The sequence below is a fragment of the Photobacterium sp. GB-1 genome, assembly GCF_003026165.1.
Lineage (GTDB): Bacteria > Pseudomonadota > Gammaproteobacteria > Enterobacterales > Vibrionaceae > Photobacterium.
The window spans coordinates 115343-173013 of record NZ_PYOB01000001.1 but is presented as its reverse complement, the minus strand read 5'-3'; the positions used below and the strand labels follow the sequence as shown (position 1 = coordinate 173013).

General features: G+C 39.6%; 49 protein-coding genes (1 of these 49 cut by a window edge). 25 read left to right on the top strand and 24 right to left on the bottom strand.

Annotated features, from left to right (window positions below):
- Window positions 1-209 precede the first annotated feature (209 nt).
- From gyrA to C9J45_RS00730, 3 genes are all read left to right on the top strand, one after another.
- Window positions 210-2876 carry a DNA topoisomerase (ATP-hydrolyzing) subunit A gene (gene gyrA, locus C9J45_RS00740; protein WP_107205693.1) on the top strand — a complete coding sequence of 889 codons (2667 nt, stop codon included), beginning with the start codon at window positions 210-212 and terminating at the stop codon, window positions 2874-2876.
- 434 nt (window positions 2877-3310) lie between these two features.
- Window positions 3311-4393 (top strand): 3-phosphoserine/phosphohydroxythreonine transaminase, encoded by a 1083-nt coding sequence (gene serC, locus C9J45_RS00735; protein ID WP_107287025.1) that lies wholly within the window; start codon window positions 3311-3313, stop codon window positions 4391-4393.
- Between the two features lie 193 nt (window positions 4394-4586).
- A complete protein-coding gene (locus C9J45_RS00730; RefSeq protein ID WP_107259490.1) occupies window positions 4587-6602 on the top strand; it encodes an EAL domain-containing protein in 2016 nt (671 codons plus the stop codon).
- Between the two features lie 31 nt (window positions 6603-6633).
- On the opposite strand, the gene C9J45_RS00725 is transcribed toward C9J45_RS00730, so the two are convergent.
- The 3 genes from C9J45_RS00725 to C9J45_RS00715 are packed head-to-tail and all read right to left on the bottom strand — an operon-like array spanning window position 6634 to window position 9059.
- Window positions 6634-7158: a lipocalin family protein gene (locus C9J45_RS00725; protein ID WP_107287023.1), complete on the bottom strand. Its 525-nt coding sequence runs from the start codon at window positions 7156-7158 to the stop codon at window positions 6634-6636.
- Window positions 7159-7168: 10 nt separating this feature from the next.
- Window positions 7169-8419 (bottom strand): HAMP domain-containing sensor histidine kinase, encoded by a 1251-nt coding sequence (locus C9J45_RS00720; RefSeq protein ID WP_107205696.1) that lies wholly within the window; start codon window positions 8417-8419, stop codon window positions 7169-7171.
- Complete coding sequence (locus C9J45_RS00715; RefSeq protein ID WP_005370856.1) at window positions 8388-9059, bottom strand: response regulator transcription factor; 672 nt, start codon at window positions 9057-9059, stop codon at window positions 8388-8390. Before C9J45_RS00715 ends, C9J45_RS00720 begins: the two co-directional genes overlap by 32 nt.
- Before the next feature lie 91 nt (window positions 9060-9150).
- On the opposite strand from C9J45_RS00715, the gene C9J45_RS00710 reads away from it, so the two are divergent.
- Window positions 9151-10287 (top strand): DUF5666 domain-containing protein, encoded by a 1137-nt coding sequence (locus tag C9J45_RS00710; protein WP_107292028.1) that lies wholly within the window; start codon window positions 9151-9153, stop codon window positions 10285-10287.
- A 43-nt stretch (window positions 10288-10330) separates the two neighbouring features.
- On the opposite strand, the gene C9J45_RS00705 is transcribed toward C9J45_RS00710, so the two are convergent.
- Window positions 10331-10756: an NUDIX hydrolase gene (locus C9J45_RS00705; protein ID WP_107292027.1), complete on the bottom strand. Its 426-nt coding sequence runs from the start codon at window positions 10754-10756 to the stop codon at window positions 10331-10333.
- A gap of 162 nt (window positions 10757-10918) precedes the next feature.
- On the opposite strand from C9J45_RS00705, the gene aroA reads away from it, so the two are divergent.
- The 7 genes from aroA (at window position 10919) to pyrF (ending at window position 17711) form a co-directional block, all read left to right on the top strand.
- Window positions 10919-12199, top strand: coding sequence for a 3-phosphoshikimate 1-carboxyvinyltransferase (gene aroA, locus C9J45_RS00700; RefSeq protein WP_107205927.1), 1281 nt, complete (start codon window positions 10919-10921; stop codon window positions 12197-12199).
- Window positions 12200-12415: 216 nt separating this feature from the next.
- Window positions 12416-13093, top strand: a complete 678-nt coding sequence (gene cmk, locus C9J45_RS00695; protein WP_107205700.1) for a (d)CMP kinase — start codon at window positions 12416-12418, stop codon at window positions 13091-13093.
- A 123-nt stretch (window positions 13094-13216) separates the two neighbouring features.
- Entirely contained in the window at window positions 13217-14887 is a 1671-nt protein-coding gene (rpsA, locus tag C9J45_RS00690) for a 30S ribosomal protein S1 (RefSeq protein WP_005370867.1), read from the top strand.
- A gap of 79 nt (window positions 14888-14966) precedes the next feature.
- On the top strand, window positions 14967-15257 hold the full coding sequence (ihfB, locus tag C9J45_RS00685) for an integration host factor subunit beta (RefSeq protein ID WP_008986714.1): 291 nt from the start codon (window positions 14967-14969) through the stop codon (window positions 15255-15257).
- A gap of 129 nt (window positions 15258-15386) precedes the next feature.
- Entirely contained in the window at window positions 15387-15671 is a 285-nt protein-coding gene (locus tag C9J45_RS00680; protein ID WP_005366997.1) for a LapA family protein, read from the top strand.
- Window positions 15672-15677: 6 nt separating this feature from the next.
- Window positions 15678-16847 carry a lipopolysaccharide assembly protein LapB gene (lapB, locus tag C9J45_RS00675; protein ID WP_107205701.1) on the top strand — a complete coding sequence of 390 codons (1170 nt, stop codon included), beginning with the start codon at window positions 15678-15680 and terminating at the stop codon, window positions 16845-16847.
- Between the two features lie 153 nt (window positions 16848-17000).
- The gene (gene pyrF / locus C9J45_RS00670; RefSeq protein ID WP_107292026.1) at window positions 17001-17711 is read left to right on the top strand and encodes an orotidine-5'-phosphate decarboxylase; all 711 of its coding nucleotides are present in this window, start codon (window positions 17001-17003) and stop codon (window positions 17709-17711) included.
- A 62-nt stretch (window positions 17712-17773) separates the two neighbouring features.
- On the opposite strand, the gene C9J45_RS00665 is transcribed toward pyrF, so the two are convergent.
- From C9J45_RS00665 to pspF, 6 genes are all read right to left on the bottom strand, one after another.
- Entirely contained in the window at window positions 17774-18598 is an 825-nt protein-coding gene (locus C9J45_RS00665) for an ATP-binding cassette domain-containing protein (protein WP_107205703.1), read from the bottom strand.
- Window positions 18595-19596: an oligopeptide/dipeptide ABC transporter ATP-binding protein gene (locus C9J45_RS00660; protein WP_107205704.1), complete on the bottom strand. Its 1002-nt coding sequence runs from the start codon at window positions 19594-19596 to the stop codon at window positions 18595-18597. Before C9J45_RS00660 ends, C9J45_RS00665 begins: the two co-directional genes overlap by 4 nt.
- Before the next feature lies 1 nt (window position 19597).
- Window positions 19598-20485 carry a putrescine export ABC transporter permease SapC gene (gene sapC / locus C9J45_RS00655; RefSeq protein ID WP_107205705.1) on the bottom strand — a complete coding sequence of 296 codons (888 nt, stop codon included), beginning with the start codon at window positions 20483-20485 and terminating at the stop codon, window positions 19598-19600.
- Window positions 20472-21434 (bottom strand): ABC transporter permease subunit, encoded by a 963-nt coding sequence (locus tag C9J45_RS00650; RefSeq protein WP_107205706.1) that lies wholly within the window; start codon window positions 21432-21434, stop codon window positions 20472-20474. The genes sapC and C9J45_RS00650 overlap by 14 nt, the downstream gene beginning before the upstream one ends.
- Window positions 21435-21437: 3 nt before the next feature.
- Entirely contained in the window at window positions 21438-23057 is a 1620-nt protein-coding gene (sapA, locus tag C9J45_RS00645; RefSeq protein ID WP_107205707.1) for an ABC transporter substrate-binding protein SapA, read from the bottom strand.
- Window positions 23058-23194: 137 nt separating this feature from the next.
- Window positions 23195-24220: a phage shock protein operon transcriptional activator gene (gene pspF / locus C9J45_RS00640; RefSeq protein WP_107245471.1), complete on the bottom strand. Its 1026-nt coding sequence runs from the start codon at window positions 24218-24220 to the stop codon at window positions 23195-23197.
- 209 nt (window positions 24221-24429) lie between these two features.
- On the opposite strand from pspF, the gene pspA reads away from it, so the two are divergent.
- The 5 genes from pspA (at window position 24430) to C9J45_RS00615 (ending at window position 28342) form a co-directional block, all read left to right on the top strand.
- Entirely contained in the window at window positions 24430-25095 is a 666-nt protein-coding gene (pspA, locus tag C9J45_RS00635) for a phage shock protein PspA (protein ID WP_107205709.1), read from the top strand.
- A 56-nt stretch (window positions 25096-25151) separates the two neighbouring features.
- On the top strand, window positions 25152-25379 hold the full coding sequence (gene pspB / locus C9J45_RS00630; protein ID WP_006646015.1) for an envelope stress response membrane protein PspB: 228 nt from the start codon (window positions 25152-25154) through the stop codon (window positions 25377-25379).
- The gene (gene pspC / locus C9J45_RS00625) at window positions 25379-25765 is read left to right on the top strand and encodes an envelope stress response membrane protein PspC (protein ID WP_005367018.1); all 387 of its coding nucleotides are present in this window, start codon (window positions 25379-25381) and stop codon (window positions 25763-25765) included. The genes pspB and pspC overlap by 1 nt, the downstream gene beginning before the upstream one ends.
- 157 nt (window positions 25766-25922) lie before the next feature.
- Window positions 25923-27320 carry a YcjX family protein gene (locus C9J45_RS00620; protein WP_107290419.1) on the top strand — a complete coding sequence of 466 codons (1398 nt, stop codon included), beginning with the start codon at window positions 25923-25925 and terminating at the stop codon, window positions 27318-27320.
- Complete coding sequence (locus C9J45_RS00615) at window positions 27317-28342, top strand: YcjF family protein (protein WP_107292025.1); 1026 nt, start codon at window positions 27317-27319, stop codon at window positions 28340-28342. The genes C9J45_RS00620 and C9J45_RS00615 overlap by 4 nt, the downstream gene beginning before the upstream one ends.
- A gap of 80 nt (window positions 28343-28422) precedes the next feature.
- On the opposite strand, the gene C9J45_RS00610 is transcribed toward C9J45_RS00615, so the two are convergent.
- Entirely contained in the window at window positions 28423-28929 is a 507-nt protein-coding gene (locus C9J45_RS00610) for a hypothetical protein (RefSeq protein ID WP_107205712.1), read from the bottom strand.
- 189 nt (window positions 28930-29118) lie between these two features.
- On the opposite strand from C9J45_RS00610, the gene C9J45_RS00605 reads away from it, so the two are divergent.
- The 3 genes from C9J45_RS00605 (at window position 29119) to tyrR (ending at window position 33471) form a co-directional block, all read left to right on the top strand.
- Window positions 29119-30480 carry a DUF1800 family protein gene (locus tag C9J45_RS00605; protein ID WP_107292024.1) on the top strand — a complete coding sequence of 454 codons (1362 nt, stop codon included), beginning with the start codon at window positions 29119-29121 and terminating at the stop codon, window positions 30478-30480.
- A gap of 10 nt (window positions 30481-30490) precedes the next feature.
- Complete coding sequence (locus C9J45_RS00600) at window positions 30491-31642, top strand: DUF1501 domain-containing protein (RefSeq protein ID WP_107292023.1); 1152 nt, start codon at window positions 30491-30493, stop codon at window positions 31640-31642.
- Between the two features lie 290 nt (window positions 31643-31932).
- Entirely contained in the window at window positions 31933-33471 is a 1539-nt protein-coding gene (gene tyrR, locus C9J45_RS00595) for a transcriptional regulator TyrR (protein ID WP_107292022.1), read from the top strand.
- Window positions 33472-33550: 79 nt separating this feature from the next.
- Here the strand turns inward: tyrR and C9J45_RS00590 are convergent, their stop codons facing one another.
- Window positions 33551-34132 carry a methylated-DNA--[protein]-cysteine S-methyltransferase gene (locus C9J45_RS00590; RefSeq protein WP_181316921.1) on the bottom strand — a complete coding sequence of 194 codons (582 nt, stop codon included), beginning with the start codon at window positions 34130-34132 and terminating at the stop codon, window positions 33551-33553.
- A gap of 75 nt (window positions 34133-34207) precedes the next feature.
- Here C9J45_RS00590 and rimJ point away from each other — a divergent pair, with 75 nt between their 5' ends.
- Window positions 34208-34804, top strand: coding sequence for a ribosomal protein S5-alanine N-acetyltransferase (gene rimJ / locus C9J45_RS00585; protein ID WP_107205716.1), 597 nt, complete (start codon window positions 34208-34210; stop codon window positions 34802-34804).
- A gap of 66 nt (window positions 34805-34870) precedes the next feature.
- Here rimJ and pyk read toward each other — a convergent pair whose 3' ends face one another.
- Complete coding sequence (pyk, locus tag C9J45_RS00580) at window positions 34871-36316, bottom strand: pyruvate kinase (RefSeq protein ID WP_107205717.1); 1446 nt, start codon at window positions 36314-36316, stop codon at window positions 34871-34873.
- 238 nt (window positions 36317-36554) lie between these two features.
- On the bottom strand, window positions 36555-37412 hold the full coding sequence (locus tag C9J45_RS00575; protein WP_005367039.1) for a MurR/RpiR family transcriptional regulator: 858 nt from the start codon (window positions 37410-37412) through the stop codon (window positions 36555-36557).
- A 371-nt stretch (window positions 37413-37783) separates the two neighbouring features.
- Here C9J45_RS00575 and C9J45_RS00570 point away from each other — a divergent pair, with 371 nt between their 5' ends.
- The gene (locus tag C9J45_RS00570) at window positions 37784-38602 is read left to right on the top strand and encodes a sugar nucleotide-binding protein (protein WP_107205718.1); all 819 of its coding nucleotides are present in this window, start codon (window positions 37784-37786) and stop codon (window positions 38600-38602) included.
- 730 nt (window positions 38603-39332) lie between these two features.
- Here the strand turns inward: C9J45_RS00570 and C9J45_RS00565 are convergent.
- Window positions 39333-40586: an OFA family MFS transporter gene (locus tag C9J45_RS00565; protein ID WP_107292021.1), complete on the bottom strand. Its 1254-nt coding sequence runs from the start codon at window positions 40584-40586 to the stop codon at window positions 39333-39335.
- Window positions 40587-41431: 845 nt separating this feature from the next.
- Between C9J45_RS00565 and C9J45_RS00560 the strand changes: the two genes are divergently transcribed.
- The 3 genes from C9J45_RS00560 to fabV all read left to right on the top strand — a co-directional run bounded on the left by C9J45_RS00560 (window position 41432) and on the right by fabV (window position 45824).
- The gene (locus C9J45_RS00560) at window positions 41432-42091 is read left to right on the top strand and encodes a TetR/AcrR family transcriptional regulator (RefSeq protein ID WP_107205928.1); all 660 of its coding nucleotides are present in this window, start codon (window positions 41432-41434) and stop codon (window positions 42089-42091) included.
- A 66-nt stretch (window positions 42092-42157) separates the two neighbouring features.
- Window positions 42158-44434, top strand: coding sequence for an acyl-CoA dehydrogenase (locus C9J45_RS00555; RefSeq protein WP_107245458.1), 2277 nt, complete (start codon window positions 42158-42160; stop codon window positions 44432-44434).
- Window positions 44435-44621: 187 nt separating this feature from the next.
- Window positions 44622-45824 carry an enoyl-ACP reductase FabV gene (gene fabV, locus C9J45_RS00550; protein ID WP_107205721.1) on the top strand — a complete coding sequence of 401 codons (1203 nt, stop codon included), beginning with the start codon at window positions 44622-44624 and terminating at the stop codon, window positions 45822-45824.
- Window positions 45825-46170: 346 nt separating this feature from the next.
- On the opposite strand, the gene C9J45_RS00545 is transcribed toward fabV, so the two are convergent.
- The 5 genes from C9J45_RS00545 to C9J45_RS00525 form a co-directional block, all read right to left on the bottom strand.
- Entirely contained in the window at window positions 46171-47520 is a 1350-nt protein-coding gene (locus tag C9J45_RS00545) for an ATP-binding protein (protein WP_107205722.1), read from the bottom strand.
- Window positions 47517-48191 carry a response regulator gene (locus C9J45_RS00540; protein ID WP_005367047.1) on the bottom strand — a complete coding sequence of 225 codons (675 nt, stop codon included), beginning with the start codon at window positions 48189-48191 and terminating at the stop codon, window positions 47517-47519. Before C9J45_RS00540 ends, C9J45_RS00545 begins: the two co-directional genes overlap by 4 nt.
- A 289-nt stretch (window positions 48192-48480) precedes the next feature.
- The gene (locus C9J45_RS00535; protein WP_045083035.1) at window positions 48481-50163 is read right to left on the bottom strand and encodes an aspartate:alanine antiporter; all 1683 of its coding nucleotides are present in this window, start codon (window positions 50161-50163) and stop codon (window positions 48481-48483) included.
- A gap of 265 nt (window positions 50164-50428) precedes the next feature.
- On the bottom strand, window positions 50429-50692 hold the full coding sequence (locus tag C9J45_RS00530) for a GrxA family glutaredoxin (protein WP_008986743.1): 264 nt from the start codon (window positions 50690-50692) through the stop codon (window positions 50429-50431).
- Window positions 50693-50868: 176 nt separating this feature from the next.
- Entirely contained in the window at window positions 50869-51822 is a 954-nt protein-coding gene (locus tag C9J45_RS00525; protein ID WP_107292020.1) for a porin, read from the bottom strand.
- Between the two features lie 718 nt (window positions 51823-52540).
- Here C9J45_RS00525 and C9J45_RS00520 point away from each other — a divergent pair.
- Window positions 52541-53131 carry a GPR1/FUN34/YaaH family transporter gene (locus C9J45_RS00520; protein WP_107205724.1) on the top strand — a complete coding sequence of 197 codons (591 nt, stop codon included), beginning with the start codon at window positions 52541-52543 and terminating at the stop codon, window positions 53129-53131.
- A gap of 101 nt (window positions 53132-53232) precedes the next feature.
- Here C9J45_RS00520 and C9J45_RS00515 read toward each other — a convergent pair whose 3' ends face one another.
- The 4 genes from C9J45_RS00515 to C9J45_RS00500 form a co-directional block, all read right to left on the bottom strand.
- Entirely contained in the window at window positions 53233-54114 is an 882-nt protein-coding gene (locus C9J45_RS00515) for an AraC family transcriptional regulator (RefSeq protein ID WP_107205725.1), read from the bottom strand.
- A 358-nt stretch (window positions 54115-54472) separates the two neighbouring features.
- Window positions 54473-55834 carry an L-serine ammonia-lyase gene (locus tag C9J45_RS00510; protein ID WP_107205726.1) on the bottom strand — a complete coding sequence of 454 codons (1362 nt, stop codon included), beginning with the start codon at window positions 55832-55834 and terminating at the stop codon, window positions 54473-54475.
- Between the two features lie 237 nt (window positions 55835-56071).
- Entirely contained in the window at window positions 56072-57325 is a 1254-nt protein-coding gene (locus tag C9J45_RS00505; protein WP_107205727.1) for an amino acid permease, read from the bottom strand.
- A 187-nt stretch (window positions 57326-57512) separates the two neighbouring features.
- Window positions 57513-57671 carry the end of a CoA pyrophosphatase gene (locus C9J45_RS00500; protein ID WP_107205728.1) on the bottom strand. Its footprint extends 450 nt past the window's final position, so 159 of the gene's 609 nt are visible here — the last part of the coding sequence; the start codon falls outside the window, past its right edge; its stop codon occupies window positions 57513-57515.

Genomic DNA, 57671 nt, shown 5'->3' with positions numbered 1-57671 from the left:
TTGTTCTTCCAATAGTGTGTAATTTATAAACAGGTGCATATATTCAATTCACAATTGTGACATCGTTTATTTCTGTTTTATTTCATTTCCGCTAAATTACTCACAACATAAGTCGTGAAAGGTGTGCCTATTAGGGCTGTAATATGCTATATTCTTACGCCTTGCACGTATAAAAATACGACAGAAATTACCTGAGGGATATTGGCTCCATGAGCGATCTTGCAAAAGAGATCACGCCCATAAATATTGAAGATGAGCTGAAAAGCTCTTACCTCGACTATGCGATGTCAGTAATCGTTGGTCGTGCTCTTCCTGATGTGCGTGATGGCCTTAAGCCAGTACACCGCCGCGTTTTATTCGCGATGAATGTACTAGGCAATGACTGGAATAAAGCATATAAAAAATCTGCCCGTGTGGTAGGTGATGTTATCGGTAAATATCACCCACATGGTGATAGTGCTGTGTACGATACAATTGTACGTATGGCCCAACCATTCTCGTTGCGTTACATGCTCGTAGATGGTCAGGGTAACTTTGGTTCAATCGACGGCGATTCAGCCGCTGCGATGCGTTATACCGAAGTTCGTATGTCTAAAATCGCACATGAACTACTTGCTGATCTAGATAAAGAAACTGTGGATTATGTACCAAACTACGATGGTACAGAGCAAATCCCTGCAGTATTACCAACAAAGATCCCTAACCTATTGGTGAATGGCTCTTCTGGTATTGCTGTCGGTATGGCAACAAATATTCCGCCGCATAATCTAGGTGAAGTGATCAATGGCTGTTTAGCTTATATCAATGATGAAGACATCACCATTGATCAGCTAATGGAATACATTCCAGGCCCAGATTTCCCGACAGCTGCAATGATCAGCGGTCGTAAAGGAATTATTGACGCTTATCATACTGGCCGCGGTAAAGTTTACATGCGTGCCAAAGCGGAGATTGAAGTTGAGAAGAATGGTAAAGAAACCATTGTTGTTCACGAAATTCCGTACCAAGTTAACAAGGCTCGCTTAATCGAAAAGATTGCAGAGCTTGTTAAAGATAAGAAAGTTGAAGGCATTAGTGCACTACGTGACGAATCTGATAAAGATGGTATGCGTATTGTTATTGAATGTAAGCGTGATGCTGTGGGTGAAGTTGTACTTAACAACCTTTATGCACAAACTCAGCTACAAACCACATTCGGCATCAACATGGTTGCACTGGATAACGGTCAGCCAAAAATCTTTAACTTAAAAGAAATGCTGAAGTGCTTCGTGAATCACCGCCGTGAGGTGGTAACACGTCGTACTATTTACGAATTGCGTAAAGCGCGTGATCGTGCACACATCCTTGAAGGTCTTGCTCTTGCTTTGGCTAACATTGATGAAATTATTGAGCTTATCCGCCGTGCACCAACACCTGCAGAAGCGAAAGCTGGTTTAATTGCACGTGGCTGGGATCTTGGTAATGTAGCAGCAATGCTTGAGCGTGCTGGTACAGATGCTGCACGTCCTGAGTGGCTGGAAGAGCAATTCGGTATTCGTGATAATCAGTACTACTTAACTGAACAGCAAGCACAAGCGATTCTTGATCTTCGTCTGCACAAGCTAACAGGGCTTGAGCACGAGAAGATTTTAGAAGAGTACAAAGCACTGCTTGATGAAATCGCGGAACTAATGTACATCCTGTCAAGCTCTGAGCGCTTGATGGAAGTGATCCGTGAAGAGCTAGAGCTAGTTAAAGAGCAGTTTAACGATGAACGTCGTACTGAGATCACTGCTGCTAGCCACGACATCGATTTAGAAGATTTAATCACTCAAGAAGATGTTGTTGTAACGCTATCTCATGAAGGTTACGTTAAGTATCAAGTTTTAAGCGACTATGAAGCACAGCGTCGTGGTGGTAAAGGTAAAGCTGCAACGCGTATGAAGGAAGAAGACTTCATTGAGCGTCTGTTAGTTGCTAATACTCACGATACGATTTTATGTTTCTCTAGTCGTGGCCGTATGTACTGGCTGAAGGTATATCAATTACCATTAGCAAGCCGTACTGCACGTGGTAAGCCAATTGTGAACATTTTACCTCTTGAAGAAAATGAGCGTATTACCGCGATTCTTCCTGTACGTGAATACACAGAGGACAAGTTTGTCTTCATGGCAACCGCTGATGGTACAGTGAAGAAGACACCATTAACTGACTTTAGTCGTCCTCGTAGTGCCGGTATTATTGCCGTTAATCTACGTGAAGGTGACTCATTGATCGGTGTTGATGTTACTGACGGTGACTGCGATATCATGCTGTTCTCTGCATTTGGTAAAGTTGTTCGCTTCTACGAAAGTCCTGTGATTGATGCTGAAGGCAACGCGAAAGGCGGTGTTCGAGGTATGGGCCGTACTGCCGCAGGTGTTCGTGGTATCAAGCTTGCTGAAGGCGATAAAGTGATTTCACTTATCGTTCCTCATAACGATGGTGATGTACTAACAGTAACTGAAAACGGTTACGGTAAGCGTACAGAACTGGCTGAATACCCAGCGAAGAGCCGTGCAACGCAAGGTGTTGTATCGATTAAAGTCTCTGAGCGTAATGGTAGCGTTGTTGGTGCTATTCAAGCAGAAGACGGCGATGAATTCATGATGATCACTAACGCTGGTACGCTAGTTCGTACTCGTGTTTCTGAAGTAAGTCGTGTTGGTCGTAACACTCAAGGTGTAACGCTTATTCGTACTTCTGAAGGCGAGAAAGTTGTTGGCCTTCAACGTATTGATGAACCAGAAGAAGAATTAATTGAAGATGCGGAATTAGTTGAAGGCGAAGCTGTAGAAAATGCACAGCAGCTGCCAGCAACTGATACCAGCTCTGATGATTCAACTGAACAAGAATAAGTTATCTTAACTTGTTGATGAGATGGCGATTACTCCTAGAGTAGTCGCCATTTTTTTATCTCGTATTTTGCTTTTATTAAGAATGTATCAATATAGTTATTAAAACGCTCAATACGTGAGTTTTTGAATAAATCTACGTTGTCGTATTCGAAATATTTCAGGAAAATTCAATTATTCCAAATATTCATCTGCGCATCATTTTTTTGTTGGTAGGCTTTTTGTACTTTGTTTATTCATCAAGCTAGCAATTTATAATAAAAACTTTTAAGTTGCTTAATAAAGGTGTAAAAACAAAGGATTGACATTTGCTGTCGTGGCAATGTTTTCTCTTATGTTGTTTTATAATGCTAAAAACGTTATGTGTTTGGTGTTATTAGCTTTATGAAGCAATAGGCATTTATTTTATTTCCCCAAGCAGGAGCAAAGTCAAAATTATGGATAAGGTTTATAACTTTTGCGCAGGACCCGCAATGATCCCCGCAGATGTTCTCGCTAAAGCTCAACAAGAATTGATTAACTGGAATGGTTTAGGTACTTCTGTGATGGAAGTCAGCCACCGTAGTAAAGAATTTCTTGCTGTTGCTGCACAATCAGAACAAGATTTACGCGATCTTTTGAATATTCCTGCTAACTACCATGTGCTGTTCTGCCATGGTGGTGCACGTGGACAGTTTGCCGCTGTACCGTTAAATTTATTGGGTGATGCAGAAACCGCTGATTATATGGATGGTGGCTTCTGGGCGCACAGTGCGATTGAAGAAGCAAAGAAATATTGCCAGCCAAATGCGATTGATATTACCTGTGAAAAAGACGGAAAAAAGGCAGTACTACCAGCTTCACAATGGCCACTCTCTGACGATGCGGCATTTGTGCATTTTTGTCCAAATGAAACGATTGATGGCATTGAAATCCGTGATTTACCTCAGACGGATAAACCCATTGTGGCTGATATGTCATCAACAATTTTATCGCGTAAGATTGATGTATCAAAATACGGTGTAATTTACGCCGGTGCGCAAAAGAACATTGGCCCTGCTGGCTTAACGATTGTTATTGTACGTGATGATTTGCTTGGTAAAGCTAAATCTATTCTACCAAGTATTCTTGATTACACGGTTTTGGTAGAAAAAGAGTCAATGTTTAATACACCCCCAACATTTGCATGGTACTTAGCTGCTGAAGTCTTTAAATGGCTAAAAGCTGTTGGTGGGGTAGAAGCGATGGAAGAGCGTAATCTCGCGAAAGCTAAATTACTGTATGACTTTGTTGATCACTCTGACTTTTATATCAACGAAGTACACAGTGATAATCGTTCAATTATGAATGTGCCGTTTCAATTACAAAATGCTGAGTTGGATAACTTATTTTTAGAGCAAGCAGATTTGGCTGGTTTAAAAGCATTGAAAGGACATCGTGCAGTGGGGGGGATGCGTGCATCAATCTACAATGCGATGCCATTAGAAGGTGTTCAAGCATTAGTTGATTTTATGGCTAAATTTGAAAAAGAATACGCGTAAAATCAAATAAAATTAAAGCCATAGTAGTCGATATTATGGCTTTTTTTATTTTGATAATGTTTAAAAATAGTAGTGTAATGATATAAATAGAGACGCTAATTTCTGTTACTATTCTTAACAGTTTTATTATTGATGAAAAGCATTTCATATATATAATCGCGCGATTATCCCCCCTAGAATAGCTTTTATCGTTATGTGGAAAATGGCGTCAATTAAGTCATATTACAACAACTATATTAAAGATATATCGATTGTCTTTTTATTGTTATTGCCATTAACGATTTGTAACGCAATAACCATATTTGTTGGTCACTCCTTAAATATTGCAGGATTAACACAAGCTGCGAGTACGTTTTTCTATTTCTCAGATTTACTAATAGGTATTTATCCTATTACGTTGTGTATTATCACAAGCTATTACATTTCAACGAAACATGGTGTCAATGCTATGGTTGTTGTGCCGTATTCATTGCTTATGTACATTGCGATTTCGGTGCCTAATGATCTTGTTGCGGCAAATACAGGATTACCTAATAATCCTCTGATTGCGTTACTGACGGCTATTATTTCAGCAATCTGTTGCGTGTCGTTTCGTTTATTTCCACTTGATCCGTCTCGTTTAGATTTTGTGAAAACACTTTATATACAAGTGGCTCACTTTTTTGCTTTTCTATTGATGACACTTGCACTCGCAAAGTTAATGGAAAGTTTCCTCGCTTTTAGTACAGGTGCGAGCCAATTTATAACGTTAAATCCATTAACTTTTTTAGGCGGTCTTGCATACCAATTTATCTTGGGGTTATTGGGTGCTGTTGGTATTAATGGGCATAACTTTTTATTTCGCGCAAAGCAGCAACTTTTTGAAAACACACAATTAAACATTGCAGCATGGCAAGCTGGAGATGCACCGTTAAATGTCTTAGGGCAAGGTTTTTATGATGCATTTTTATCAATGGGGGGCTCTGGAAACACGATCAGCCTTTTGCTATGTATTTTATTGTTTTCAAAAGATCGTCGCCACATCACGTTAGCAATATCTGCGATACCATTAGTGATCTTTAATATTAATGAGTTATTACTGTTTGGTTTGCCTATTATATTTAATCCAATATTAATTGTGCCTTTTGTGTGTGTACCGTTAGCTAGTTTTGTTGTGGTTTATAGCGCGATATCATTAGGCTTGGTAAATCATGTTGGTACGATTGTTGACTGGATGACACCGCCATTGTTAAGTGGCTATATTGCGACCCAAAATAGTATTGGTGGCGTTGTTCTACAGTTTGTGGTGATAACACTTGGCGTGATGATTTATCGTCCGTTTTATTTGAATTATGTTGGGCGAAGTCGTCAAAATAACATGACGATGAGCCGACAGTCAGAATTAGAAAGCTCAACATTTAAAACCTTCTTAGGTGATATAAACCAAATGATGGGTAGTTATGTGAGTAAGCATGATATAAGCCGTCGGGTTAATCATATGCTTAATAACGGTGAGTTTTTGATGCATTATCAGCCACAGGTAAACGTAACTAATGCTACGAAATTATCTTTTGAGGCGCTAGTTCGTTATAAAGATAAAACGGGTAAACTAAATCCGCCAATCTTTATTAATGATTTTTATCAGCTTGGTGCAATTAAACAATTGGATCAGATGGTTATCGATCTCGTTTTAAATGATATGCAAAGTATGCCTCTAGCTAATGGCTGTAAAGTATCGGTGAATATTTCAGCTGAGAGTATTGCTGATCCTGCAATTATTCATCTGATCATGGAGCGCTTACGCTTTTATAATATTGACCCAGAAAATTTAGAAGTTGAGATCACAGAAGAAGCTATTATCACTGAAGATAAGCAGATTTCTAAAAATATAGATGCACTGCAAGCATTAGGGATCACTGTTGCTATCGATGACTTTGGCTCGGGTTACGCGTCGTTCCCGCATTTACTTAAATTTAACTTCGATAAGGTAAAACTTGATAGATCGTTGTTATTGAATACGCAAAATGAGCGAGAAAAGAACCTTTACCAATTGTTAGCTAAGATCAGTGAAGTAACGGGCTGTGTTCTGGTTGCAGAAGGCATTGAGACGGAACAAGAAAAACAGTTTGTTGAACAGTGTGGTATCGATATTTGCCAAGGCTATTATTTTGCGAAACCTATGCCATTAGATGAGGCACAGGTTTGGGCTAACAGTAAGATCCGGATTTAACAAAAAGCCACAGCATTATGTGGCTTTTTGTTTATTGTTTTGGATATATCAGCTTATCTGTATCGAAACCTGCTTTTTTAGCAATGTTGATATAACGTTCTAATTGCTGTGGGCTTATTTGCTTGTGACGAGATAATAACCAGAAGTAATCGTGGTTATAACTGCTGATCAGCGCGGTTGAATAGTCTGGCTCTAAATAAAAAATAATATAGCTGCCATAAAAAGGGCCAAAGAAAGAGACTTTAAGGTAGCCAACATTATCATCTTCTACAAATTTGGCTTTACCAATGGCTTCTTTCCATTCTTTTAACTGAGTGTTAAAACCACGATTAACGACTTTTACACTGCCATCTTCATTCATACTGTAAGTTGCAGTGACATAGTCTAAATCACGCTCAAAGCTATGATCCATTCTTGCTATTTCATGCCACGTTCCCAAGTATTTATTAAGCACAAAAGGTGTTACTGCTTCAATATTGTTGGGTTTACCTGTTGTGCATCCAAACATGGTTGCGATTAACATGATAAAACTTAGCGATTTGATATATTTTGCCATTAATTATTCCTTAATTATTTGGCGGTAAAAATATGACGCTAACGGTAAAGCTGACATTGTCATTGGTTATATGGTAAGGCCAATTCATCCTTTCACAGATCCGTTGCACAATAACTAAACCACACCCATAGCCTTGATTATAGATCTCATTACCATCATGACGGTTAGTAATCATTAGCGTATTTTTGTTTAACTTAATAATAATGTCACCAACGCTATAACTAAATGCATTTTTTATTAGATTATTAATAATAATGGTGATGAAACTGAGTGGTGCACTGATCGGGGTGTTACATGAAAGCGTCAGCTGATAATTGGTATCTTGTTTAGCAAATAAAGGTTTCATAACCGTAAGCTGCTTACTTAATTCGTCTTCTATATCACAAACGACAAAATGTTGCGGCTCTATATGCTGCTTTCCTAATAACAAAAAAGTTTCTGTGAGAATTTTCATATCCTCACTGGCTTGGTGTAAACGGTTGATCGCCTTTTTTGCAATCATGGGTTGATTAGGAACCTTATCAAGCAGCTCTGCCGAGCCCTGAATAATCATAATAGGCGTACGTAACTCATGCGATGCAAACCGGCTGAATTCTTGCTCTCGCTGAAAATAGTGTGAGATCTCACGTTTACTATCTAATAACGCTTGTTCAATTGCGCGTGTTTCATTGTATTGGGTATCAATAGTAAACTCAGTATGATCTGGCTGCATTTGACCGATCTTATGTTTAATTTGTTCAAATGGATGCGATAGCGAACGAATAAAATAAAAACTATATCCGCCCATTAATAGTGATAACAATACGCCGAAAATAAAAGTGAAGTAGTGTAAGCTATTTTCAAACTCATCTAAGTAATCATCAGCATCATCTTGGTACACAACATACATCAAGCCTTTTCCTGATGGGTGTTTAAAGACAATAAAGTGTTTATCTTCAGTACCGCGGAGGTGTTCATAAAATCCGGGTCTACGGTATGGTTTAAGCCAATCGGGTAACGAATTTTGGCTCCAATAACTTTTAAATTCACTATTGTTGGGAAGAGGGGCTTTTTCGCCCATTTTCTTATAATCAATTTGGTACTGGGAAGATTCCTTATCTAACCAGTGATGAAGACTAATTACTTCTAATCGATTTTCTGCAATATAAATGACGATCCAAAAGAGCACGAACATACTGAATGCCATGACACTGACGCTAAGTCCAACTTTTTGGTAAAGACTTGGATATTTATGCAGCTTTGATACGGTAGCCTTGTCCATGAATTGTCTCTAATCGTGATTCAGAAAAACCTTTGTCAATGGCGTTGCGTAAACCATAAATATGACTTCGTAATGCATCACTACAGGGCGATTCTTCTCCCCAAATGGTTTCTATTATTTGCTGTCTAGTGACAACATTAGGTGCATGTTGAACCAATAATTTTAATATCTTTAGTTGAGTACGATTTAATTTTATTATGTGGTTTTCTCTACGTACTTCATCTGTTTGGTTGTTTATTTGAATATCTGCATAGCTTAGCAATCCAATATCTTTACGCTGACCACGATTAGCGAGTGCCTTTATTCGAAGAGACAGCTCTTCCATCGCAAATGGCTTTAGAAGGTAATCATCGCCACCGGCTTTAAAGGCTGCGATTTTATCGTCGAGTGTATCTTTCGCCGTAAGGAAAAGAATTGGCGCGCCGCAAAAAAGCTCATTCCGAATTTTAGCAACGGTCGAAATACCATCCAATTTAGGCATCATGATATCCATGATAATCACGTCATAATAATTATCTTTAATTAATTTAAGCGCACTTTCACCGTGGTAAGCACAGTCAACAATATTGCCTTCAAGCTCTAGATAGTCAGAGATTGTTTCAACGATTTGGTCATTATCATCAGCAATGAGTATTTTCACGTTTGGCCTTATGTTTTTCACGAATATTTCACAGAGGTAATATTAATATAGTTTTCAATAAAACAACATTCATAATTATAAAGGTTAGTTGATGAAAAAATTGCTCTTAGCGGTAGTGATTGGTGTTGCTCTTTCTGGTTGCGGCGGCGGTGGTAGTGATGAGAGTAAACCGACTCCACCACCTGTTGTTGATATTAAGCCTACAGCAGCACAAGGTACTATTAAGAGTGTGGACTATGATTACAACACTATTAATGTGAATGGTCATAGTTACAAGGTAGAGCAAGTTAAGTATGGCTCTCAAGTGCTACCTATCACTAGCCTTAAACCTGATATGATGGTTGAAGTTTCAATGTTATCCAGAAGCGGTGCTGTTGTTTCTGTTGAGCCGACAATGGTGGGTGTAGTCACAACAATTAGTGCAGATCGTAAAACATTTGTAGTGAATGGTGTGACGTTATCTTTTGCATTAGATCGCCACATTGAATTACATGATTGGGTTATGGTGTCTTCACTGCCACAAGCCACTGCGGATGGTCTTGGATATAAAGTATTGTCGGTTGTAAAAATCGAACAAGAAGATGTTGCGGGTCAATATGAAATTGAAGGTCGTTTGAGCGGTTTAGATCAAAACACGCAAACCTTTAAACTAGGCGCTACTACAAAAGTTTTCTTTACCCCTTACGTCATCGAAGATAATGCCAAATTGATGAATGGTCAGTGGGTCGAAGTTAAAGGCCAAATGATTAATGATGAGTTTCATGCAAGTGAAGTGGAAGTAGAAACGTATGATGACTTTGATAACGATCATGAAATTGAAGGTATTGTCACTTGGGTAAATAGTGATAAATCTCAATTTGAATTAAATGCGCGTGGGCGCTTTATTGTTAATGCACTAACGCGCTTTGAAGACGGAACTAAAGCACATTTAGCTGCAGGCGAACTGGTTGAAGTTACAGCGTTTAATGGTGTTGCTAAAGAGATTGAATTTGAACGTGGCTTTGGCGGTGAAACAGGCAACTGGCGTGAATTTGATCGTGAAGGCTATGTAACCTCAGTAGGGGATGAGCATTTTAGGATGGCTGGTGAAACATTCTATGTTGATGCTTATACCGAGTTTGAAGACTTTTTAACATTAGAGACGTTACATGGACAATACGTTGAGGTTGAAGGTGTCATTATTAACGGTAAGAAAGTTGCACGTGAAATTGAGCGTGAAGATGACTAATTAGCCATTTTAATAACTAAGAGCACCTAAGGGTGCTTTTAGTTTATTCACTGACACAAAATCGATTTTCTAAATAGCAGCGAATAGCTTGTTCGCTAGCATCAAATTGTGGTGATGGAACATGATGAGGATCGACCCATAACCAATGCTCACATTTATCAGGTTCTTTTAGTTGGACTTCACCTGTAAATGATGTTGCTAACAAAGTAACACTAATATAATGCTTTCCACATTCATCATAAGTTTCTAGGTTGTTAGTTACAGCTATAACCTCGGGATCATAAATCGTTAAATTTGTTTCTTCTTTAACTTCACGAATCGCGCATTGACGAAATGTTTCACCAACCTCCATATGACCGCCTGGAATGGAATAGTAGGGAGCGTGACTGTTTTTTCGTTTTCCTATCAAAATCTGGTTTTGCTCATTTACAATGATGATACCGATCCCGACCATAGGAGTTGTCGTCATTACTACTGTCCTTTAATCCGCTGTTGCATCCTATTGATTTTACCAAATAATAAATCAAATATCGTGATTGTTATAGTGAGCAAGGAACGGGTACTAGCTAACTGATGCAATATTCGTTAATCTTCTTAAAGGTTAAAGAATTAGGATTGGATGAATAATCAAATGGAAAGTATAACGTTACAGCCGATAGCTAAGATCAATGGTGAAGTAAATTTACCGGGCTCAAAGAGTGTTTCGAATCGCGCCCTATTATTGGCAGCGTTAGCAACAGGTACTACACGCCTCACTAATTTATTAGATAGTGATGATATTCGCCATATGCTTAACGGATTAAAGCAGTTAGGTGTGAATTACCAATTATCTGAAGATAAAACAGTTTGTGAAGTTGAAGGCTTGGGCCGCGCATTTTCACCTAATGAGCCCCTTGAATTATATTTAGGCAATGCGGGTACAGCGATGCGTCCGCTTGCAGCTGCATTGTGTTTAGGCGGCGGTGAATTTGTACTAACGGGTGAGCCGCGAATGAAAGAGCGTCCTATTGGTCATCTTGTTGACGCGTTGCGTAGTGCTGGCGCGGACATTACTTATCTCGAAAATGAAAACTATCCACCACTAAAGATTATGGGTACTGGTTTAAAAGGTGGCGAGGTTGAGATTGATGGCTCTATTTCAAGCCAGTTTTTGACCGCTTTCTTAATGGCTGCACCTTTAGCACAAGCAGACACTGTTATACGCATTAAGGGTGATTTGGTATCAAAACCTTACATTGATATTACGCTACATATTATGGCGCAGTTTGGTGTTGAAGTTGAAAACCGTAATTATCAAGAGTTCGTTGTTCGAGGTAATCAAACCTATGTTTCACCTGGTGAATTACTTGTTGAAGGCGATGCATCTTCAGCCTCATATTTCTTAGCGGCTGCTGCGATTAAAGGTGGCGAAGTAAAAGTCACTGGTATTGGTAAAAAGAGTATTCAGGGTGATATTCAATTTGCAGATGCGCTTGCTGCGATGGGGGCGGATATCGAGTGGGGCGATGATTATGTTATTGCTCGTTGTGGAGAATTAAGCGCAGTAGATATGGATTTTAACCATATTCCTGATGCGGCAATGACTATTGCAACAACTGCATTGTTTGCCAAAGGTACAACATCGATTCGTAATGTTTATAACTGGCGTGTAAAAGAGACTGATCGTTTAGCTGCAATGGCGACAGAGCTTCGTAAAGTTGGCGCAGAAGTCGAAGAGGGTGAGGATTATATCACTATCGTGCCACCAACCATCTTACAGCATGCGGCGATTGATACTTATGATGACCATAGAATGGCGATGTGTTTCTCGCTGGTGGCATTGAGCGATACACCAGTGACGATTAATGATCCAAAGTGTACCTCAAAAACATTCCCTGACTATTTTGATAAATTAAAGGGATTGAGTTGTTAAGACTGTAATAAATTTTTCTGATAACTGAGATTACATTTTTACAAGCCTGATCTTCTTGCATCAGGCTTTTTTATTGGCGTAAAAAGAAACATAAGGTTAGGACATTACACTATAAATTGAGATTTTTTTTCCGTATAATGTGCCACCGTTTGAAGGTACAGAGAAACCTTTGGTTCTGTCTTTCATCTGTTACGGAAACTACATCGGAGAAAACCTATGTCTACTCATGCTCCAGTCATCACTGTTGATGGTCCAAGCGGCGCCGGAAAGGGGACGCTATGTATGCTATTAGCAGAAAAACTGGGCTGGAATTTATTAGATTCTGGTGCAATTTACCGTGTTTTAGCATTAGCGGCTATTCATCATGGTGTTGATATCGAATCAGAAGACGCTTTAGTTCCTCTTGCTGCGCACTTAGATGTTCAGTTTATTGCAGAAGGTGAGTTGGTTAAGGTTATTCTTGAAGGTGAAGATGTTTCTGGCACGCTTCGCACTGAAGAAGTAGGTAATACAGCATCAAAAGTGGCTGCTTTACCTCGCGTTCGAGAAGCATTACTACGTCGTCAACGCGCCTTTAATGAGCAACCAGGCCTTGTGGCAGATGGTCGCGATATGGGAACCGTTGTTTTTCAAGGCGCAGAAGTAAAAATCTTTCTTGATGCAAGTGCAGAAGAACGCGCAACTCGACGTATGAATCAGTTGCAAAAAAAAGGCTTAGATGTTAACTTTGCCAGCCTTTTAAGCGAAATTCAGGAACGAGACTACCGCGATCGCAATCGTGCTGTAGCGCCTTTACGTCCTGCTGATGACGCACTAGTACTGGATTCAACCGAATTATCGATTGAACAGGTACTTGAGAAAGTCTTAGCATATGTTGATGCTAAGCTAAAATAACGAATCCATATTTAGTTGTGTGAACAGCTAAATAACGTCAGTGTCATGGATGATAACTGACTTTATTATCAACCCCATGCGGTAGGATACCCATGGTTGTTTATCATATTGAAGATTAATTAAATGACTGAATCTTTTGCTCAACTCTTTGAAGAGTCGCTAAACCAAGTTGAAACTCGCCCAGGTGCAATCGTTAAAGGTACTGTAGTAGCTATCGAAAACGGTTACGTACTAGTTGACGCTGGTCTAAAATCTGAGTCATCTATTCCTGCTGAAGAATTCAAGAACGCTGCTGGCGAACTAGAAATCGAAGTTGGTGCTCAGGTAGACGTTGCTCTTGACGCGATCGAAGACGGTTTCGGTGAAACTAAACTTTCTCGTGAGAAAGCTAAGCGCCACGAAGCTTGGATCCAGCTTGAAAAAGCTTACGAAGATGCTGAAACAGTTGTTGGTATCATCAACGGTAAAGTTAAGGGCGGCTTCACAGTTGAACTTAACGGCATCCGTGCGTTCCTACCAGGTTCACTAGTAGACGTACGTCCAGTTCGTGACACTGCTCACCTAGAAAACAAAGAACTTGAGTTCAAAGTAATCAAGCTAGACCAGAAGCGTAACAACGTTGTTGTTTCTCGTCGCGCAGTTATCGAATCTGAGAACAGCGTTGAGCGTGATGAACTACTTGCTTCTCTACAAGAAGGTATGGAAGTTAAAGGTATCGTTAAGAACCTTACTGACTACGGCGCATTCGTTGATCTTGGCGGTGTTGACGGTCTTCTACACATCACTGACATGGCTTGGAAGCGTGTTAAGCACCCTTCTGAAATCGTTAATGTTGGCGATGAAATCAACGTTAAAGTTCTTAAGTTTGACCGTGAGCGTACTCGCGTATCACTAGGTCTTAAGCAACTTGGCGAAGATCCATGGGTTGCAATCGCTAAGCGTTACCCAGAAAGCACTAAGCTTACTGGCCGCGTAACTAACCTAACTGACTACGGCTGCTTCGTTGAAATCGAAGAAGGCGTTGAAGGTCTAGTACACGTTTCTGAAATGGATTGGACTAACAAAAACATCCACCCATCTAAAGTTGTTAACGTGGGCGACGAAGTTGAAGTTATGGTTCTTGATATCGACGAAGAGCGTCGTCGTATCTCTCTAGGTCTTAAGCAGTGTAAAGCTAACCCATGGCAGTCATTTGCAGAAATGCAAGCTAAGGGCGACAAAGTTACTGGTAAGATCAAGTCTATCACTGATTTCGGTATCTTCATCGGTCTTGAAGGCGGCATCGACGGTCTAGTTCACCTATCTGACATTTCTTGGAATGTTTCTGGTGAAGACGCAGTTCGTGACTTCAAGAAAGGCGACGAAATCTCTGCAGTAGTTCTAGCAGTAGACGCTGAGCGTGAGCGTATCTCTCTAGGTGTTAAGCAAATCGAAGAAGACCCATTCAACTCTTTCGTTGCTGATACTAAGAAAGGTGCTCTAGTAACTGGTAAAGTTACTGCTGTTGACGCTAAAGGCGCAACTGTTGAGCTAGGCGAAGGCATCGAAGGTTACCTACGCGCTTCTGAAGCATCTGTAGACCGTGTTGAAGACGCAACTCTAGTTCTTTCTGTTGGCGATTCTGTTGAAGCTAAATTCACAGGCGTTGATCGTAAGAACCGCGTAATCAACCTATCTGTACGTGCTAAAGACGTTGCTGAAGAGCAAGAAGCAATGGCTACTCTGAACAAGCAAGATGATGCTGCGTTCGGTAATGCTATGGCTGACGCTTTCAAAGCTGCTAAAGGCGAATAATTGAGCATAGAGGGAATAGGCTTAGCTTTTTCCCTCTAAACGGCTATACTATTGAGAAACTTACTAAAACGGAGTGTTTATGACAAAGTCTGAGTTAATTGAAAGACTATGTAGTCAACAAACACATCTTTCAGCTAAACAAGTGGAAGATGCAATCAAGGATATCCTTGAAAATATGGCGAACACGCTTGCTGAAGGCGATCGCATTGAGATCCGTGGCTTTGGTAGCTTCTCATTGCATTACCGTGCTCCTCGCGTAGGTCGTAACCCTAAAACTGGTGATAAAGTTGAGTTGGACGGTAAATACGTTCCTCACTTCAAGCCAGGTAAAGAATTACGTGACCGTGTTAATGCATCAATTGCTGCTTAACCGCGAATAGAACAAAAAAACGGCATACTCTCAGTATGCCGTTTTTTTATGTCTTTTGATCATGGTCTGATGAGTAAAATTACTGCATAATCAATCTATCATATTGTTGATTTAGTGAGAGGATTCACGATGAAAATTTTGGGTATTATTGTTTTAGTTGCTGCATTCTTAATAACACTGGCTCTCGGTGCGCAAAACCAAATTTTAGTAAACTTTGACTATTTAGTTGCTCAAGGCGAATTCCAATTATCAACGCTATTAGGTATTGCATTTGGTTCTGGCTTTATCATTGGCTGGTTAATCTGTGGCACGCTATATCTAAAAGCACGTTTTGCTAAAAACCGCTTAGCGAAGAAAGTGACAAAACAGCAACAAGAACTAGATTCTCTACGCGCACAGCCTGTAAAGGAATAAGTATTAATGCTTGAACTGTTGTTCCTACTATTACCTATTGCGGCAGCTTATGGCTGGTATATGGGTAACAGGAGCGCAAGTAACAATCGACAAGAGCAGTCTCACCGCTTATCTCGTCAATATGTAACAGGTCTTAATTTGCTGTTATCTGATCAATCAGATAAAGCCGTCGATCTGTTTATTGAGCTGCTTCAAGTTGATAGCGAAACTATCGATACTCACCTTGCTTTGGGTAACTTATTCCGAAGCCGAGGGGAGGTCGATCGTGCTATTCGTATTCACCAAAACTTGATTGCTCGTCCTAACTTGACGATAGAGCAACGTAATTTGGCGCTTCAGCAGTTAGCAAAAGATTATATGGTTGCGGGTTTTTTAGATCGTGCTGAACGTATCTTTGAACAATTGTTGGATGAACCTGAATATAAAAAACCTGCGCTACAACAGTTATTGTCTATCTATCAGCAAACACGAGAGTGGGAAAATGCGATAGATATGGCTTCTCAACTCGTTAAATTAGGTAAAACAAAATTAAAGCATGATATTGCACACTATTGGTGTGAACTTGCCATGCTTGAAATGAGTGCGCAAAATCAGGATAAAGCGATTCAATGTTTGAAAAAGGCGCTCTCAGCAGATAAGCAGTGTGTCCGAGCCTCGATCACTATGGCTAAGATTCAGATTAAAGATAAAGATTTTAAGCAGGCAGCCAAAACGCTTGAACGTGTTCTAGAGCAAGATGCTGAATTTATTGGTGAAGCTTTACCTTTATTATTAGAATGTTACGATGCATTACATAATGAATCGGGCTGGCTGAAATATCTACAGCAATGTGTAGAAGCCAAAGCGGGGGCATCTGCAGAACTGATGTTAGCAGACGAAATTGCGAAAAATGAAGGGGCTGTGTCTGCTCAAGCATTCATGACTCGTCAGCTACAAAAGAACCCGACTATGAGAGGCTTTTACCAGCTAATGGATTACCATTTAGATGAAGCGGAAGAAGGCCGTGCGAAAGAAAGTTTAACCAGCTTACGTCATCTTGTTGGTGAGCAATTAAAAATTAAACCGCGTTATCGTTGTCGCCAGTGTGGTTTTGCTACCCACTCATTGTATTGGCAATGTCCATCTTGTAAGAATTGGGGACAAGTTAAGCCAATTCGTGGATTAGATGGCGAATAATGCATTAAAAAATAAAGAAACCAGACATTGTGATCTGGTTTTTTTATGCCTAATAAAGCGTGAATTTTATTCGTAAACGTTTGCGTTTGATGTAGAATTTGCGTGCGGCTGGATTGCTGCAGTAGGAAAAAATGAGATATCACAGGAGACTCAATGCTAGACGCTAAAGTAATAGACCCTAAAGTAATCGTAGCCCTTGATTATGATAATCAGAATGAGGCACTCGCTTTCGTCGATCGTATTGAGCCGGGAAGTTGCCGATTAAAAGTCGGTAAAGAGATGTTCACTTTTTTTGGTCCTGATTTCGTGCGTCAACTGCATGATCGGGGTCATTCTGTATTTTTAGACCTTAAATTTCACGATATTCCAAATACCTGTTCAAAGGCGGTAAAAGCGGCAGCAGAACTTGGTGTATGGATGGTTAACGTTCATGCGAGTGGTGGCGAGCGTATGATGACAGCTTCACGTGAAATTTTAGAGCCGTATGGTAAAGACCGCCCGCTATTGATTGGTGTAACGGTGCTAACCAGTATGGAAGCATCAGACTTAGCAGGTATTGGTATTAACTGCGAGCCTCATCAGCAAGTACTTAACCTTGCATCACTGGCAAAGAATAGTGGTTTAGATGGTGTGGTTTGTTCAGCCCATGAAGCTCATACGTTGAAACAAAGTCTAGGTCAGGGTTTTAAGCTAGTAACACCAGGTATTCGCCCTGCGGGGAGTGATGTAGGCGATCAGCGTCGAATCATGACACCCGTAGAGGCAATTTCTGCTGGTTCTGATTATCTCGTTATAGGGCGCCCAATAACACAAGCAGAAGATCCTGCAAGAGTCTTGGCACAGATAAACAAATCGCTTGTGTAGCATCCGCGATATAAATGAAGAAGCCCGCTCTTATGCGGGCTTTTTCATTTTTATATTTTGCGTTATGTACTTATTTTGGGTGTTGAGTTATTAATTCGTGTGCTTTTATCTTTCTTTGGTGAGCTAAAGTGACTATCTAATAATTTTTGCGTTAATGGATGTTTGGGATTGTTAAATACATTCGCGGTACGGCCTTTCTCTACCACTTCACCATCTTGCATCACCATTACTTTGTCACTGAAGTGTTTTATCACCCCCATGTGCTGCGACACATAGATATAGGACAATCCCATTTCTTCTTGCAGTTCTAATAACAGGTTTATCATCTGAGAACGCATGGACATATCAAGCCCGTTTAGTGCTTCATCAGCAACGATAATACAGGGCTGAAGAATGAGAGCACGAGCTAATGAAACACGCTGTTTTTGACCGGTAGCCAGCATTTGTGGATAGAAATAGGCATGTTCAGGAAGTAAGCCAACTCGTTTTAGTGTATCCATAATACGTTTTTCACGCGCTTGGGGCGTCATATTGGTATTACGTTTTAATGGGCCTTCCAGAATACGACCAATTTGAATACGAGGATTAAGCGACGTATTCGGATCTTGGAAAATCATTCGGATCAGCTTACAGCGCGTTTGGTAATCACCGCTTGATAAGGTGTCACCATTTACGCGAATAATGCCACTGGTTGGTTCGACAACACCTGATAGCATTTTTGCTAAGGTTGATTTACCTGACCCATTTTCACCCAGCAGCGCAATTGTTTCACCTGCTTCAAGATGAAAAGAGACCGGTTTCACGGCTTCAATTGTGCGTCTACGGAAAAGACTTGAACGATAGTGGTAATCTTTCTTTAGATTTTCTACTTCCAATAACGAACTCATTTACTGTCTTCCTCCATGTTTAGCGGGAAGTGACAGCTAAACTTATGGTTTTTAATTTTTCTACGTTTTGGCACTTCTACACATTTACGCTGGGCATGAGGACAACGAGGGCCTAATCGACAACCAATCGGTAAGTGCTGAAGTGGAGGAATAGATCCCGGTAACGTTTCTAGTTTCGTCTTATGGCTAATATTTTCTAAGCTAAAATCAGGCATAGCACGCATTAACGCAGCGGTATAAGGGTGATGCGGTGACTCTAATAACTGCTTAGAGGTGCCGGATTCAACCGATTGTCCACAATACATGACCGTAATTCTATCAGCCCACTGGGTAACCGTCGTAAGATCATGGCTGACTAATAAAATAGTGGTGTTACCTAATTGATTCATCCTGCTTAATAAGCGAAAAATTTGAGCTTGGGTAATTGGGTCTAAGTCGTTTGTGGGCTCATCGGCAATCAATAATCGTGGACGGTTTGCAATCGCCATTGCGATCATGACTTTTTGACATTCGCCATCGGTTAATTCATAAGGGTAACTTCGCATTACGCGTTTGTGCTCTTTGATACCGACTTTATGCAAAAGTGCGATAGCTTGTTTTTGACGCCAGTGAAAGCGCTGCCAAAAATGCCCAGTAAATGATGAAGAGGGAATGGCTTCTTCCAATTGTTCCCCAACTGTCTCAGAGGGATCAAGACAGGTTGATGGTTCTTGGAAGATCATTGCCATTTCACGGCCAACAATTTTTCGTCGCTCACGATGAGATAGAGTGAGTAAGTCAATATCACCTAAGCGCATGCGATCGGCACTGACGCGCCAATTATCTTTAGACACGCCTGCAATCGCTTTCGCGACAAGGCTTTTACCTGAACCTGATTCGCCCACTAAACCACGAATTTCGCTTTCATTAATGGTTATGCTCATTCTATCAACCGCTTTCACCATGCCTTGTGGTGTGTCGATTTCGATAGTGAGGTTGCGTATATCGAGTAATGGCATATTAATCAATCCCTGCATTAAGAGCTTGGCGAAGACCATCACCGACTAAATTAATTACTAGAACACTAAACATAATGGCAAGACCCGGTAATGTGACTGTCCATGGTGCAAGGTAAATGAGTTCAACAGAATCACCTAACATAGCGCCCCATTCTGGTAGTGGTGTTTGCGCGCCTAACCCTAGGAAACCTAATGCGGCAATATCTAAAATAGCAATAGAGATTGCGCGCGTCATTTCAGTAATGATGGTTGATAAAATATTGGGTAAGATTGAATTCCATAAGAGGTAAAAATTATTAGCGCCATCTAATCGTGCTGCAATAACGTAATCTTTAGCAACTTCAGTATGAACGGCTGTGTACACCGCTCGAATAAAACGAGGGATCAAAGCTAGCCAAATTGCGAGTAAGATATGTGTTTCTCCCGGCCCCATATAGGCGACCACTATGATGGCCAATAAAAGCGAAGGGATAGATAACACGGTATCTAAAATATGATTTAAAAAGCTCGATTTTAAGCCTTGGCTCATTCCGGCAAGAATACCGATCAGCAAGCCAATAACGCTGGATGCAAAGGCGACTAATAAGGCATAGCCAAAGGTTAGCTGTGAACCTATGATCAAGCGAGATAAAATATCACGACCTAAATCATCAGTACCAAAGAAAAAGTTTACATGACCAGAGTTGTCCCATGATGGTGGCATGAGCAGCTCACCAACTTGTTTTATCGGCGAATAGGGAGCCAGCCATTGTGCTGTTAGGGTGACAATGAGCAAAAACAGTAAACACCATAGGCCAAACATGGCCAGTGAGTTTTCCCTGAAGTTTTGCCAAGCGCGCTCCCATTGGGTTGGGATTGTTTCTTCTTGGTAAACACTATTTGATGGCATACCATTCTTTCCTTACTAATGGGTTCACCATAGCACCAGCTAAATCAGATAAAATGTTAGCCAATAAGATGAAACTACCTACTGTGATTACACCAGCTTGAATGGCAACATAATTTTGATCTGCAATCGCATTAAGTAACCAACGACCAATACCCGGCCAATTAAAAATAGATTCTGTAAGCATGGCAAAGGTCATCATTGCTGCAAACTGCATCCCTAATTTAGGAATAATGGGGGGAAGGGCATTTTTCATCGCATGACGGCGGACGATTTCAAAGGTAGATAAGCCTTTCGTTTGGGCTACTTTGATGTAGTTTTTCGTCATTACGTCTGAAATTGAGGCACGGGTTAAACGTATCACTTCCGTTGTAGGTGCCATCGCTAATACAATGGTTGGCAAGACTAAATGCTGTAGTGCGTTAAGAAATGCTTCCATACGGTATGGTTTATTTGACAGCAAAATATCAATCAGAGCAAAGCCAGTGACATGATCAAATTGATATAACAAACTGTAACGACCAGAAACAGGTAGCCAGCCTAAATTCAGCGAAAACAACAGAATTAATAACATCGCTAACCAAAATAGGGGGATGGAGTAGCCCAGTAAGGTTATTGAGGAAATGATGGTATCAAGGGGTTGTCCTCGATGTACGCCTGCGATAGTGCCAAGCGGAATACCAACGACTAACGAGAGTATAAAAGCAAAAAAGCACAGCTCTAACGTTGCAGGAAATACGGTTAATATTTCGCTACTAATAGGTGTACCATTGGGAGTGATACCGAGATTACCTGAAAGTAAGTTCTCTAAATATAAAATCCAACCACTAAAAAAGCTCTGATGCGCCCACTGTAATTGGGTATCTAAACGCAAAATACTAAAACCAATTATGGTCAGTATTAATAGCGTAATTACAAACAAATTTAGGCGACGTATCGTATAAATAAACATGCTTTACTCAATTCGATAAACACTGGAAAAAGATCGCGAACCAAATGGGTCCATCTGTAACCCCCCTAACGTTTTACTGTGGGCTTGGAAATGGACACCATGAGCCAATGGGATCACAGGTACTTGTTGATCCAAAATATTTTGCGCTTGCTGGTAATATACTTGACGTTGTTGTTGCTTATTTGTGCGTAGTGCAATTTCAAGTAAATTATCAAAACCAAGATCACACCAGTTAGCGACATTAAGTCCTGCTTTTTTAGCATTACATGACAATAATGGTCTTAAGAAATTATCAGGGTCGCCGTTATCTGCGATCCAACCAGCAAGAACCATATCGTATTGAGTAGTATCAGTTAAACCAACACGACCAATCGTTTCTTGATGATGTAAAGACACATTGATACCAACGGCTTTCAAATTAGCTTGGATTAATTCCGCTGTTTTTCGAGGACTCGGGTTATAAGGTCGAGGCTCAAGTGGGACCCACATTGTCAGGACTTGGTTATAATCATAGCCAGCAGCATCAAGCAGTTGTTTGGCTAATTTAGGATTATAAGAAAGTGCTTTGCTGTCGTGGTTATAAGCCCAAGACATTGGGGGTAACAAGCTTTTTGCCTCTGTTGCCGTACCGTAATAAACAGAATTGAGCAGTGTTTTACGGTTTATTGCATAATTAATAGCTTCACGGATTTCTAATTTATTTAATGGTGGACGTTCCGTATTTAATGCCAGAAAGGATACATTCATCCCCGTTTGTGCAAGTAATTTATAGTTATCGTTATTTGAAATAACAGGCAATTGGCTCGCAACAGGAGATGAGAGAACATCACATTCAGAGCTTAGCAATTTAGCAAGATTACCCATGCCACGGGCTGAGATATCAAATACCACTTGCTCCATTGGTGCGGCACCTTGCCAATAATCCTTATTACGTTTTAAGCGAATAAGATCATTGGGTATAAATTGATCAACGTAAAAAGGCCCCGTACCGATTGGTTGTGTATCAATAAGACCGATACGGCCTGATTTTAACAGTTGCTGACCATACTGCTGAGAATAAATCACCGCATAACTGGTTGCTAAGTTAGATAAGAAAGAATTATCTGGTCGATTTAAGGTAAATTGTACGGTGAGAGGGTCTTTAGCTTTGATTGTATCAATTAAATCAGCAAACCCAAGGCTTTCAAACCATGGGTAACGACCACCAGAAATATTATGAAAAGGGTGGTGTGGATTAATGATACGCTCAAAGCTAAAAATAACGTCATCGGCATTAAGCGGACGTGTTGGAGTAAACCAATCAGTATGTTGGAATTTAACGTTATCTCGCAGCTTAAAGGTATATACCAAGCCATCGTCACTGACAGTCCAGCTTTTTGCTAGATCAGGAAGAGGTTTGTGGCTGATAGGATCGAGTAACAGCAGGCGATCGAAAATTTGCGCCGAGAGTGTTTCTGCTGTTAATCCGCCATCCGTTAGCTGTGGATTTAATGTTGTCGGAGTATCTTGACCGCAGTAAACAAAGCCATTGCTTTGCTTAGCGGTATTATGTGACGGCTCTTTACAACCTAAAAGGCCAAGTAAAGTGAAGCCGGCAATCAAAAGACGACTGTAAGCGCTCATATTTAATAGGCGTTAAATGAAATTAAGTCGTTAAATTTAACATTTTTCTTTTAACGTCACCAAGCTATCCTGCTTTATTTATAAGTAATTAGTCTAAAACCGTTATATATCTTTAATTATCGCGTGAATTTGGTTGATTAATCACCGTTAACGTTAATGTCATACTTTCGAATGAGTCCTCTTAACTGGTGATAACTTAAGCTTAAAAGTTCGGCGGCTTTTGTTTGATTAAAGCGAGCGTGTTTAAGTGCTTTGTTGATCAACATGATTTCTTGATCTTGTAAGTAGTGGCGAAGATCAACGGGAAGTTGAATGCTAGAGTTTTCTTGTTTGACTGCTGGGGTGTCTACAATGGATAAAGACTGTGATGGTGCTGGCTCACAAGATTGCCAAGCTGTAGCGAAAGGGTCGGTATAAATTTCGTCAATAGCTTCACCTTCATTGCTATGACGAAATACAGACCGTTCGACAACATTTTTTAACTCTCGAATATTCCCTGGCCATTGATAGTCGAGTAGTTGTTGTTTAGCGTGTTGTGAAAAACCTGCAAAATAGCTATATCCTAATTCGCGACACATACGCACAGCATAGTGTTCTGCCAATGGTAAAATATCGTCTAGTCGTTCACGTAATGGTGGAAGGTGGATGATTTCAAAGGCGAGTCTATCAAGTAAATCTGCTCGAAATTTTCCTTCAGCAACGAGTTCGGGTAAATTTTCATTAGTTGCACAAACTAAGCGTACATTCGCTTGGCAAGGTTTATTACCGCCCACGCGCTCGTACTCACCGTATTCAATTACGCGTAATAATTTTTCTTGAACCCCCATCGGGGCGGTTGCTAATTCATCTAAAAAAAGCGTGCCATTTTCTGCGCGTTCAAAGCGCCCTTGGTGGCGACCTTTCGCGCCTGTAAAGGAGCCCGCCTCATGGCCAAATAGTTCAGAATCAATGACGCCTTCGCTTAGTGCGGCACAGTTCAGTGTCACTAAAGGTTGATCCCAACGTTTTGATAAATAGTGAACGCGTTGGGCGATTAACTCCTTACCTGTGCCTCGTTCACCAAGAATAAGAATTGGGCGATTGAGTGAAGCGAGGCGTGATGCTTGGTCTAGGACACTTAAAAAAGCATCAGATTCACCGATTAAGTTTTCCGTTTTACGCATTGGTTAATCTCACTATTAATTGGTTAAATTAACTATATCATAGCTTACTTAAAAGTGGGTTGAAAATTAAGTTGTTGATATTTAATACGTTAAAAGTTGGCACAGTACTTGAAATATCTAAGTGGTAACACAAGAACATTAAGTTAGTATCACTATATAAACCTGTAAGCGTGATTACTGTGAAATGGGTTTAATCAAGGAGTTTAATGATGGGTATTTTTTCTCGTTTTGCTGATATCGTAAATGCTAACGTGAACTCGTTACTGGATAAGGCTGAAGATCCACAAAAACTGATCCGTCTTATCATCCAAGAGATGGAAGATACATTAGTTGAGGTACGTACATCTTCAGCGCGTGCATTAGCGGATAAAAAAGAGTTACAACGTCGTATTCAAGCGATTGAATCACAAATTACAGATTGGCAGGAAAAGGCGAGCCTTGCACTGCAAAAAGGTCGTGAAGATTTAGCCCGTGCAGCACTGATCGAAAAGCAAAAACTGGCTGATGTCGCATTAACGCTCAATGAAGAATACAAACTAGTAGAAGAGACGATTGAAAAATTGTCATTAGAAGTCGCTGAACTTGAGCGTAAGTTGCAAGAAACACGCGCTCGTCAACAAGCGCTAGTGACGCGTCATAAAGCCGCAGGCACTCGCCGCGATGTTCGTCGTCAGCTAGATACAAGTAAAGTTGATGAGGCGATGTCTAAGTTTGAGCAATATGAACGTCGCATCGATGAAATGGAAGCAGAAGCAGATAGTTATAGCTTTGGTCGTGGCAAAAGCTTAGAGTCAGAATTTGCTGATTTACAAGCACAAGACGAAATTGAAAAAGAACTTGAGCGCTTAAAAGCGAACATCAAGGATAAAGAGTAAGTACAACTAAGTTATCGTCGTTGTTTCATTGATTCTGCGCGAAAGGAGAACAAATAATGTCAATGGGTTTTATTAGCGTTCCATTAGTGGTGTTCATGATTATTGTCGCACCGCTATGGTTAATCCTTCACTATCGTAGTAAACGTCAAGCCGGTGAAGGGCTGTCAGGTGAAGATCAGAAAAAGTTAGAGACCTTGGTGGCACGCGCAGAAGATATGCAAGAACGTATTGTGACGTTAGAGCGTATTCTTGATGCAGAAGTACCAAGATGGAGGCAAAAATAATGAGTAAAACCTTATACCGTGATCCTAAAAAAGGAAAATTGGGCGGTGTGTGCGCTGGTTTAGCTGAATATTTCGGTGTTGAAATTTGGTTGGTACGTATTCTTGCTGTTTCAGCCTTCTTACTTGGTTTGGGCTTTTTTGCCACGATTGCTTATATCGCCGCATGGTTAATTTTAGATAAAATGCCACCACAGCGAAAAGAGCAACAAGATACTTATACCGAGCACAACGTAAAACAGAAACCGTGGCAGGCGGGTCGCTCTGCGCATCAAATTTTACAAAAAGTGGAATCAGAATTTGATACCGCCGAAAAGAAAGTACAACAGATGGAAGCGTATGTTACATCTTCTGCATTCAAAGTGGATCGCGAATTCAATAAGCTTTAATTACCCGTAAAATTTAGCCTAATGAAGCAGGTGCTGATCAATGTCAGGCCTGCTTTTTTCCGTTATAAAGGCGTAATATAGTTAAATCACTTTATTGATAATTATTAGAATAAAGTTGTTAAACCTAAAACAAAAATGAAAACAACTAGGGTTAATCATGAATCGAATCAGTAATGAGTTGAATAAGCTCGTTAATAGAAGTTTGGATCGACACGTTCGACTTGCCGTTACAGGATTGTCTCGAGCGGGTAAAACGGCCTTTATTACTTCTCTTATTAATCAATTACTGCATGTAAGTACGAATGCTCGCCTACCTATGTTTAGTGCGATGCGTGACGGCCATTTATTAGGTGCAAAGCGTGTTCCTCAGTTAGATCTGCATGTGCCTAAATTTGGCTATGATGAAGGAATGCAATCAATTATGTCGACGCCTCCTGAATGGCCAGAGCCAACAAGGGATGTGAGTCAAACGCGTTTAGCACTTCGTTATAAGCCTCAGAAAGGGGCATTGAAACTATTTCAAGATACCGCCACGTTGTATTTGGATATTATTGATTATCCCGGCGAGTGGTTATTAGATTTACCGTTACTTGATTTAGATTTTACTCAATGGTCGGCACAACAAAGCCAAGTACTAAAAGGTAAACGTCTTGAATTAGCTCAAGATTGGCTTGCTAAAACCGAGATGTTTGATCCTTTTGCACCCGCAGATGAAAAGCAAATTGAAGAAATATCGAAGGCGTTCACCGAGTATTTGCATCAATGTAAGGCAGAAGGGGGATTACATTGGGTTCAACCCGGACGTTTTGTTCTTCCCGGTGAATTAGCTGGTGCACCTGTTTTACAATTTTTCCCGCTCCTGTGGAATAAAAAGTACACAGAAAAACAGCTGATGGATGCAGATGAAAGCACCAATATTGGGATGCTTAGAAATCGCTATAAGTATTATCAACAGCATGTTGTGAAGGCGTTCTATAATGATCATTTTTCAAAATTTGATCGCCAAATCATATTAGTTGATTGCTTACAGCCTCTTAATTCGGGACCTGAATCGTTTAATGATATGCGTCAAGCGTTGGATCAGCTGATGCAAAGTTTTAAATATGGGCGTAGCTCGTTACTGCGTCGTCTATTTTCACCGCGTATTGATAAAGTACTCTTCGCTGCAACCAAAGCCGATCATATTACGCCTGAGCAGCACCCGAATTTAGTCGGATTATTACAGCAGCTAGTGAATGAAGCATGGCAAACCGCTTCCTTTGAAGGCATTAAAATGGATTGTGTTAGTTTGGCATCGATTCAAGCGACTGAGCCTGGCTTTGTGACTCACAAAGGGCAGCAAGTCCCTGCATTAAGGGGGACCGATTTGTTAGGTAATGCACAAACTCTCTTTCCCGGAGAAGTGCCAAAACGGTTACCAAACGTTGATTTTTGGCAGCAGCAGAGCTTTGATTTTATTAATTTCCGTCCCTTGCTACAGCAAAGTGACGAGCCTTTGCCGCATATCCGAATGGATAAAGCACTTGAGTATTTGTTGGGAGATAAACTGCAATGAGTGAACCGTTAAAAAGTAAAATTGTTTTTGATGATCCAACAGTTAACCAAGAACAACGCAATATTGCGTCGAAATTGGAGTTTGCTCAACAAGCCGATTTTTTACCTGAAGCAATAGAGCAACAAGATACTGAAATTGAAAAAGATCTCAAACAAGTATTAGCAGCGAAACCAAAACGTCGTTATGGCTTTTTAAAAGGGCTAGTGGTTGCAGGCGCGGCAATGGTGGGGTGGCAGACGGTTGACCATGTTGTGACAGCTTATCAAACAGCAAATTGGTTATCGCTTGGCTGGAGTGCATTGGTTGCCAGTATTGCCGTAGTTGGTATCGGTGCATTGGGGCGGGAGCTTTTGACGTTACGACGGTTAAAATCACGTCAAACAGAGCGTGATGAAGCCCAACTCTTACTTGATGGTAATGGCATTGGTAATGGTAAAGCTTTTTGTACCAAACTGGCACAGCATAGTCAGATTGGTAGTGATAACTATGGTTATGATCGCTGGACGAATTCGTTAGACGCGACGCACAATGATCGCGAAATACTTGAGCTTTATGATCGCTTAGTGGTCAGCCAGCAAGATAAATTAGCTCGAAAATTAGTGGCGAAATATTCATCAGATGCCGCGGTGATGGTTGCATTAAGCCCACTAGCAGTGGCTGATATGTTGCTGGTGGCATGGCGTAATTTGCGCTTAATTGAACAAGTTTCTCGAGTTTATGGTGTCGAATTAGGTTACTGGTCTCGCATTAAGCTACTTAAGCTGGTATTGGCTAATATGGCATTTGCAGGTGCATCTGAAGTGATCACTGATTTGGGGATGGATATGCTCTCAATGGACTTAGCGGGTCGTATGTCTACCCGCGTTGCGCAAGGGGTGAGTATTGGTTTATTGACCGGAAGACTAGGCTTAAAAGCGATCAGCTTAGTACGTCCTTTACCATGGTTACCGGGAGAGCAACCCAAATTAGCTGAAATACGAAGCGATCTATTTAAACAGCTTGGTACCAAAGAAAAAGATTAACTAGATATTCCACTATTAAGCGTAAAGTGAAGTGGTTAAGTGGTCAGGGAGAATACGACTCTTTGACCACTTTTTTCATCTTATTTAACGATAGCGAGACTTTCATCTCCAGGCGCATAGCCAAATTTAATATTTTTAATGGTGCTATTAAGTTGAATATTACGAATTATAACTGGCATCGAAGTTCCGAGTGCGGTAGATACGCCTGCCCATCCGTTTTCTTGTGCTGATAGCACAATATAAAGTGTGCCTTGCTGTTGCTTAAAATAAAGCACTTTAGCTGCATCGGGGTAGGGGAGCGTTGCAAGTGCTGCTTGTTCTGCAATGTATTTTAAGTCTATTTTACCGTTACGAGGTTTTTTACAAGTATCAGTAAAGGCAGTTTTATCAAAAGGATCTGTACCACCTGCCTGAATAAAATCTGCCATTTTTTGTTGGTACTGATCCATGTCTTTTGGCAGTGATAAAACAAATTCACCGTTACCACATAGATTTTCTGCCGTCGTCTCGACTTGCTTGGCTGAGCTTTGTGCATCGCAACCAAATAGAGTGATGACTAAGGGAAGTAATATGCTCAGTTTATTCATGATTTACTCTATTGTTAAAAGAATCAGCTTAAACATAAATAAGAGTTGGGGTGTTAGAAGATTGAAAATTAAATACTTATTTTCTTGTTATGTCGTCAAGATAGCATCTTTACAACACTTTACATTCTCTGAAGCTTATTTACGTTAGAGTCGTTATCGTATCCTTGGGTTAATGATAAGGACAACAAGGTGAATTATTATCCAACGGCAGCCATCATCACTGAGCAACGATTTGGCTTTGGCCCCAAACTGAATGATCAGCATGTATTAACGCTGGCAGAGCAGATCTCAACTAAACCATATATTGATACCGCTCTACAGTCTTTACCTTCGACGAATAATATTTTGGTTCAGATCGGTCAATTTAATCAACAGCGTAAAAAATTAAAAAAATCCCCGAATGAAAAGCGTGCCGTTCAAAAGCAGGTTAATCAATTTTTTAATCTGAGTTATGAACAGCAAGTATCTGCACGTAATCTACAAACATTGCATTCCTCCAATAGTTTTCAAGAACGTTTAATTCAATTTTGGAGTAACCATTTTGCAGTCTCTGCCGATACGCGCAAAGTAAAACCTATTATTGCTGGGATTGAGAATGAGGTAATACGCCAACACTGGAATGGTAATTTTGCCGATATGCTTCAAGCAACGATTAAGCACCCAACAATGTTGATGTTTCTCGATAATAATCTATCGATAGGGCCTGATTCTAAATTGGGTAAGAAACGCCATAAGGGACTCAATGAAAATCTCGCTCGTGAAATTATGGAGTTACATACCTTAGGGGTTGATGGCGGTTACAGTCAGCAAGATGTTATCCAATTAGCACATGCGATAACAGGCTGGATGGTCAGTTTTGATAAGCAAAATCCTGGGTTTAAATTTGCAGCTTGGGCGCATCAACCTGGTGATGTGATGTTATTAGGTCAGCGTTACACACAAACAGGGATTGGACAGGGAGAAGCGTGCTTAAAAGATCTTGCATTGCATCAACAAACCGCAAGGCATTTGGCAACTAAATTAGCTCAACACTTTATTGGCCAGCCCAAGAAGGAGCTAGTGGATGATTTAGCCGGTGTTTATCTAAAAAATAACGGTGAATTACAGCCTGTTTATAAGAGATTATTGCAAGAGCCTGAAGTGAATACGGCTGCGCCTCTTCGGTTTAGAACGCCGCAAGAATGGTTATTTGCGCTTTTACGTAGTGCTGATCTCAACCCATCGGAACACAAAATTACTCAACAATTGAGGTTGTTGGGACAACAGCCATTTATGGCAGGTTCTCCGGCGGGTTGGTCTGATCAAGATAGTGATTTCAATAGTTCTTCAGCGTTGATACAACGTTGGCAAGTAGCAAATACATTTGCGGTGCTTGCGGTAAGAGAAGCGAAGAAGCAAAAAGTCAAACCGCTTCAGTTGGTAAAACAAGTGGTCAATAATCTTTATGGAAAAGATCTTGATCAACACACAGAGCTTGCAATGAATAAGGCTAACGGTGCGATAACGAAGTTGGTTTTATTATGGCTAAGCCCACAGTTTATGTATCGATAGCGAGATCGTGATGGATAATATATTTGATCGCCGTATGTTCTTAAAATCTTTAGCTGCGGTTGGGGTATGCAGTGCATTACCATCTGTCGCTTTTGCGAAAACACAGTCGGCAAATATTTTTGTATGGATTACATTGCGCGGTGCAATGGATGGGTTAAATGTGGTTGTACCCTATGGAGATAAAGACTATTTACCGCAAAGACCGTCGATTGGATTACATAAAAATCAGCTTAATAAACTCGATGATTTCTTTGGTTTACATCCAGCACTAAAGAGTTGTTATCAGTGGTATCAACAAGGCGAGATGGCTTTTATTCATGCGTGTGCATCACCTTATCGTCAGCGCTCACATTTTGATGGGCAGAAAGTATTAGAAAATGGAACTGAGGATCCGTTACATCGAGATGGTTGGCTAAATCGCTTTTTATCTGTTGATAACAAGCAGCATACGATAGCCATAGATTCTGGTTTACCTTTAATTGTTCAAGGTAATGCCCAAGCTGATAGTTGGTATCCACATAAATTGAAGATTAAGCAGCAACAAGCTGAATTGTTGCAGGATATGTATCAAAGCGATCAGACGTTATCTGACAACTTTATTAATGCATTAGACATTGAAAAAATGGCAGGTCATGTAAAAGGCGGCCAACAATTTCATGCATTGGCGCAACAAGCAGGGAAATTTTTAACGTCAGAAAATGGACCGAATATTGCGGTATTAGAGCTAGGTGGATGGGATACACACGCAGGAGAAGGCGCGGTTAAAGGTCGTTTAGCGAGCCAATTAAAGAAACTTGATGAGGGACTTTCAGCTTTAAAATCACAGTTAGGTGAGGCTTGGTCGCGAACGGTGGTTATAGCCGCGAGTGAATTTGGCCGAACCGTTGCTGAAAATGGAACTAAGGGAACCGATCACGGTACGGCTAACGCAATGTTGATAGCGGGAGGTGCGGTGAGTGGAAATCAAGTGATAACAAAATGGCCAGGGTTAGCGAAATCTCAGCAATACAAAGGAAGAGATTTAGCTCCAACGACGGATATTCGCTCTATATGTAAAACGGTATTGCATTCACATTTAGGGGCAACAAATAAGCAACTCGATATAGTTTTTCCGAGCTCAAGTGAGCTACCTATCATGAATGATTTAATCCGTCATGCTTAAAATAAAGGCGCTGTTAGTTCAATAGATACTAAAAGCATAACGTTATTTTTTAATTATAAATGGCTTGATTCTGAGCGGGAGACTTGACTCAATTTAGCGTTAGTCGCACACTGTTAAAAGTGTCAGGAATTGTTGACACCTAAGTGTAAACTCATATTAATACCTATATTTTTGTTTGTGGTATGAGTTGAAATTGAAGAATTAAGTCATTGCTTTTTGTTGTTGTTATTCTGATAAGCCGAATGTTTCGAACTTAACAATGGAAAGTTTATATTGAGAAGGCGTAAAGAATGAGACTACAGGTATTTTGTGAAGATCGGGTTGGAATGACTCGCGAGCTACTCGATATTCTGACTAGTCAGGAGATTGATCTTCGAGGGATTGAAATTGATCGCATTGGTATCATTTATCTCAATTGTCCTGAAATTGAATTTGAACAGTTTAGTCATCTAATGTCGCAAATAAGGCAGTTAGATGGCGTAACAGATGTAAGAAAAATAAATTTCATGCCGAGTGAACGTGAACATACAGAGCTTTCTGCATTACTTCAAACCTTGCCTGATCCCTTTTTTTCCATCGATTTAAACGGAAAAATTGATTTTGCCAATCAAGCCGCTGAAAGGTTATTGGCTCATCATCAGGGATCACTTTATCACGAAAATGTTCATACGCTCTTTGGCTTTAATGTTCAGCGTTGGTTAGAAACAAAACAGGCTGAAAAACATACTGAGATGGTGGTGATTGCAGGTTTAGATTACCAAATGGAAGTCATGCCTGTTCATATTAACGATGAAACCGATATACCTGTTTTTGCCAGTGCTCTTATTCTTCTAAAATCACTGTCTGAAGCAACCATGCCGATTGTGACTCGCCAGTTAGATGGCGACAGTGGTTTTGAGCATTTAGTCGGGCAATCATCGCGTTTTAAGCATTTATTAGCTCAAGCGAAAAAGTTGGCTTTATTAGATGCACCGTTATTGATCCAAGGTGAAACGGGAACAGGTAAAGAAATGTTAGCCCGCGCATGTCACCAACGTTCTATACGACGAGAGAAACCATTTTTAGTTGTAAACTGCGTATCTATGCCTGATAACGCCGCCGAAACTGAGCTATTTGGTTTTGCTGGCAGTACAACCGAGCCAAGTAAAAAAGGTATTTTTGAGCAAGCGGATGGTGGTACTGTTTTCTTGTATGAAATTGGTGAGATGTCAAAACACCTACAAATTAAATTACTACGCTTTTTACAAGATGGTACATTCCGACGCGTGGGTGAAGAAGCCGAGAAAAAGGTTAATCTTCGTGTAATCTGCTCTACCCAGAAAAAGCTACCAGATTTAGTTGCATCAGGTGATTTCCGCGAAGACTTATATTATCGCTTAAATGTTCTTGCTTTGGTTGTTCCACCATTACGTGAAAGATCGGCAGATATAGTACCGTTAGCTGAATTATTTTTAACTCAGTTATCACAAGAATTACACCAGCCTAAACCTCAGCTATCTGAGGAGTTGGCAGAATACTTAAAGCAATATGCATGGCCTGGTAATATTCGCCAATTACGTAATGTGCTATTCCGTGCGATGACACAACTTGAGAATACGGTCATGACATCAGATGATGTACAGTTACCTGAAAATGAATCAAGTAGTATTATCAGTGATGAAATATTAGATGGCTCTCTTGATGAGATCATGAAACGTTATGAATCTGGTATTTTATCGAATCTTTATCGCAGTTATCCATCTACCCGCAAATTAGCGAAACGGTTAGGCGTATCACATACTGCCGTTGCTAATAAATTACGAGAATATGGTTTAAGTAAGCGTAGCTAATTACTGTGGATATAAAAGAAAAAGAGATAATATTTATTATCTCTTTTTTGTGAACTCGAAAATCAATCTAGTATTGGCGTTATGCTATTTCATGTTGTGGTTCTTTAATAAGAATGGCTTTACCTGACTCTAATGCAAGTAATAGCTCTACCATTTCAGCACCATAACGATAGCCGCAAAGATTTTGATTGCTATTAAGTACACGGTGACAAGGGATAATGATAGGAATAGGATTTACATTCTTTGCCATGCCTATAGCTTGGCTTGCAGCTGAATTGCCAATATCAAGCGCGATTTGTTCGTAACTGGATGTTTCACCGAAGGGAATATCAGCAATAGCATGCCATATTTGCTGTTGAAACATCGTTCCTTGAGGAGCGAGAGGGAAGGTAAAGCGTTTACGTGAGCCTAAGAGATATTCTTTTAGTTGCCTAATGAAGGGTCTCATAAAAGAGGGGTTATGCTGCCATGACTCATCAGGGTAATAGCCAGGACTATTGACAGTTAACCTTCTTAAGCCTTGATGGTCGGCTAGCAACATAATGCTGCCTAGTTCAGTTTCTATACAATCGTAATACATCCATAACTCACTAAATGCGTTAGTAATTAATAACATTGCTAAGCTAAGATTAACAGATAACAGTTTGATAACATATAACAATATGTTTATTAGTTATGCTAATCTTACGACAATGCTCAGCACCTCTTATTAACATCCTTGTGTCGAGGTAATAGTTTGTTCCATTCAATTATAAACCGTTCATCCACAATTGCGCTTGATGATATAAAAATTAGGCTTATTTCTAGTCAGGATGTGGCAAAGATAACAACGTATTATCAAAAAAATCGTGATTTTCTCAAAGCCTGGGAGCCGATGCGTAATGAATTGTTTTATTCAGAGCTGGGTTGGCAAAAAAGAGTCGAACAAATAGCTACCTTACATCGTCATGAAATGGCATTTTATTTTGTGATTGAAGACCGAAGTACTGACGATATTATTGGCGTGATTAACTACAGTAATTTAGTGAAATTTCCTTTTCATGCGTGTCATGTTGGCTACTCCCTTGATCAAGACTACCAAGGGCGAGCTATTATGCGTCGGGCATTAAAAGAGACGGTGAACTGGATGTTCGAAGTAAAAGGTTTTCATCGCATTATGGCCGCCTACATGCCACATAACAAAAGAAGTGCCAGCGTACTACACTCCGTCGGTTTCGAAAAAGAAGGGCTAGCAAAAGCGTACTTATTAATTGATGGAAAGTGGCAAGATCATGTTCTAACTTCATTGATTAATCAGCAGTGGACTGCGCCAGTTACGTGGTCAGCGCCTTAAAAATAAGTAATAAAAAAGGCAACGCGAACGTTGCCTTTTAGTGCGTTTTTGTACGAGATAAATAGATTACTCGACAGTTAGAATACGCATATTGTTAGTTGAACCAATGGTATCCATCACATCACCTTGAGTGATGATCACAAGATCGCCCACTTTAACAAATCCAGCATCACGAAGTACATCTAACGCATGTTTTGCCGCTTCTAAACCAGCATCGCTATCACGATTGAAAAATACAGGTGTTACGCCACGGTATAATGAAGCTTGGTTTAAGGTATTTTCGTTACGAGATAGTGCGAAAATGGGTAAACCGGAGGTAATGCGCGACATCATCAACGGTGTACGACCCGATTCAGTCATTGCAACCATCGCTTTTACGCCTTCCATGTGGTTTGCAGCATACATGGTTGACATTGCAATCGTTTCTTCAGGCGATGAGAAGAATCGATCTAAACGGTGGTTAGACACGTTAATACTTGGCTCTTTTTCTGCGCCTAAACAAACACTTGCCATTGCTTTTACAGTTTCTTCAGGAAATTGTCCCGCAGCCGTTTCCGCGGAAAGCATGACGGCATCGGTACCATCAAGTACAGCGTTAGCAACATCCATAACTTCTGCACGTGTTGGCATTGGGCTAGTGATCATGGATTCCATCATTTGTGTTGCTGTAATCACCGTACGGTTTAAGCTACGAGCACGGCGAATCAGTTTCTTTTGCACACCAACAAGTTCAGGATCGCCGATTTCAACACCAAGATCACCACGAGCAACCATAACAACGTCAGATGCAAGGATGATATCGTCCATTGCTTCGGTTGTTGCTACCGCTTCAGCACGTTCAACTTTAGCGACTAATTTTGCATTTAGGCCTGCTTCAGTGGCTAATCGGCGCGCATATTTCATGTCCTCGCCATTACGTGGGAATGATACGGCAAGATAATCAACGCCCATTGCCGCAGCTGTTAAAATGTCGGCTTTATCTTTATCTGTTAGGGCTTCTGCTGAAAGGCCGCCGCCTTTTTTGTTAATGCCTTTGTTATTTGATAATGGGCCGGCGACTGTCACTTCAGTGTGTACTTTATTACCTTCAACAGCTGTTACTTTTAATTGTACACGGCCATCATCTAATAGCAGGATATCACCTGTTGTAACATCTTTAGGTAATTCTTTGTAGTCGAGACCTACAGCAAACTGATCGCCTTCGCCTTTAGGTAGATCACTATCAAGGGTAAATTTATCACCAATAGCAAGCTGGATTTTATCTTCTTTAAACGTAGATACGCGAATTTTAGGGCCTTGTAAATCACCTAGAATTGCTACGTTTTTACCAAGCTTAGCTGCAATTTCACGTACTTGCTTAGTGCGTTGGATATGATCTTCTGGGCTGCCGTGAGAGAAATTCATACGTACAACATTGGCACCTGCCGCGATGATTTTTTCAAGGTTATTATCACGATCAGTTGCAGGACCTAAAGTGGTTACAATTTTTGTACGTCTTAGGCGTTCAGTCATGTGAAACTCCAATTTATAGAAACGAGCTTTATTGAGCACTTGGTTTGAGAGTGATGATTACCAAGTCGGCAATAAAACATGAGATAGTTTTGATACCATATCTCGCAGATTTTGCTTAATGATGTATATCAAAAGACAATGAACTGTCACTTTTGTTATTCATTTTTGTTGTAACAAAAAATATGTAATGAAAACGTTGCGAATAAAAAAGCGAAGCTAAGGCTTCGCTTTTAAAGTGTTACAGCGTTGAACTGTCTTTAGAAAAGCGGGAGTCTTTCAGCGATTCTTTTACGCGCTTTAAGTTATCTCTAAACCCTGCACCACGACGAAGAGTAAACCCTGTTGCTAACACATCAATAACGGTCATTTGTACAACACGGCTCGCCATTGGCATGTAAATATCAGTGTCTTCTGGTACGTCTAGGCAAATAGATAAGGAGCATTCACGTTCTAACGGTGAATCTTTTGCCGTAATACCAATAACCGTTGCTCCATTAGCACGCGCCATTTGTGCAATTTCAACCAAACTTTTAGTGCGACCTGTGTGAGATATAACCACGACGACATCGCCATCAGAGCAGTTAATCACGCTCATGCGTTGCATCACAATATCATCAAAACAGACAATAGGAATGTTGAAACGGAAAAACTTATTTTGCGCATCGTGAGCGACGGATGCAGAAGCGCCTAAACCAAAGAAAGAGATTTTTTTTGCTTGTGTTAACAGATCGACAGCGCGGTTAATCTGCATCGTATCGAGACTATTTTTTGCGACATCTAAACACGCCATTGTTGATTCGAAAATTTTAGCGGTATAGGCATCTGGCCCATCCGTTTCTTCAACATTACGATTTACATAAGGCGTACCATTCGCAAGGCTTTGTGCTAAATGTAATTTAAAGTCAGGGAATCCTTTAGTATCTAAGCGACGGCAAAAGCGGTTAACGGTCGGTTCACTAACATCCGCCATTTTGGCAAGTGTTGCGATACTTGAGTGGATAGCTGTTTGTGGGGAGGCAATAATAACTTCGGCGACTTTACGCTCTGATTTACTGAAGTGTTCTAAGTTATTTTGTATTTTTTCTATGGTGTTCATAGCTAATAATGCACTTCGTTATTGAATTTCATTTGTAGCAAACTTGTCATCAAGATGCTTGTTTAATGAAACTATACTACTTAATTTTGACTATCTCCTAGCTAATCAGCGCTTTTTTAAGGCTAATTTTATTAGTTTTTGACAGGGATCGACTTTTGGCTTTCAGTTTTGAAACTCTATTCGATGAATAATTACAAAAAAAGAGCGGATACAGAAACTTTGTGTGTATTCCTTTCATATTTAAGGCGTTATTTTACAAAGTGAAAAATTATACTGATGTAATTTGTTATCATTTTTAATTAGAAACTTAAAGCTTCAAGCCATTGGTGTTATTTTTCTTATATGGATTTGATGTAATTTGAGGCTGAAAAATGAATATTGCTATATGCGGTTGTGGTTGGCTTGGTTTGCCCTTAGCAAAGGCATTATATAAAAAAGGCCATAACGTTTACGGTACAAAAAGAAATGAGAGAGAGGCGAATGCTTTAAGTGCATATGGCATACATGGGGTGCCAATGCAGTTACCATTAACAGAAGATGTTCAAGTATCATCTTTAGCAACGATGTTAGCAAGTGATGTGATGGTGATTAATATTGCTGCCGGTCGCAATAGTATTGATAAAGAGCAGCATTATCAGAATGTGTTATCCCTTTCTAACGCGGCTTATCAATCAGGATGTCAGCGCATTATATTTATTAGTACAACGTCAGTTTATGATGGACGTAAAGGCCGTGTGGCTGAAGACGATGATGTGATGCCATTAACTGATTCTGCTTTGACACATGTGAAGATTGAAAATAGTTTGCGTACTCAATGGGGTGATCAATTAACGATAGTGCGGTTATCGGGGCTGATTGGTGAAGACCGTCATCCTGTCAAATTTTTAGCGGGTAGAAACGCTTTAAAAGGAGGCAGTAATCCCGTTAATCTTATTCACCTAGAAGACTGTGTTGCAGCGATAGTAAGGTTGGTTGGTATCAAAGATAGTATGCCTGTCTTACATTTAGCGTCTGATTTTCACCCTACACGTAGTAAGTATTATACTCAGATGGCGAAGCAATTATCATTGCCACTGCCGGAGTTTTTACCTGATGATGAAAGTAGTACTGCAAAAGTGATTGATGCTGCGAAGACATTAACGAATCTAGGTTATGTTCTTAAACATAGAGATTTGATGCTGTCTAAATAGATAAAAAAAACGCTGAACAACAGTTCAGCGTAAAAATATGCAATTAAAGGATAATTGCAGTGGCAATAAGGAGTATTGGAAGAAGTTCGACGGCCAGTTAAACAATTCTCACCAATATTATGGATTCTATATATTCAGACTTTGAATTTTAGGTTTGGTTCAAAACTTTTAAAAAAAAATAGTTTTCAGGCAAAAAAACACACAACAATACCGTTTTGAGTACTTAAGTCATCTGAATAGATAAAAAAAATCCCATTAAAAATGTTTTAATGGGATAAAAAGTTCCGTAAATTTTACAAAAAGTTCAGCAGTAGTGGACATCTAACATAAATAAAAAACTTTAAAATACTGATTCAAAACCAAAGGCATAGTAGGTTTTATTATGAATCATACTAGTAAGACTAACGAAATTAAGGTTAGTTCAATAAAAGTGAAAAAAAAGTCATCTTTTTTTATGGTGGCCGTCAAAGACCTTTTTTACAAAAAAAAGCCCACAAAAATAGTGGGCAAACTAAAAATTACAATTAGGAGTTAAAGCAGTAGTGGCATTTACAATGATAAAAATTGTTGAAACATGTTTGTTTTGCGAAATCTTTATCAATCTGAATACATTATTTAAGACTCAGGATTTTAAAAAAGGTTCCTAAGTTTTCGAATATTTTTAGTATTAAAATATCGAGATTACTTAATGTATTGATTTTTAAATAATATCCACACGGCTTTGTTCTGTTTAGGCCGTCACTTTTGTGTTTAGCATTTCATTGTCTTCTTTTTTGACAGATGCCACAGCTTTGACTGCTGGATTCTTTGTTAGCAGCGAAAACACAAATGCAATTCCCATGATAATTGCCGAGTAGAAATAAGCGAGGTTGTAATTACCTGTGGTATCAACAGCAACTGCGGCGATAACGGGGCCAATGAAACCACTGACACCCCATGCTGTGTATACGACACCATAGTTTGTACCGTAGTTTTTCAAACCATAGAAACCTGCTGTTAGTGATGGAAATACTGCCGGTAAGGTTCCATAACACAAGCCCGCTGTTGCCATACCGATGATAAGACTAATATGGCTTGTGTAATGAGGGAACAACATCATATTGGCAATAGATAACATAAATGATAACGATAATGTTTTAAGACCACCAATTTTGTCGCATAGCACGCCAGCAAGCACACGGCCTGATGTATTAAATAAAGCTAGAATAACAACAAGGTGAGCGGCATCCGTCATACCTGCTTGTGCTGAAGCGATAGAGGTAATATTACCAATGATCATTAAACCTGTTGATGATGCACAAAGGTACATAACCCAAATACTATAAAACTGCGTCGTTTTGAGCATAGCAGTCCAACACATTTCTTTTTGTGGCACCGCTACTTTCTTATCCGTCTGTTTAGATGAAGCGATAGGTACGTAATGAGAAGGTGGATTGGTAATGGTAAATGCTAATGGTGTTGCAATACATAAAAGAGCAATACCTAAAATAATAAAACTATAGCTAATACCGTAACTTCCAATTAATGATGTAATTAATGGAGCAAGATAAACACCAGCAAGGCCAAAGCCCGCAGCGATAAGGCCATTTACAAGCCCGCGTTTTGAAGGATGGAACCATTTCATTGCTGCAGGGCTTAAACAAGCATAACCAAAACCAATACCGCCACCGGCAAGCATACCAAAGGTAAAAATAAGTTGAGTAGGGTTTGTGATGTAACCGGATGCAATTAAACCTAAACCAGAACAAATTGTGCCTGCGATTAATACACGCTTAGGACCAAATTTATCTTGTAAAATACCCGCTAAAAGAAGAGTTATAGAGAAAGTAATAATAGCGACAGTATAAGGAAGAGATGCTTCTGAGTTTGTCCATCCTAAATCAACAACTAGCGCTTTTTTAAATACACTCCAAGTAAATAGAATACCAATACATAAATTAATACAAAAACCAGCAATAAGAATTTGCTTTGCTCTATCAAACATGAATTTCTCTCAAATGATATTTATATGGTGAAAAACCAAATAAATAGATCGTAGTAATATATATCTTTATTAAATATTACCCGTTAATACTGTATGGGAATTCTAGCGATAAAAATAATGATGGCAAGTTAAAATGTAACTAAATATTAAATCTATTAGAGTGTTGATTTAAAACGGTTTTTTTTGATTCATTTTCGGAGAAATAAAAGCGAGTAAACCTTTATTTGTATTATGTATTACAAATTGGGTATTGGTTTATTTTAATCGTTAAACAAAATCTATAATTATTCTTAATTATAATTAACAAAACTAAAAATAAAGATAATTAGATATCCTGTTATGTTTTAATTTAATTGATTAATTATTTTTAGTGATAGTTATTTATATAAGTAGCTAAAGTAATTGTTATTATTATTGTATCGTGGAGTTGTATGTAAAAGTGAGTCGTTTCGTCGCTTTTATAAATGATATGTGTCTAGATATTAATAGGTGAGTTTAAAAAATAAGAGGGCAACTTAGCAAAAGTCAGCAAGGAAATAAAACCTACTCCAATAACAGGAGTAGGCTATGAAGGAAAATCTTCAACAAAAAAGTAGTGGCATGTAGTCAGACTCAATCGATGTGTTTAAGTTCCGCGAATATATGCTTTTTTCGATTCTATTTTATTAATTATTAACCTTGGTTATGGTGGTTTGTTTTAACTTGTTGATATTTAATGTCTAATTTTTACTTTATCTGTCTTTAAGAGCTATTGAAATTTCACCTCTCAAAATGAGATAGCAAACTTGTTAAAAGTGTTAACGAGTTGTAGTATTTAAACATGTGTTTAATACGGGTGAATGAAAATGGCTGGAAAAGGTGAAACTAAAAGTCGCATTCTAGATGCCGCTGAGCTGTTATTTGCCGAGCATGGTTTTAACGAAACGTCGCTGCGGACCATAACAAGTAAAGCTGGAGTCAATCTTGCTTCTGTTAATTACCATTATGGTGATAAGAAAACATTGGTACGTGCAGTACTCAGCCGTTACCTTGATATTTTTATGCCAGCGTTGCAAAGTGAATTAGAAAGACTCTTAACCCGTGATGATTTTACGATGGAAGATGTCTTTCACTGTACTAAGTCACCGTTAGTTAGCCTTAATGATTGTCGAACTAATGGTGCGACGGTTTTTATGTCATTACTAGGGCGAGGTTATACTGACGTACAGGGACATTTACGGTGGTTTATTGTTACCCGTTACGACAAAGTCCTCTCTCTTTTTGTCACTGCCGTATGCCGTGCTAATCCGTCCTTAGATCCAGAAACTCTTTTCTGGCGCTTACATTTCACATTAGGTGCATCAGTATTCACGATGGCATCAAGCGCTGCTTTATGTGAAATAGCAGAAAACGATTTTTCGAATCATGTGAAAACTGAAGATTTAATTGATCGTCTTGTTCCTTATCTCGCAGCAGGGGTTGGGGCGCCAATAGAAACGAATATTTCTCTGGTTAAGCAAGTCTAAAACTAAATAACGAATGTATACCTACGTAGTCATTATAAAAATAATCGAAGCAAAAGGATCTGAACTATGAGCACTTTATCTGTAATGCGAAAACGATATCTCAGCGATCCCGCCTTTAAGGTGTTTAAAAAAGTGTTGCCACCGTTATCTGAAACAGAACGCGAGGCAATGGAAGCGGGAAGTGTATGGTGGGACGGTGAGTTATTTAGTGGGCAACCTAATTGGAATACCTTATTAACCTACCCTAAGCCAAAACTTACTGATGAAGAGCAAGTGTTTATCGACACTAAGCTAGAAACCTTATTGGCCATGATAAACGATTATCAGATTGTTCAAGAAGATAAAGATTTATCGCCAGAGGTGTGGCAGTACTTACGTGATGAAAAGTTTTTCTCGTTAATTATTGGTAAAGAATACGGCGGCCTTAATTTTTCAGCGCATGCGAATTCAACCATAGTTGCCAAAATTGCAACTCGGAGTTTGAGTGCTGCGGTATGCGTCATGGTTCCTAATTCCCTAGGGCCGGGTGAATTATTGACTCATTACGGAACAGAAGAGCAGAAGAATTATTGGTTACCCCGTTTAGCTAACGGGAAAGATATTCCATGTTTTGCATTAACAGGGCCAGAAGCTGGCTCAGATGCCGGTAGTATTCCTGATGAAGGTATTGTTTGTTATGGCGAGCATGAAGGTGAACAAGTATTAGGTTTACGCCTAACATGGAACAAGCGTTATATTACCTTGGCACCCGTTGCAACAGTATTAGGTCTGGCTTTCAAAATGAAAGATCCTGATGGTCTGCTTGGTGATAAAAAAGAATTAGGGATCACCTGTGCATTAATTCCCGCCGATCATCCTGGTGTTGAAATTGGTGAACGCCATGACCCATTAAATATGGCTTTTATGAATGGACCTACACGTGGTAATGATGTGTTCATTCCAATGGATTGGCTAATAGGTGGTCAAGAATATGCAGGAAAAGGTTGGCGCATGCTGGTGGAGTGTTTATCAGCAGGTCGTGGTATTTCCCTTCCAGCATTAGGGGCTGCCTTTGGCCATTTAACATCGAAAACGACAGGCGCATATTCCGTTGTTCGTAAGCAATTTGGTACTTCAATTGGTAATTTTGAAGGTGTTGCACAAGCTTTAGGTCGAATTGGTGGTTATACCTATATGCTAGAAGCGGCTCGTACCTTAACCACGACGTCATTAGATATGGGGCAAACCCCTGGGATAGTTACAGCGATTGCCAAATACCATATGACTGAAATGGGCCGAACGATCCTCAATGATTCAATGGATGTGCATGCTGGTCGTGCTATTCAGCTTGGTCCAATGAACTATTTAGGCCATCACTACTTTGGTATGCCAGTTGCAATCACAGTTGAAGGCGCGAATATTCTAACTCGAAACCTAATGATTTTTGGTCAAGGTGCAACACGTTGTCACCCTTATGTACTGAGTGAAATGGAAGCCGCTGCCAATCCAGATGAACAGCAAGGTGAAAAAGACTTCGATAAGTTGCTATCAAAACATATAGGCTTTGCTATTGGTAATGTCAGCAAATCATTACTGAATGCATTTTCTGGATCTCGTTTTAATCGAGTACCAGTGAGTGGTGAAACTGCACCTTATTATCGTCAGTTAGCAAGAATGTCTAAGGCATTGGCAGTGAGTGCGGATTTTGCGATGTTAAGCCTTGGTGGTGAGTTAAAACGTCGTGAATTAGTCTCGGCACGTTTAGGCGATGTTTTAAGTCATCTTTATTTAGCGTCGGCAGTATTAAAACGCTATGAAGACGAAGGACGTCAACAGCAAGATTTATCAATGGTGAAATATGGTGTAGAACATTGTTTACATCAGTGTGGTATTGCTTTCAATGATGTGTTTAATAACTTCCCTCGTAAAGGAGTTGGACGTCTATTACGTACCATTAATTTTCCGTTAGGCATTCATTACCATGCACCATCAGATGTGATCGCTATCGATATTGCAGAAGCATTAATGACTCCTGGTGTACATCGTGAGCGATTAACACACCTTTGCTATGTTGGTAATAAAGAGGATGATCCTGTTGCGATTATGGAACGTGCTTTTTTAGCTATGCACGAGATCAAACCTTTAGAGCGTAAACTGATGAAAGCAACACGTAGAGGTGAGATCCCGCGCAAAGCTTCATTAACAAATAAATTACAAGTTGCATTAGATGTGGGAATAATCACAGAAGCAGAGAAGAAAAAAATAGAAAATGCTGAACAGCTAAGACAAAAAGCGGTTCAAGTTGATCATTTTTGTGCAGACCATTTTAAAAAAGCTCGCATACTACCAGGAAAAGCAGCTTAGGTAGCTTAGTTAGTGATATATAAACCTGGAATCTCCCATGTGCCACGCTTAGCGTGGCACTTTTTTTGACCAGAAATATCTGTAACACCTCCAACCACTACGGTTTTTATCATTTTCTGTCATAAATTTAATGCGATTTTGACGCTAACCTTTTATCCTATCAACAACTATGTAAGGGAAGTTGAAGATGATCATCAAACCTAAAACTCGTGGATTTATTTGTACAACAACGCATCCAGTGGGTTGTGAAGAGAACGTAAAAGAGCAAATTGCTTATACAAAAGCACAAGGTCCCATTGCGAACGCACCTAAGCGTGTGCTAGTCGTTGGTTCATCAAGTGGTTATGGCCTATCGTCTCGTATTGCTGCGGCATTCGGTGGTGGTGCTGCAACTATTGGTGTGTTCTTTGAAAAACCAGGTACAGAGAAAAAACCAGGTACTGCAGGTTGGTATAACTCAGCAGCATTTGACAAGTTTGCGAAAGAAGAAGGTCTTTATTCAAAAAGCTTGAATGGTGATGCTTTCTCTAACGAAGCAAAACAAAAAACCATTGATTTGATCAAAGAAGATCTTGGTCAGGTTGATATGGTGATTTACTCACTTGCATCACCTGTACGTAAATTACCTGAAACAGGTGAAGTTATTCGCTCATGCTTAAAACCAATGGGTGAGACGTACACAGCAACAGCAGTAGATACCAATAAAGATGTATTAATCGAAGCAAGTATTGAGCCAGCTACAGAGCAAGAAGTTGCAGATACTGTAACGGTAATGGGCGGCCAAGATTGGGAACTTTGGATTGATGCTCTATCTGATGCAGGTGTTTTAGCCGATGGTTGTAAGACGGTTGCTTATAGCTACATTGGTACTGAAATTACTTGGCCAATCTATTGGCACGGTGCGCTAGGTCAAGCGAAGATGGATCTTGATCGTGCAGCAAAAGAGCTAAACGAGAAGCTAGCGAAAACTGGCGGTTCTGCAAATGTTGCTGTGCTTAAGAGTGTGGTCACGCAAGCTAGCGCAGCAATTCCTGTTATGCCACTTTATATTGCGATGGTATTTAAGAAGATGCGTGAAGAAGGTGTACACGAAGGTTGTATGCAGCAGATTTTACGTATGTTCAATCAACGCTTATTTAAAGCAGATGGCATGGCACCTGAAGTTGATGGCGAAAACCGTCTACGTCTAGATGATTGGGAACTTCGCGAAGATATCCAGAAACATTGTCGTGATTTATGGCCAAACGTAACCAATGAAAACTTATTTGATGTCGCTGACTATCAGCAATATAAAGATGAGTTTTTAAAGCTATTTGGTTTTGGTATTGACACTGTTGATTATGATGCAGATGTGAATCCGGTTGTTGAATTTGATGTGAAAGACATCTAATTCACAACAAAATAAAAAAACCGCCGAAAGGCGGTTTTTTTATTATATTGTTTTGATTCATCAAGTTAGTCTATTTGTTATTTTTTTTGTTTATGCATCCAACCACATTGGTTGCAGAGATAAATTCTTCTAATGTAAAACTTATGCCATAGTTTTCGCTTTATTCTTCCCACATCAAAACTAGCACATTTTTCGCACTGCATTTATTAACTCTCCTAGCTATTAATAAATTACTAGTGATAGTTTTAAATATTATAAAATTAATGTCTATCAATGACTGTCAAATTTTTGGCGTTTCAGCAATGTACATTCAATTATTCGGTTTACCATAAATTTCTAATATTTATCAGTCATTAAGTTTTGGCAGTGTAATAATAAATGCAGCCCCTTCTAATGGCGAATCTTCAACATAGATCGTTCCTTGATAGCTATCGATAATTTCATTACATACCGATAAACCAATACCTTGGCCTGGGTTTAGCTGATCTGAACGTACCCCTCGTTGAAATATCGCTTCTCTCATATCAAGCTTTACACCTGGACCGTCATCTTCAATCTTAATGGTAAAGTGAGTGTTGGTTTCTATCACAGTAATATGCACTTGGCTGATACAAAAACGGAATGAGTTCTCAAGCATATTGCCAAATAATTCCATTAAATCATCTTTATTTAGCGGCAACATAATATCTTCATTGAAGTGATAATGCAGTTTAGCTTGTTTATCCGCATAAATTTTGCCAAGCATTAAGCTAAGGCTATTCACAACCGGCATTAATTGAGAATTACTTTTTTGTAGCCCTTGTTGACCTACCATTGCCCGTTTTAACTGATATTGGACAAGATCATCCATTTGGCTGATTTGCTCCATAATACGTTGATTTAGCTCGTGGCGCTCTAACGTTTTATCATCCAATAATGCATTTGTTGCCGCTAAACGGGTTTTTAAACTATGAGCAAGATCATCCATCGCATGGCGGTAACGTCCTTTTTGATCACTACTTATACGGTTTAATCGGTTAACTGCTTTAGTGACTTCTTGCAGCTCCATTGGGTAATCATTATCGAGTTTTTCTCGTTTCGCTTCCGCCATTTGATCGAGTTGAGAGGCTAACTTGCGTAACGGCTGAAATCCCCAGTGAAAGGCGGCAATGAGAAATGCAACAGCAATAAGTACAAAAAGACCGAGATAAAATGCGGTACGTTGATGGAGTTTTTCTAATGATTTTTCATAATCATTTGCTGAACGTAATACAACGAGTTGATAAATGTTGCCATTTTCTTTATCTCGACTGAGGTTATAAGCGATATAGCCTTTGTTATCACCCATTTTTATAAGGGTAGGCGTCGGTATATTTTCAGGCAAATAACGACAAACATTTTTTAAATTCGCTTTATTGGCTTCATGAGATAACCATGTGGTGTTATCAGCTTGATCACACACGACGGCAATATAATCGGTGTCTGATGGGTCAAGAGAGTCAATCCACTTATCAACATCTTTGATTAAGCCAGCACGATTAAGTTGAGCAACAACCATTGGCATTTGAGCGACAAGCTCTGAAGAGTATGAAGCCATATAGCTTTGAGAATAAAGCTTATTAATCACACCTGCTAAGGCCGATGTGACTAAAGCAATAATAGCGACAGAGGTGATTAAAACTCGACGTCTTAAACGCGGCTGTATAAGTTTATTCATTGGGCATTAAGTTCAAAAATATACCCTTGACCACGAATGGTTGATATTGGGTTATCTTGACCTGTTTTAGTGAATTTTTTACGTAAACGACTAATCATAACTTCGATTGTATTTGGATCACCTTCTTGATCTTCATATAACACATCGAGTAGGCGTTGTTTTGATACAACCTGACGGCTATGGCGCATGAGATATTCAAGTAAGTCATATTCAAAAGCGGTTAACTCTAATAATGTTTCATGAACATAAACTTGTTTCGCGAGGAGATCTACACGGATATCACCTGCGGTCATTTCCGGCTTTACAAAACCAGCGCTTCGGCGAACGAGTGCACTTAAGCGAGCAACCATTTCTTCTTTTTGGAATGGCTTAACGAGGTAGTCATCAGCACCAGCTTCAAGGCCTGTTACTTTGTCTTGCCAATTTGAACGCGCAGTAAGAATAAGAATGGGAAGACGAAGCCCCTTTTTACGCATGTCTTTAATTAAACTAATCCCATCGCGGTCGGGTAAACCAATATCAACAATCGCAATATCATTGGGGTAGTTTTCAGCAAAGAATAAACCTTCTTCTGCCGTATTTGCACACTGAACTTGGTTGCCTAATTCACTGAGTTGAGATTTTAAGTGATGGCTAAGGATTGCATCGTCTTCGACAATAAGAATTCGCATAAATTAAAGCACCCAAGGTTGCTGATTATAGTTATAAATATCTATGGTACGAAATATTGCAATTATCCGCATTATTTATCATTGCCATAAACTTAATATTTGAGCGTTATAGCAGAATGGGTATTTATAAGTCAGATTGCTATGTGTGCTATTAACTAAATAAAATGTTTGATTAATAACAAATTAACGCTACAGGTCTTAGTGTAGGTATCTTGACTGAATAGGGGCTGACTCATAAGAGAACTCATTAGCCAGCCCTTATTAGAAAGAGCAGCATTCAAGCCAATAATTACTTTAGAATAATAATTAACGTACCTGCAATAGTGAGCAATACGTTGGCGATAGCATAAGTACCTGCATAACCTAAAGCAGGAATAGTACTACGCGCATGAGCGTTGATCATATCCATAGCTGGGGCACAAGTACGCGCGCCTATGATGGCACCAAAAAGTAGTGCACGGTTCATTTTCAGTACATAAGCACCGAATAGATAGGCTAATACGACAGGGATCACACTCACCATTAAACTGGTGACAAAAACAGTTAAACCGATATGAGCAATGGATTCAAAAAGGTTAGAACCTGCACTTAAGCCGATACCAACCATAAAGACCATTAAGCCTAAATCTTTTGCCATATTTAACGCCCCTTGAGGGACATAACCAAAAGTTGGGTGGTTTGCACGTAAAAATCCAAGTGTAATACCTGCAATTAAAAGGCCTGCAGCACTACCTAAACCAAACGCAATATGACCAAATTTCATGGTAATTAAACCAAGCAGTAAACCTATGATGAAGAAACAACAAAAAGCTAATAAATCTGCAATCTGGCTGTGGATTGAAATAAAGCCAATACGTTCAGCTAAACCATGAACACGACTTTTCTCGCCACTAACTTGCAGAATATCACCTTTGTTTAACAGAATGTTGTGATCCATCGGCATTTCGATTTGAGCACGAACCACACGGTTTAAAAAACAGCCGTACTCTGACAGGTTCAATTCAGATAAACGTTTACCGGCAATACCATCGTTCTTTACCACGATTTCTTCTTCAATGATGCGAAGATCTAATAAATCACGATCAAACACTTCTTTACCATTACGGAAACTAGGATCAAGACGAGCGTGGCTGTCGGGGTAACCCACTAGTGCAATTTCATCACCTTCTTGTAAAATTGCATCACCATCAGGGTTAGCTAAAATACCGTTACGACGAACGCGTTCGATATAGCATCCTGTTTGGCGGTAGATACCTAACTCACGAAGGTTACGACCATCAATCCAATTAATCAGTTCAGGTCCAACACGGTATGCGCGAATAATGGGTAAATATACTTTTCGCTGTGCCACTTCACCAATACCACGTTCACGTGCGATCTGTTGTGATGATTCAGCTAGATTTTGTTTTTGTAGTGTAGGCATGAGCTTCGCGAGGAATATCAAGCTCACTAGGCCTACTAAATAGGACATCGCATAACCAACACTTAAACTTTCTGTAAGCTGTTTAATCATTGTTGGATCGGTAATACCTGAAAGCCCAGTATTTAATGCGTCTTTAGCGCCCACTAATACTGGGGTTGCAGTTAATGACCCCGCCATTAAACCTGTCGCAAGGCCAATATCCATATGTAGATAATGCGCCATTGTCATGGTTATCGCGATGGAGGAAAGCAAAACGACGAGCGCAAGTAAAAGGTAGTGCTTACCGTCTCGAAAAAAGATGCCGAAAAAGTTTGGACCCGCTTCTATACCCACACAAAAAATAAACAGCATAAAGCCAATATTTAAAGCGTCAGTATCGAAAGTAAAACCAGCATTACCAAACAGCAGTGCTGTGACTAAAACGCCAATAGAATTACCTAAGCTCATCTTACCAAAGCGTATTTTGCCAATACTTAAACCTACGGCAAGAACAACAAAAAGTAATAGAATATCATTATGGTGTAGAAGTGCTGCTACATCAATGTTCACAACAGAATTTCCGACAATAGTGGAGAAGTAAGAGTTATCAAATTCTAGCTGATTTTTGCAGACTGTTATAGCGTATATTCTAAAAAAATGTTGAAAGTTAGTATTAATAACTTCTGAGTGTGTATTCTTTATCTGAAGGGATAAAAGCGGAAATATAACGGATTACTGTACGTTAAAAATACTGTTCATTTACGTTGTCAGTTAGTAAAAAATAGAGATAAAAAAAGGCCGACAATATCGACCTTTCATAAACTGAATTCTTTTCTTATTGGAACAGTAGATTATGTTCTTTAGAGTAAGCTTCAAATTCAGTACAGCCACCAATGTGCTCTTGATCAACAAAGATCTGTGGTACTGTTTCAACGGGTTTACCTACCGTTTTTTCCAGATCCGCTTTACTGATGCCTTCCGCATGAATATCAACGTAACGGAAGTTAAAGTCGTCACGCTCTGCTTTAATTTTTTCTGCTAATTCCTTAGCACGTACACAGAATGGACAACCTGGGCGACCAAAAATAACTACGAACATAAAATCTCTCCTGCAAAATTATGTTGTTACTATAACGTGTGTTTATTGATAGAGAAAGGGGGATTTGCCTGTTAGAGCAATAGAGAAAATCGATGGCGGGTTATATATCAAGAAGTGATGACGGCAAAGAATAAAGCCAAGCACGAGGCTTGGCTTGTATTACCGATTAGGTTAACTTAGAAGTCGTAACGAATACCCACTTGTAATTCGTTATCTTCACCTTCAATTCGGTTAAATAGGTAACCTGCATAAGTACGTAGGTTTTTATTGAACTTATAGACGCCATCTAACGCAAAGTAATCTACATTGTCAGTTTTTACGCCGCCGTCTTTAGATTGCTTAAAGTTGTATGCTGCTTGAGCAATAAATTTACCCATTTTAACAGCTGTGGCTAATTCATAGCCAGTTAGATCGGTATTACCGTTTTTACCACTCGCATAAGTACCAGCTGCGTAAAAATTATTGAATTCGTAGCTTGCTGCTAAGTTGTATTGGTTAGCATCAACGTCAACACCATCTTTGCCACTAACATAACCAGCACCTAGAGATAGACCAAATGGGAAGGCATATTGTGCTGCAATACCATAACTGTCTGAATCTTTTACTGCATTATTGTTTTCAGCAATGTAGTTAGCTGAAACTGTGAAGTTATTGAATTCACCAGCGTATAAAAAGTTATTTTCACGCTTATCTTTGTTACCATCAACAAGATCAACACCGTCACCACCGAAAGTAGCAAGAATATCTGTGTAATCTGTCAGCATAACCTGTGCTGAATCTTGCTTACCATAAGAGAAAGCACCTGCCTGAGTATCAAATCCAGCATATACGTAACGACTCTTAACAGTAGAGTCACTACTATCAGAGATTTCAGCTTCATATTTACCAAAAGCAATAACTTGATCAGAAATCTTTGCTTTACCTTTTAGATTAATACGGGCACGGCTCTTATCTTTAAAAGCATTACCAGTGCCATCTGCACCTTTATTTGCATCAGATAGGTTAAAACGCGCTTCAGCACGACCACCAATACTAAGTGATTTATCATCATCTTGATAAACAGTTGCAGCGTTTACTGTTCCTGCTGTTAATGACGCTAAAATTGCCGATGCCAATGCTACTTTTTTCATTTTCTAATCCCCTAGAAAGAATGTTATTTGGGCTTCATTGCCTCTTGAATGAGAGCAGATTAGTGCATGAATGTTAAAGTTATGTGTAAGTAAAAAGTTACTTTTATTACATATATCAATGAATTGAGTAGGTGTTTTATGTGAACTGCTACGTATTTTGTTAAAGGTAATATTTAGTAAAAGAGAGGGGAGACTCATCACTATTAAATAAGTTAACAATATGATCATCATGATGTTGAATATAAGCATTGTTTAATAATGCGATTTATATCGCTTTTAAGCATAAATCGTGATGGAAGTGCCATTTAGTCATCTATTTCTAGTTAAATATGATCATTCGTATGACAAATAGATGATGTTTGGCATTGGAAAATTATATGGCGCTTGTTTTGTTGAATTATATGGAATGAAATTTTTAATTTTTTATCTTTATTTAATTCAATTAAATCAATATCTTGAATTTACATAAGGTATTATTATTTCATTATGGAATATAGTTATTCATAAATTCATATTCTCTAACAAAATTCATTAGATGTTATTATTAAAATTCTTTACAAAATAGAATGTTTTCGCACTTTTTCTCACTTTATTGCCTTTTTCCGTGGTTAACCATTGATCTGGATCGCACCATCAATTAGAATTCGCGGCGCATTTAGCATGCATCTATATTTTAAAATTTATCACTTTTGTTGAATTACTCCTGCAGGGGAAATACATGTCTACGAAATTAGCGAACCCAGCGCCTTTAGGCTTAATGGGTTTTGGTATGACTACCGTTCTTTTAAACATTCATAATGCTGGGTTTTTTCCATTGGATTCAATGATCCTAGCGATGGGTATTTTCTATGGTGGTCTAGGTCAAATTCTTGTAGGCATGATGTGCTTTAAGCGTGGTGATACGTTTGGAACAACAGCGTTTACTTCTTATGGCTTATTTTGGTTAACGCTAGTCGGTCTTATTGCATTACCGAAGATGGGGTTTGCAGCAAGCCCTGCACCGTTCATGGCTTGGTACCTAACACTTTGGGGCCTATTTACTGCATTTATGTTTATCGGTTCTTTACGTTACCCTCGTGCTAAACAAGTAGTATTTGGTTCTCTAACTATTTTATTCTTCTTATTAGCGGCTCGTGATTTTACGGGTAATACGACAATTGGTTTCATCGCGGGTATAGAAGGTATTTTCTGTGGTCTAAGTGCAATTTACTTTGCAATGGCTCAGGTATTAAATGCTGAATACGGTCGTACAATCTTACCTGTTGGTGAGCTGAAGACTGAGCAAGTAAGCCTAAAAGCTGCTGCTTAATTTTGCGAAGTATTGAGACAAAAAAACCTCGTTAATTAACGAGGTTTTTTTATATCTGAAATCTATGAAAATAACGTTATCACATGGGAGAAAAATAATAGTTAGATGCAAGATTCAGTAATTTGAATGTTAGGTTTAAAGGTAAAGTGGCCTTCAGGGCTAACATCATTTTCTTGACGTGATGTTGTTCTAAACTGAGAAGGCGTAATGCCATATTTACGTTTAAATGCATCGCAAAAATATGCAGCACTACCAAAACCAGATCGATTACCTATTTGTGAAATAGAATAATTTGAAAAAGTAAGGTAGTTCAAGGCTAAACCCATTCTAACATCAAGTAATAATTGGCTAAATGAAACCCCTTCTTTTGCCAAATGTCGACGCAGTGTAGATTGCGTTGTAAAGAGCGCTTTCGCCATATCGTCGACACTCCATTTGCGTTGAGGATCTTGGGTAATCAAACGCGCAATAGTTCGCTCTTTAGGCTCATCATAGTTGAAGCGGTAAACGTTGAATACATCAATACCTGCTTCATTTAATGCCATTAAAATAAAGACTAAACACTGGCTTAGCAGCGTTTTTTCCATGGAAGAGCCACATATCGAAGGCAGTAATTTATTAAATAGAACGAAGTTTTGATCCACAATTGCAGGGGTTGGAATCGTGTAGACAGGAGAACAACTTGCCGTTGGGAAAGTGGGTTGTTTTAACGCACTGATATATTTGAATGCTTCAGTGATAGATTCTTCATCGATCATCAACAATTGTAATTCAATATTTTCTTGGCTATTAAGTTGATTAATAGAACAAGAGATATGACTGAACTTAGGAACGACAAAAGTACTATTATTTTTTAATTCAATAGCATGACCGTTGATGTGAACATCACCTTGAACATTTGATAATTTTACAATTAAGTGGTGGTCGACATAAAACTCTTTTAGAACTACGTGGCTCTGAGAGAGGATACGCTTATATTTCATACCAGTACTGCTTCTCTAAAAGTGGAAATAAATCCTTCATTACACACCATAATTAGGCGGCCGTCCTATATGTACCGGTATTCTATGTTGGAATATGCTGATACCAAGGTACATGCGTGTGAGTATAGGACTAAAAGAAACGGTTGAATAGATGAAATCTACTCAACTTTTGTTATTGATCATATTGAGTATGTTTATCTATATAAAATGGATACATCTTGATATGTGAATTTAAGTAATTTAGGTCTTATGCTCTATATACGGGATATTATGCTATTTATCACGCTACTGTTATAGATGAAAGGCATAAAAAAAGCTGCTTTGAAAGCAGCTTTTCTAACAAGTTTACGCTTAAAGATTAGCAAATAACCTTAATCGCTAGACCACCTTGAGATGTCTCACGGTATTTAGCATTCATGTCTTTACCTGTTTCAAGCATTGTCTCAATGACTTTATCAAGTGAAACACGGGGATCAGATGAGCGGCGAAGTGCCATACGTGTAGCATTAATTGCTTTAACTGCTGCAATGCCGTTACGCTCGATACATGGAACCTGAACTTGGCCAGCAACAGGATCACACGTTAGACCAAGGTTATGTTCCATTGCAATTTCTGCAGCCATACATACTTGTTCAGGGCTACCCCCCATAAGTTCTGCAAGACCAGCAGCAGCCATAGAACATGCCACGCCAACTTCGCCCTGACAGCCTACTTCAGCGCCAGAGATAGAAGCATTACGCTTGTAAAGACCACCAACAGCACCAGAAGCAGCAAAGTAGCGGGTGTATTCTTTAGGGCCAACTGACTGAACAAACTTATCGTAGTAAGCAAGTACTGCTGGAATAATGCCACATGCGCCGTTTGTCGGTGCGGTTACAACACGACCACCTGCTGCATTTTCTTCGTTTACAGCAAAAGCAAACATGTTAACCCAGTCAACAACCGTCATTGGATCGTTGCTTAGCTTTTCAGATGTTATTAGCTGTTGACGAAGTGCTGCTGCACGACGAGGAACACGTAGAGGACCCGGTAGGATACCTTCTTCGTTCATACCACGTTCCATACAATCACGCATTGTTTTCCAGATGTTAGCAAAGTAATTACTAATCTCATCTTCAGCGTTCATTGCACGTTCGTTAGCCATAACTAAAGAGCTGATTGATAAACCGTGCTCTTTACATTGTTCAACAAGTTCAGAGGCATAGTTGAATGGGTAAGGGATAACAACACTTGATTCTTGCGTTTTACCAAAGTTTTCTTCATCAACAATAAAACCACCACCGATAGAGTAGTAAGTCTTAGAGAAAACGTTCTCATCACCAATCCAAGCATGAATAGACATGCCGTTTTCGTGCAGTGAAAGGTTAGTCGTATGGAAATTCATACCACCATCACGTGGGAAATCTACTGTGTGGCAATGCATACCAACAGGTAGACGTTCGGTTTCTTCAACACGGGCAATAAAGCTTGGAATACTATCGATATCAACATGTTCAGGGCTGTTACCAGCAAGACCCATAATGATTGCAATATCAGTATGGTGTCCTTTACCTGTAAGAGAAAGAGAGCCGTATACGTCAACGGTAATTTTAGTTATGTCACGTAATTTACCCATGGCACGTAAATCATCGATGAACTCTTTACCTGCTTTCATTGGGCCAACAGTATGTGAGCTGGAAGGGCCCACACCGATTTTGTAAATATCAAAAACACTGATCATGTTTATTACCTCAGTCGGGGGAAGCGATTCTTGCCTCCGGCCAAGACTGTATGCGTTTTATGACTCGCCCCTTCCTTGGCGAGCGTACTTAAAAAACAAGAGCAGGGCGCTTAGCATCCTGCTCTTAATTATCGTATAGATTGCGTTTATTGTACCAGAACGCTATACCTTTTCTTGCACTTTATGCTTCAAAAAAGAAGTATTTTTGTGTTTGTATCGCGCCTGGTTCAAGTGCTATTAAAAAGCGCCGTAAATTACTGAAGTAATCGCAGCCACACCACACAGAGCAGTGAAAATACGTGCAGCAACAGAGGTTTTGTATTTCGCCATTGCTGGTACTTTCTGCATCGCAACAACTGGCATTAGGAACAGAATTGCTGCAATCATTGGTGCGCCCATTGTTTCAATCATACCAAGGATGCTTGGGTTGATGATTGCTACAATCCATGTTGTCACAACAATAAATGCTAGAGATAGTTTTTCAATTTTACCAACCGGCATTTTGCTACGAGATTTCGTTAGGCCAACAAGACCTTCATGTGCACCTAGGAAGTGACCGAAGTAGCTTGAAGTAATAGCAGCAAATGCAACCAGTGGACCTAAGTAAGAAATTGCTGGTGAATCTTTAATGTTTGCTAGGTAAGAAAGAACAGAGATATTTTGTTCTTTTGCCATGTTCAACTGCTCTGGTGTCATAGACAGTACAACAGAGAATACAAAGAACATGACAAAGCCCATTAGCATCATTGCTGCGCCGCCAGTGATCATGTCAGTTTTCTTTACTGCATCGTCACCGTATACATGACGTTGTTCTTTTGCAAACTGGCTGATAATTGGGCTGTGGTTGAAAGAGAACACGATGATTGGAATTGCTAGCCAAATAACAGTAGGCATTGATGACCAATCAGGTGCCACAGACACCATTGACATGTTCCAATCAGGAATTAGGTAAATAGACAGAGCAAGCAGAATGATAACCAGAGGGTAAACCATTGCTGATGTTGCCTTAAGCATTAGTTCTTTACCAAATACAACGCCAGCTGTCATTAGCGAGATAAGGACGCCTGATAGAAGCCAACGAGGAACAGAATCCATACCTAGTTGGTTCACCATGAATGAGTCAACAGTGTTGGTAATACCTACACCATAGATAAGAACGATAGGGTAGATAGCAAAGAAATAAGCGAATGTAATAAGGTTGGCACCTGTTTTACCGTAGTGTTCTTCAACGGTATCAGTAATGTCAGCGTTTGGATTTTTAGCTGAAAGAACAAAACGTGCTAAGCCTTTGTGTGCAAGCCAAGTCATTGGTGCTGCAATCAGTGCTAAAATAACTAACGGCCAGAAACCGCCCGCACCTGCTTTAATTGGAAGGAATAGAACACCTGCACCTACAGCTGTGCCGAATAGAGACAATGCCCATGTGAAATCTTTGTAAGTCCAACGTGATTTTGCTACATCAGTTTGTACTGCGGTCGATGTGTTTTGCATTTTTTGTCATCCAAAAAAAAGGAACGGAACGGAACGTTGTTTTAGGAACACGTGCATTCTCGTTATTTATGGCGGGATTACAATGATAAAGATCGCGTTATGTAAGCTGTCTTTATTTGTTGTACAAATAAAGAAGACTTAGCTCACAGTTTTAAATTTGGTAGAAGCTAAAAAAACAGCTAATAGCCTATAAATCATCATGCCAAATTTGATCTGAAAGTAGTTTTATCATTTGAGCGGTTGCTCCCCATACAGAATAATTCTTAAACGGGATGTTATATACATTGTGATTATTGCCATTAAGTAGGAATTTATATTGGCGAATATTGTTTGGGTTAAGCAAATG

What these genes read in the sequence shown, in the direction of transcription:
- gyrA (WP_107205693.1), top strand. Translation starts at nt 210, where the DNA reads ATGAGCGATCTTGCAAAAGAGATCACGCCCATAAATATTGAAGATGAG.
- serC (WP_107287025.1), top strand. Translation starts at nt 3,311, where the DNA reads ATGGATAAGGTTTATAACTTTTGCGCAGGACCCGCAATGATCCCCGCA.
- C9J45_RS00730 (WP_107259490.1), top strand. Translation starts at nt 4,587, where the DNA reads ATGTGGAAAATGGCGTCAATTAAGTCATATTACAACAACTATATTAAA.
- C9J45_RS00725 (WP_107287023.1), bottom strand. Translation starts at nt 7,158, where the DNA reads ATGGCAAAATATATCAAATCGCTAAGTTTTATCATGTTAATCGCAACC.
- C9J45_RS00720 (WP_107205696.1), bottom strand. Translation starts at nt 8,419, where the DNA reads ATGGACAAGGCTACCGTATCAAAGCTGCATAAATATCCAAGTCTTTAC.
- C9J45_RS00710 (WP_107292028.1), top strand. Translation starts at nt 9,151, where the DNA reads ATGAAAAAATTGCTCTTAGCGGTAGTGATTGGTGTTGCTCTTTCTGGT.
- C9J45_RS00705 (WP_107292027.1), bottom strand. Translation starts at nt 10,756, where the DNA reads ATGACGACAACTCCTATGGTCGGGATCGGTATCATCATTGTAAATGAG.
- aroA (WP_107205927.1), top strand. Translation starts at nt 10,919, where the DNA reads ATGGAAAGTATAACGTTACAGCCGATAGCTAAGATCAATGGTGAAGTA.
- cmk (WP_107205700.1), top strand. Translation starts at nt 12,416, where the DNA reads ATGTCTACTCATGCTCCAGTCATCACTGTTGATGGTCCAAGCGGCGCC.
- rpsA (WP_005370867.1), top strand. Translation starts at nt 13,217, where the DNA reads ATGACTGAATCTTTTGCTCAACTCTTTGAAGAGTCGCTAAACCAAGTT.
- ihfB (WP_008986714.1), top strand. Translation starts at nt 14,967, where the DNA reads ATGACAAAGTCTGAGTTAATTGAAAGACTATGTAGTCAACAAACACAT.
- C9J45_RS00680 (WP_005366997.1), top strand. Translation starts at nt 15,387, where the DNA reads ATGAAAATTTTGGGTATTATTGTTTTAGTTGCTGCATTCTTAATAACA.
- lapB (WP_107205701.1), top strand. Translation starts at nt 15,678, where the DNA reads ATGCTTGAACTGTTGTTCCTACTATTACCTATTGCGGCAGCTTATGGC.
- pyrF (WP_107292026.1), top strand. Translation starts at nt 17,001, where the DNA reads ATGCTAGACGCTAAAGTAATAGACCCTAAAGTAATCGTAGCCCTTGAT.
- C9J45_RS00665 (WP_107205703.1), bottom strand. Translation starts at nt 18,598, where the DNA reads ATGAGTTCGTTATTGGAAGTAGAAAATCTAAAGAAAGATTACCACTAT.
- C9J45_RS00660 (WP_107205704.1), bottom strand. Translation starts at nt 19,596, where the DNA reads ATGCCATTACTCGATATACGCAACCTCACTATCGAAATCGACACACCA.
- sapC (WP_107205705.1), bottom strand. Translation starts at nt 20,485, where the DNA reads ATGCCATCAAATAGTGTTTACCAAGAAGAAACAATCCCAACCCAATGG.
- C9J45_RS00650 (WP_107205706.1), bottom strand. Translation starts at nt 21,434, where the DNA reads ATGTTTATTTATACGATACGTCGCCTAAATTTGTTTGTAATTACGCTA.
- sapA (WP_107205707.1), bottom strand. Translation starts at nt 23,057, where the DNA reads ATGAGCGCTTACAGTCGTCTTTTGATTGCCGGCTTCACTTTACTTGGC.
- pspF (WP_107245471.1), bottom strand. Translation starts at nt 24,220, where the DNA reads ATGCGTAAAACGGAAAACTTAATCGGTGAATCTGATGCTTTTTTAAGT.
- pspA (WP_107205709.1), top strand. Translation starts at nt 24,430, where the DNA reads ATGGGTATTTTTTCTCGTTTTGCTGATATCGTAAATGCTAACGTGAAC.
- pspB (WP_006646015.1), top strand. Translation starts at nt 25,152, where the DNA reads ATGTCAATGGGTTTTATTAGCGTTCCATTAGTGGTGTTCATGATTATT.
- pspC (WP_005367018.1), top strand. Translation starts at nt 25,379, where the DNA reads ATGAGTAAAACCTTATACCGTGATCCTAAAAAAGGAAAATTGGGCGGT.
- C9J45_RS00620 (WP_107290419.1), top strand. Translation starts at nt 25,923, where the DNA reads ATGAATCGAATCAGTAATGAGTTGAATAAGCTCGTTAATAGAAGTTTG.
- C9J45_RS00615 (WP_107292025.1), top strand. Translation starts at nt 27,317, where the DNA reads ATGAGTGAACCGTTAAAAAGTAAAATTGTTTTTGATGATCCAACAGTT.
- C9J45_RS00610 (WP_107205712.1), bottom strand. Translation starts at nt 28,929, where the DNA reads ATGAATAAACTGAGCATATTACTTCCCTTAGTCATCACTCTATTTGGT.
- C9J45_RS00600 (WP_107292023.1), top strand. Translation starts at nt 30,491, where the DNA reads ATGGATAATATATTTGATCGCCGTATGTTCTTAAAATCTTTAGCTGCG.
- tyrR (WP_107292022.1), top strand. Translation starts at nt 31,933, where the DNA reads ATGAGACTACAGGTATTTTGTGAAGATCGGGTTGGAATGACTCGCGAG.
- pyk (WP_107205717.1), bottom strand. Translation starts at nt 36,316, where the DNA reads ATGACTGAACGCCTAAGACGTACAAAAATTGTAACCACTTTAGGTCCT.
- C9J45_RS00575 (WP_005367039.1), bottom strand. Translation starts at nt 37,412, where the DNA reads ATGAACACCATAGAAAAAATACAAAATAACTTAGAACACTTCAGTAAA.
- C9J45_RS00570 (WP_107205718.1), top strand. Translation starts at nt 37,784, where the DNA reads ATGAATATTGCTATATGCGGTTGTGGTTGGCTTGGTTTGCCCTTAGCA.
- C9J45_RS00565 (WP_107292021.1), bottom strand. Translation starts at nt 40,586, where the DNA reads ATGTTTGATAGAGCAAAGCAAATTCTTATTGCTGGTTTTTGTATTAAT.
- C9J45_RS00560 (WP_107205928.1), top strand. Translation starts at nt 41,432, where the DNA reads ATGGCTGGAAAAGGTGAAACTAAAAGTCGCATTCTAGATGCCGCTGAG.
- C9J45_RS00555 (WP_107245458.1), top strand. Translation starts at nt 42,158, where the DNA reads ATGAGCACTTTATCTGTAATGCGAAAACGATATCTCAGCGATCCCGCC.
- fabV (WP_107205721.1), top strand. Translation starts at nt 44,622, where the DNA reads ATGATCATCAAACCTAAAACTCGTGGATTTATTTGTACAACAACGCAT.
- C9J45_RS00545 (WP_107205722.1), bottom strand. Translation starts at nt 47,520, where the DNA reads ATGAATAAACTTATACAGCCGCGTTTAAGACGTCGAGTTTTAATCACC.
- C9J45_RS00540 (WP_005367047.1), bottom strand. Translation starts at nt 48,191, where the DNA reads ATGCGAATTCTTATTGTCGAAGACGATGCAATCCTTAGCCATCACTTA.
- C9J45_RS00530 (WP_008986743.1), bottom strand. Translation starts at nt 50,692, where the DNA reads ATGTTCGTAGTTATTTTTGGTCGCCCAGGTTGTCCATTCTGTGTACGT.
- C9J45_RS00525 (WP_107292020.1), bottom strand. Translation starts at nt 51,822, where the DNA reads ATGAAAAAAGTAGCATTGGCATCGGCAATTTTAGCGTCATTAACAGCA.
- C9J45_RS00520 (WP_107205724.1), top strand. Translation starts at nt 52,541, where the DNA reads ATGTCTACGAAATTAGCGAACCCAGCGCCTTTAGGCTTAATGGGTTTT.
- C9J45_RS00515 (WP_107205725.1), bottom strand. Translation starts at nt 54,114, where the DNA reads ATGAAATATAAGCGTATCCTCTCTCAGAGCCACGTAGTTCTAAAAGAG.
- C9J45_RS00510 (WP_107205726.1), bottom strand. Translation starts at nt 55,834, where the DNA reads ATGATCAGTGTTTTTGATATTTACAAAATCGGTGTGGGCCCTTCCAGC.
- C9J45_RS00505 (WP_107205727.1), bottom strand. Translation starts at nt 57,325, where the DNA reads ATGCAAAACACATCGACCGCAGTACAAACTGATGTAGCAAAATCACGT.